At 71.3% G+C, this 56,056-nt stretch carries 52 protein-coding genes and 1 pseudogene (1 of these 53 cut by a window edge); 32 read left to right on the top strand and 21 right to left on the bottom strand.

Features of this window, described 5'->3' with window-relative positions; translation table 11 throughout:
• Both ACWCPM_RS27110 and ACWCPM_RS27115 read right to left on the bottom strand, forming a co-directional pair.
• Window positions 1-280, bottom strand: a pseudogene (locus ACWCPM_RS27110) (hypothetical protein); the annotation flags it as partial.
• A 97-nt stretch (window positions 281-377) separates the two neighbouring features.
• A complete protein-coding gene (locus tag ACWCPM_RS27115; protein ID WP_450978866.1) occupies window positions 378-1,976 on the bottom strand; it encodes a hypothetical protein in 1,599 nt (532 codons plus the stop codon).
• A 300-nt stretch (window positions 1,977-2,276) separates the two neighbouring features.
• Between ACWCPM_RS27115 and ACWCPM_RS27120 the strand changes: the two genes are divergently transcribed.
• Window positions 2,277-3,197 (top strand): class I SAM-dependent methyltransferase, encoded by a 921-nt coding sequence (locus tag ACWCPM_RS27120; protein WP_450978867.1) that lies wholly within the window; start codon window positions 2,277-2,279, stop codon window positions 3,195-3,197.
• Here the strand turns inward: ACWCPM_RS27120 and ACWCPM_RS27125 are convergent.
• The 4 genes from ACWCPM_RS27125 to ACWCPM_RS27140 are packed head-to-tail and all read right to left on the bottom strand — an operon-like array spanning window position 3,186 to window position 7,080.
• Complete coding sequence (locus tag ACWCPM_RS27125) at window positions 3,186-3,968, bottom strand: succinate dehydrogenase/fumarate reductase iron-sulfur subunit (RefSeq protein ID WP_450978868.1); 783 nt, start codon at window positions 3,966-3,968, stop codon at window positions 3,186-3,188. The two genes, ACWCPM_RS27120 and ACWCPM_RS27125, sit on opposite strands and share 12 nt — an antisense overlap.
• Window positions 3,965-5,902, bottom strand: a complete 1,938-nt coding sequence (locus tag ACWCPM_RS27130) for a fumarate reductase/succinate dehydrogenase flavoprotein subunit (RefSeq protein ID WP_450978869.1) — start codon at window positions 5,900-5,902, stop codon at window positions 3,965-3,967. Before ACWCPM_RS27130 ends, ACWCPM_RS27125 begins: the two co-directional genes overlap by 4 nt.
• Window positions 5,903-5,919: 17 nt before the next feature.
• On the bottom strand, window positions 5,920-6,756 hold the full coding sequence (locus ACWCPM_RS27135; RefSeq protein WP_450978870.1) for a hypothetical protein: 837 nt from the start codon (window positions 6,754-6,756) through the stop codon (window positions 5,920-5,922).
• Window positions 6,757-6,789: 33 nt separating this feature from the next.
• Entirely contained in the window at window positions 6,790-7,080 is a 291-nt protein-coding gene (locus ACWCPM_RS27140) for a hypothetical protein (protein ID WP_450978871.1), read from the bottom strand.
• Between the two features lie 296 nt (window positions 7,081-7,376).
• On the opposite strand from ACWCPM_RS27140, the gene ACWCPM_RS27145 reads away from it, so the two are divergent.
• From ACWCPM_RS27145 to ACWCPM_RS27175, 7 genes are all read left to right on the top strand, one after another.
• A complete protein-coding gene (locus ACWCPM_RS27145; protein ID WP_450978872.1) occupies window positions 7,377-9,443 on the top strand; it encodes an ABC transporter family substrate-binding protein in 2,067 nt (688 codons plus the stop codon).
• Between the two features lie 211 nt (window positions 9,444-9,654).
• The gene (gene typA, locus ACWCPM_RS27150) at window positions 9,655-11,562 is read left to right on the top strand and encodes a translational GTPase TypA (protein ID WP_450978873.1); all 1,908 of its coding nucleotides are present in this window, start codon (window positions 9,655-9,657) and stop codon (window positions 11,560-11,562) included.
• A gap of 381 nt (window positions 11,563-11,943) precedes the next feature.
• Window positions 11,944-12,990 (top strand): ABC transporter permease, encoded by a 1,047-nt coding sequence (locus ACWCPM_RS27155; protein WP_450978874.1) that lies wholly within the window; start codon window positions 11,944-11,946, stop codon window positions 12,988-12,990.
• Window positions 12,991-13,092: 102 nt separating this feature from the next.
• A complete protein-coding gene (locus ACWCPM_RS27160) occupies window positions 13,093-14,898 on the top strand; it encodes an ABC transporter substrate-binding protein (protein ID WP_450978875.1) in 1,806 nt (601 codons plus the stop codon).
• Window positions 14,899-14,997: 99 nt separating this feature from the next.
• Complete coding sequence (locus tag ACWCPM_RS27165; RefSeq protein WP_450978876.1) at window positions 14,998-15,975, top strand: ABC transporter permease; 978 nt, start codon at window positions 14,998-15,000, stop codon at window positions 15,973-15,975.
• A 15-nt stretch (window positions 15,976-15,990) separates the two neighbouring features.
• Complete coding sequence (locus ACWCPM_RS27170) at window positions 15,991-17,052, top strand: ABC transporter ATP-binding protein (protein WP_450978877.1); 1,062 nt, start codon at window positions 15,991-15,993, stop codon at window positions 17,050-17,052.
• Window positions 17,053-17,066: 14 nt separating this feature from the next.
• Window positions 17,067-18,185, top strand: a complete 1,119-nt coding sequence (locus ACWCPM_RS27175; protein ID WP_450978878.1) for an ABC transporter ATP-binding protein — start codon at window positions 17,067-17,069, stop codon at window positions 18,183-18,185.
• Between the two features lie 78 nt (window positions 18,186-18,263).
• On the opposite strand, the gene ACWCPM_RS27180 is transcribed toward ACWCPM_RS27175, so the two are convergent.
• Window positions 18,264-19,004 (bottom strand): class I SAM-dependent methyltransferase, encoded by a 741-nt coding sequence (locus tag ACWCPM_RS27180; protein WP_450978879.1) that lies wholly within the window; start codon window positions 19,002-19,004, stop codon window positions 18,264-18,266.
• Window positions 19,005-19,286: 282 nt separating this feature from the next.
• Between ACWCPM_RS27180 and ACWCPM_RS27185 the strand changes: the two genes are divergently transcribed.
• From ACWCPM_RS27185 to ACWCPM_RS27205, 5 genes are read left to right on the top strand one after another with little or no spacing between them, the layout of a single operon-like run.
• Window positions 19,287-20,918 (top strand): peptide ABC transporter substrate-binding protein, encoded by a 1,632-nt coding sequence (locus ACWCPM_RS27185; protein ID WP_450978880.1) that lies wholly within the window; start codon window positions 19,287-19,289, stop codon window positions 20,916-20,918.
• Window positions 20,919-20,927: 9 nt separating this feature from the next.
• Entirely contained in the window at window positions 20,928-21,851 is a 924-nt protein-coding gene (locus tag ACWCPM_RS27190) for an ABC transporter permease (protein ID WP_450978881.1), read from the top strand.
• Entirely contained in the window at window positions 21,844-22,830 is a 987-nt protein-coding gene (locus tag ACWCPM_RS27195) for an ABC transporter permease (protein WP_450978882.1), read from the top strand. Before ACWCPM_RS27190 ends, ACWCPM_RS27195 begins: the two co-directional genes overlap by 8 nt.
• A 9-nt stretch (window positions 22,831-22,839) precedes the next feature.
• On the top strand, window positions 22,840-23,826 hold the full coding sequence (locus ACWCPM_RS27200) for an ABC transporter ATP-binding protein (protein ID WP_450978883.1): 987 nt from the start codon (window positions 22,840-22,842) through the stop codon (window positions 23,824-23,826).
• The gene (locus ACWCPM_RS27205) at window positions 23,807-24,844 is read left to right on the top strand and encodes an ABC transporter ATP-binding protein (protein ID WP_450978884.1); all 1,038 of its coding nucleotides are present in this window, start codon (window positions 23,807-23,809) and stop codon (window positions 24,842-24,844) included. Before ACWCPM_RS27200 ends, ACWCPM_RS27205 begins: the two co-directional genes overlap by 20 nt.
• A 118-nt stretch (window positions 24,845-24,962) precedes the next feature.
• Here ACWCPM_RS27205 and ACWCPM_RS27210 read toward each other — a convergent pair whose 3' ends face one another.
• Window positions 24,963-27,083, bottom strand: coding sequence for a prolyl oligopeptidase family serine peptidase (locus tag ACWCPM_RS27210; RefSeq protein WP_450978885.1), 2,121 nt, complete (start codon window positions 27,081-27,083; stop codon window positions 24,963-24,965).
• A 177-nt stretch (window positions 27,084-27,260) separates the two neighbouring features.
• On the opposite strand from ACWCPM_RS27210, the gene ACWCPM_RS27215 reads away from it, so the two are divergent.
• From ACWCPM_RS27215 to ACWCPM_RS27230, 4 genes are all read left to right on the top strand, one after another.
• Complete coding sequence (locus ACWCPM_RS27215; protein ID WP_365455014.1) at window positions 27,261-27,455, top strand: hypothetical protein; 195 nt, start codon at window positions 27,261-27,263, stop codon at window positions 27,453-27,455.
• Between the two features lie 29 nt (window positions 27,456-27,484).
• Entirely contained in the window at window positions 27,485-28,342 is an 858-nt protein-coding gene (mshB, locus tag ACWCPM_RS27220; protein WP_450978886.1) for an N-acetyl-1-D-myo-inositol-2-amino-2-deoxy-alpha-D-glucopyranoside deacetylase, read from the top strand.
• The gene (locus ACWCPM_RS27225; RefSeq protein ID WP_450978887.1) at window positions 28,339-28,749 is read left to right on the top strand and encodes a DUF6113 family protein; all 411 of its coding nucleotides are present in this window, start codon (window positions 28,339-28,341) and stop codon (window positions 28,747-28,749) included. The genes mshB and ACWCPM_RS27225 overlap by 4 nt, the downstream gene beginning before the upstream one ends.
• A 159-nt stretch (window positions 28,750-28,908) precedes the next feature.
• Window positions 28,909-31,011 carry a hypothetical protein gene (locus ACWCPM_RS27230; RefSeq protein WP_450978888.1) on the top strand — a complete coding sequence of 701 codons (2,103 nt, stop codon included), beginning with the start codon at window positions 28,909-28,911 and terminating at the stop codon, window positions 31,009-31,011.
• 379 nt (window positions 31,012-31,390) lie between these two features.
• On the opposite strand, the gene ACWCPM_RS27235 is transcribed toward ACWCPM_RS27230, so the two are convergent.
• On the bottom strand, window positions 31,391-32,254 hold the full coding sequence (locus ACWCPM_RS27235; protein WP_450978889.1) for a transglutaminase-like domain-containing protein: 864 nt from the start codon (window positions 32,252-32,254) through the stop codon (window positions 31,391-31,393).
• Window positions 32,255-32,256: 2 nt separating this feature from the next.
• A complete protein-coding gene (locus tag ACWCPM_RS27240; protein ID WP_450978890.1) occupies window positions 32,257-33,255 on the bottom strand; it encodes a GNAT family N-acetyltransferase in 999 nt (332 codons plus the stop codon).
• Window positions 33,256-33,395: 140 nt separating this feature from the next.
• Here ACWCPM_RS27240 and fdxA point away from each other — a divergent pair, with 140 nt between their 5' ends.
• Complete coding sequence (gene fdxA / locus ACWCPM_RS27245; protein WP_362249186.1) at window positions 33,396-33,716, top strand: ferredoxin; 321 nt, start codon at window positions 33,396-33,398, stop codon at window positions 33,714-33,716.
• Window positions 33,717-33,845: 129 nt separating this feature from the next.
• Window positions 33,846-34,940, top strand: coding sequence for a bifunctional succinyldiaminopimelate transaminase/glutamate-prephenate aminotransferase (locus tag ACWCPM_RS27250; RefSeq protein ID WP_450978891.1), 1,095 nt, complete (start codon window positions 33,846-33,848; stop codon window positions 34,938-34,940).
• Between the two features lie 57 nt (window positions 34,941-34,997).
• Here the strand turns inward: ACWCPM_RS27250 and ACWCPM_RS27255 are convergent, their stop codons facing one another.
• The gene (locus ACWCPM_RS27255) at window positions 34,998-35,444 is read right to left on the bottom strand and encodes an ATP-binding protein (RefSeq protein WP_450978892.1); all 447 of its coding nucleotides are present in this window, start codon (window positions 35,442-35,444) and stop codon (window positions 34,998-35,000) included.
• 336 nt (window positions 35,445-35,780) lie between these two features.
• Entirely contained in the window at window positions 35,781-36,761 is a 981-nt protein-coding gene (locus ACWCPM_RS27260; RefSeq protein WP_450978893.1) for a heavy metal transporter, read from the bottom strand.
• Between the two features lie 82 nt (window positions 36,762-36,843).
• Between ACWCPM_RS27260 and dapE the strand changes: the two genes are divergently transcribed.
• Window positions 36,844-37,923, top strand: coding sequence for a succinyl-diaminopimelate desuccinylase (gene dapE, locus ACWCPM_RS27265; RefSeq protein ID WP_450978894.1), 1,080 nt, complete (start codon window positions 36,844-36,846; stop codon window positions 37,921-37,923).
• Between the two features lie 151 nt (window positions 37,924-38,074).
• Entirely contained in the window at window positions 38,075-38,833 is a 759-nt protein-coding gene (locus ACWCPM_RS27270; protein WP_450978895.1) for an LOG family protein, read from the top strand.
• A gap of 67 nt (window positions 38,834-38,900) precedes the next feature.
• Here the strand turns inward: ACWCPM_RS27270 and folP are convergent, their stop codons facing one another.
• A complete protein-coding gene (gene folP, locus ACWCPM_RS27275) occupies window positions 38,901-39,761 on the bottom strand; it encodes a dihydropteroate synthase (RefSeq protein ID WP_450978896.1) in 861 nt (286 codons plus the stop codon).
• Between the two features lie 155 nt (window positions 39,762-39,916).
• Between folP and ACWCPM_RS27280 the strand changes: the two genes are divergently transcribed.
• Both ACWCPM_RS27280 and ACWCPM_RS27285 read left to right on the top strand, forming a co-directional pair.
• Complete coding sequence (locus tag ACWCPM_RS27280) at window positions 39,917-40,270, top strand: DivIVA domain-containing protein (protein ID WP_450978922.1); 354 nt, start codon at window positions 39,917-39,919, stop codon at window positions 40,268-40,270.
• Window positions 40,267-40,854, top strand: coding sequence for a DNA-3-methyladenine glycosylase I (locus ACWCPM_RS27285; RefSeq protein WP_450978897.1), 588 nt, complete (start codon window positions 40,267-40,269; stop codon window positions 40,852-40,854). The genes ACWCPM_RS27280 and ACWCPM_RS27285 overlap by 4 nt, the downstream gene beginning before the upstream one ends.
• Window positions 40,855-40,868: 14 nt before the next feature.
• On the opposite strand, the gene chcB is transcribed toward ACWCPM_RS27285, so the two are convergent.
• Complete coding sequence (gene chcB, locus ACWCPM_RS27290; RefSeq protein ID WP_450978898.1) at window positions 40,869-41,672, bottom strand: 2-cyclohexenylcarbonyl CoA isomerase; 804 nt, start codon at window positions 41,670-41,672, stop codon at window positions 40,869-40,871.
• 379 nt (window positions 41,673-42,051) lie between these two features.
• On the opposite strand from chcB, the gene ACWCPM_RS27295 reads away from it, so the two are divergent.
• On the top strand, window positions 42,052-42,219 hold the full coding sequence (locus tag ACWCPM_RS27295; RefSeq protein WP_003966491.1) for a DUF3117 domain-containing protein: 168 nt from the start codon (window positions 42,052-42,054) through the stop codon (window positions 42,217-42,219).
• A gap of 135 nt (window positions 42,220-42,354) precedes the next feature.
• Here ACWCPM_RS27295 and ACWCPM_RS27300 read toward each other — a convergent pair whose 3' ends face one another.
• Window positions 42,355-43,053 (bottom strand): O-methyltransferase, encoded by a 699-nt coding sequence (locus tag ACWCPM_RS27300; RefSeq protein WP_450978923.1) that lies wholly within the window; start codon window positions 43,051-43,053, stop codon window positions 42,355-42,357.
• A 163-nt stretch (window positions 43,054-43,216) separates the two neighbouring features.
• On the opposite strand from ACWCPM_RS27300, the gene sigE reads away from it, so the two are divergent.
• From sigE to ACWCPM_RS27325, 5 genes are all read left to right on the top strand, one after another.
• Complete coding sequence (gene sigE, locus ACWCPM_RS27305; RefSeq protein ID WP_450978899.1) at window positions 43,217-43,972, top strand: RNA polymerase sigma factor SigE; 756 nt, start codon at window positions 43,217-43,219, stop codon at window positions 43,970-43,972.
• The gene (locus ACWCPM_RS27310) at window positions 43,969-44,904 is read left to right on the top strand and encodes an anti-sigma factor family protein (RefSeq protein ID WP_450978900.1); all 936 of its coding nucleotides are present in this window, start codon (window positions 43,969-43,971) and stop codon (window positions 44,902-44,904) included. The genes sigE and ACWCPM_RS27310 overlap by 4 nt, the downstream gene beginning before the upstream one ends.
• Window positions 44,905-45,040: 136 nt before the next feature.
• Entirely contained in the window at window positions 45,041-46,963 is a 1,923-nt protein-coding gene (locus tag ACWCPM_RS27315) for a trypsin-like peptidase domain-containing protein (protein ID WP_450978901.1), read from the top strand.
• A 165-nt stretch (window positions 46,964-47,128) separates the two neighbouring features.
• Window positions 47,129-47,545, top strand: coding sequence for a sec-independent translocase (locus ACWCPM_RS27320; RefSeq protein ID WP_450978902.1), 417 nt, complete (start codon window positions 47,129-47,131; stop codon window positions 47,543-47,545).
• Window positions 47,546-47,818: 273 nt separating this feature from the next.
• Complete coding sequence (locus ACWCPM_RS27325) at window positions 47,819-48,478, top strand: hypothetical protein (protein ID WP_450978903.1); 660 nt, start codon at window positions 47,819-47,821, stop codon at window positions 48,476-48,478.
• Between the two features lie 193 nt (window positions 48,479-48,671).
• Here ACWCPM_RS27325 and ACWCPM_RS27330 read toward each other — a convergent pair whose 3' ends face one another.
• From ACWCPM_RS27330 to ACWCPM_RS27340, 3 genes are read right to left on the bottom strand one after another with little or no spacing between them, the layout of a single operon-like run.
• Complete coding sequence (locus ACWCPM_RS27330) at window positions 48,672-49,805, bottom strand: Mrp/NBP35 family ATP-binding protein (protein ID WP_450978904.1); 1,134 nt, start codon at window positions 49,803-49,805, stop codon at window positions 48,672-48,674.
• Between the two features lie 43 nt (window positions 49,806-49,848).
• Complete coding sequence (locus ACWCPM_RS27335) at window positions 49,849-50,460, bottom strand: DUF1003 domain-containing protein (protein ID WP_450978905.1); 612 nt, start codon at window positions 50,458-50,460, stop codon at window positions 49,849-49,851.
• On the bottom strand, window positions 50,444-51,739 hold the full coding sequence (locus tag ACWCPM_RS27340; protein ID WP_450978906.1) for a magnesium transporter MgtE N-terminal domain-containing protein: 1,296 nt from the start codon (window positions 51,737-51,739) through the stop codon (window positions 50,444-50,446). Before ACWCPM_RS27340 ends, ACWCPM_RS27335 begins: the two co-directional genes overlap by 17 nt.
• A 252-nt stretch (window positions 51,740-51,991) precedes the next feature.
• On the opposite strand from ACWCPM_RS27340, the gene ACWCPM_RS27345 reads away from it, so the two are divergent.
• Entirely contained in the window at window positions 51,992-52,723 is a 732-nt protein-coding gene (locus tag ACWCPM_RS27345; protein WP_450978907.1) for a hypothetical protein, read from the top strand.
• 109 nt (window positions 52,724-52,832) lie between these two features.
• On the opposite strand, the gene ACWCPM_RS27350 is transcribed toward ACWCPM_RS27345, so the two are convergent.
• Together ACWCPM_RS27350 and ACWCPM_RS27355 are read right to left on the bottom strand one after the other, a co-directional pair.
• Window positions 52,833-53,351 (bottom strand): hypothetical protein, encoded by a 519-nt coding sequence (locus tag ACWCPM_RS27350; protein WP_450978908.1) that lies wholly within the window; start codon window positions 53,349-53,351, stop codon window positions 52,833-52,835.
• 22 nt (window positions 53,352-53,373) lie between these two features.
• Window positions 53,374-54,489: a magnesium and cobalt transport protein CorA gene (locus ACWCPM_RS27355; protein ID WP_450978909.1), complete on the bottom strand. Its 1,116-nt coding sequence runs from the start codon at window positions 54,487-54,489 to the stop codon at window positions 53,374-53,376.
• Between the two features lie 479 nt (window positions 54,490-54,968).
• Here ACWCPM_RS27355 and ACWCPM_RS27360 point away from each other — a divergent pair, with 479 nt between their 5' ends.
• Window positions 54,969-55,553, top strand: coding sequence for a suppressor of fused domain protein (locus ACWCPM_RS27360; RefSeq protein WP_450978910.1), 585 nt, complete (start codon window positions 54,969-54,971; stop codon window positions 55,551-55,553).
• A gap of 49 nt (window positions 55,554-55,602) precedes the next feature.
• On the opposite strand, the gene ACWCPM_RS27365 is transcribed toward ACWCPM_RS27360, so the two are convergent.
• Window positions 55,603-55,791, bottom strand: a complete 189-nt coding sequence (locus ACWCPM_RS27365) for a hypothetical protein (protein WP_450978911.1) — start codon at window positions 55,789-55,791, stop codon at window positions 55,603-55,605.
• A gap of 115 nt (window positions 55,792-55,906) precedes the next feature.
• On the opposite strand from ACWCPM_RS27365, the gene ACWCPM_RS27370 reads away from it, so the two are divergent.
• Window positions 55,907-56,056, top strand: the start of a protein-coding gene (locus ACWCPM_RS27370; protein ID WP_450978912.1) for a DUF6758 family protein. 492 nt of this gene lie beyond the right edge of the window; 150 of the gene's 642 nt are visible here — the first part of the coding sequence; its start codon is at window positions 55,907-55,909; its stop codon lies beyond the right edge, outside the window.

Genomic DNA, 56,056 nt, shown 5'->3' on the forward strand with positions numbered 1-56,056 from the left:
CGTCCAGCGGCCGGATCTCCGCCGCGTACGACGACAACGCACCCGACACCGTCTCCAGACCGTCCGCGAAACCGTCCGCCCGGTCCATCACCGGCTTCGTCGTCGCGAACAACCGCTCCGCCTCCGGAGCCCGGTAATACGCCGACAACCCCTGGAACCGGGAATGCACATCCGATCCCGCGTCACGGACACCGCCCGCGTCCTTCCTCAACGCCGCGTGATCCAGCTCCAACTGCGCCAGATTGCCGGTGAACTGCGGAATCTGCTCCGGATTGATCACGCTCAACCGCCCCCGCTCGTCCGCGTGTCATCGGATCAACTCTCGATCCGATCATCACATGGGAGGGGGGCTGACTTCCTGGCCGGTGCGGAGTCTGTTACCAGAGTGGGAAGTTACGCCGCGCTCGCGTCCTGGGGCCGCCGTAGCTCACCGGCGGGCCGGGAGACGAGTCCTCGGTCAGCAGGATGCCGCCCAGGGCCGCTCCGCCGACGCCGCCGCCGGCGTGAGGGCCCGCCCCGGACATGGGGGTGCCGTGCACGCGCACGTCCTGCTCGGCCAGGTGCAGGGCGCTGCGGGCCAGGGTGTCGGCGGTGAGCGGGTCCTCGGTCAGCCGCCGCCGGGCGGTCGCGAGGCGCGTGCGGGCCTCGGCCCCCACCACGCCCCGGTGCGTGGCGACGAAGTCGTCCGCCCCGGCCGTCGCGCTCCGGGCGACCAGCTCGCCGGCCACGGCCAGCACCCCGCCCCGCTCCGCCGCGACCGGCGCGAGGGCCCGCACGACCCGGCGCAGGGCGTCGAGAGGGTCGTACCGTCCGGCGGTCAGCGTCTCGCGGACGGCGGCCAGGACGGCATCGGCGTGCAGGACGCGGGAGTTCAGCTCACCGACGGGAGTCCGCGCGTCGTCCGCCGGGCCGGCCAGGCGCCGCCGCGCGCCCGCGATCTCCCCCTCCGCCCCCGTCAGGGCCGCCCCCGTCAGCCTTCCGGCCGTCGACAACTCCTCGGCGAGGCGCTCGACAGCGGTCCCGAAGGTCGCCGCCTGGGCGATCGCGGCCTCGGCCGCGCGCAGATGGGCGGCGGCGCGCTCGGGTTCGTCGGCGACGGCGGCCTGATGGGCCTGGTTGAGGTGGGCGGTGGTGAACACCAGCCGGTCCTTGGCCTGTTCGACGTGGCCGACGACCGGGGCGGACGCCGTGGACGCGTAACGCCTGCCGAGGTCGGCCAGCACCCACTCGGCGACCGACGTACGGCCCGCCACCTCACGGAACCGCGTCTGTGCCGCCTCCAGCGCGGACCGGATGTCCTGTTCCAGGCCGCGTACCGCGTCGAAGCCCGCCGCTTTTGCGTCCAGCCGCCGTCCGGCCTCCGTGCACCGTCCGACGATCCCGGCGAGCGCCTGCCGCCGGGCCGCGGCCTCGGAGGGGAGCCCGTCGTCGTACCGCTGCCGTATCGCGCACGCGGCCGAGAGTTCCCACTCCGCGTCCCGTACCGCCCTTGCGAAGGGCTCCAGCGCCTGGGGGGCGGATGTGGCACCGGCGGCGGCGAGTTCCTCGCGGGAGGCGCGCACCCAGTTGTCCGCCTCGACCAGGGATGCCCGCGATTCCGCGTCGAGTCCGGCCAGGGGGTGCGACGGGGCGGGGGCCGTGGCGGACGGGGAGCCGCCCGGGGTGGTGCGGGCGCGGGTGCGCCGGGTCCGGCGAAGGTAGGTGTACCCGGCCAGGACCGTCGCCGCGCTCAGGGCGAGGAGCGGGAGGACGAGGTCGGCGGTGGAGGTCTTCTCCACGTCCTCCTGGGCCGCCGCGCCCGAGGCGGGGGCGGCGGGCGCGAGCGCGGCCGGGCGGTCACCGCTCGACGTGGCGGTCAGCTCGGGCCACACCAGCCACAGGATCGCGATCACTCCGCCGATCAGCGTGTGCGCGACCCGCACGGATATGTGCGCGGTCGGGGGCCGGGGCCGGCGGCGGATCGAGGAGGGTGTCACATTCCGGAGCGTATGAGCAGGAATGCGACTCCGCGAGTGGTGTGCGCCTCTTGTGGGACCGGCCGTTCCGAAGACTCCGGCCACTCGCGCGCCGGACACCGTGGCCCGCACGGGCTTCCTCGCCGCCGCCACCCGTTCGCGTGAGCGCACAGGGTGTCCCGTGCGCCCCGGTGTCGCCGATTCGTCAGACAGTCGTCATATGAGCTTTGCCCCCAAGGGTGCTCCCGTTAGTTGTGGGGTGGCTGTGGGAGGCCTACGTTCCACGGCACTTCCCCTATTTCTTGTGAGGGTCACCGATCCATGCGCGCTCTACTCACCAGCAAGATCGCCCGCCGTGCCCTGCGGCCCGTCACCGCGCTCATCGACCAGCGCATCCAGCGTGAGGTCCGGCGCGTCGTCGGAAACACCTCCTACGACGCCGTGCAGCAGGAGCTGAAGAAGGTACGCGCCCGCCAGCGCCCCCTGGAGCTGTATTTCGACGGCACCGGGCGCGGTGCGTCACGGCTGCCGTCGACGCCTCATCTGAACCGGACGATCGCGGAGTTGACCCATGTCACCGGGAACGGGGAGGGCGCGGAGCGGGCGGTTGCGCAGGCGTTCCGGCTGCTCATCGCGATGGAGGCGCTGGGCGTCGGTCGCATAGCCGGCGGCACGATGAACATCTGCGGCAAGCTCTCCGCCGTTCCGTTGCTCGACCCGCCGAACGACGAGATCCTGGAGATCGGCACGCTGTACGGCATGTTCGGCGCGGCCCTGATCCGGATGATGGAGCGCGAGGGGCGCGACCCCCGGCTGACGATCGTGGATCCGCTGGCCGGTCAGCAGCTGCAGCCGGGCACCAGCATGGGCGGTGACGTGACGGGCACGCCGGTGCGGGAGGCCGCCGTGCGCAGCAATCTGGCACTGGTGGGCGCGGCCGGTGCCGCGACCCGGATCCACCAGGGTTTCTCCGAGGACCCCGAGGTGCGGGCCGCCGTCTCCGACCGGTCCTACGGAGTGGTCGTCGTCGACGGCGACCACTCCGCCGAGGGCGTGGCCCAGGACCTGGAGTGGGCCGAGCAGATCGTCGCCCCCGGCGGGATCGTCGTACTCGACGACTTCGGGCACCCGAAGTGGCCGGGCATCAAGGAGGCCTTCGAGAAGCACATGGCCACCGACACCCGGTTCACCTTCCTCGGGCAGGTCGCGCACTCCGGCTATCTGCGCGCTTCAGCCTCCTGACGACGCGGACCGCCGGCGGATCCTGTCCCCCAGCCAGACCAGCGGGTCGTACTTGCGGTCGACGGCCCGCTCCTTCAGCGGGATCAGCGCGTTGTCGGTGATCTTGATGCCTTCGGGGCAGACCTCCGTGCAGCACTTGGTGATGTTGCAGTAGCCGAGTCCGTGCTCGTCCTGGGCGGCGCGCTTGCGGTCCAGGCCGGACTCGGCCGCCTCGTCCAGCGGATGCATGTCCAGTTCCGCGACCCGCATCAGGAAGCGCGGGCCGGCGAACGCGGGCTTGTTCTCCTCGTGGTCCCGGACCACATGGCAGGTGTCCTGGCACAGGAAGCACTCGATGCACTTGCGGAACTCCTGCGAGCGGTCGACGTCCTCCTGCATCATGCGGTACTCGCCCGGCCTGAGACCGGCCGGCGGCACGAAGGCCGGGACCTCCCGCGCCTTGTCGTAGTTGAAGCCGACGTCCGTCACGAGATCCCGTACGACCGGGAAGGCGCGCAGCGGGGTGACGGTGATCGTCTCCTGGCGGTCGAACACCGACATCCGGGTCATGCACAGCAGCCGGGGGCGCCCGTTGATCTCGGCCGAGCACGAACCGCACTTGCCGGCCTTGCAGTTCCAGCGCACCGCCAGGTCGGGGGCCTGGGTGGCCTGGAGGCGGTGGATGATGTCCAGCACCACCTCGCCGTCGTTGACCTCGACCTGGAAGTCCTCCAGGCCGCCACCGTCCGTGTCGCCACGCCACACCTTGAAGCGGGCCTCATAGCTGCTCACTCGTACAGCTCCTCTTCGGCGAGGTACTTGACCAGCTCCTCCTTGTCGAAGAGGGCGAGCAGGTCGGAACGGATGGGTTCGGTGTCCTCACGGGTGAGGGCGATCCGGCCGTCGACGGAGTCCGTCGCCGGCCCGTCCGTCGGGTCGGTGAGCCGGCACAGCAGGTTGACGCGGCGCCATCGGCGCTCCATCGACGGGTGGTCCTCGCGGGTGTGGCCGCCGCGCGACTCGGTGCGCTCCAGCGCGGCCCTGGCCACGCACTCGCTGACCAGCAGCATGTTCCGCAGGTCCAGCGCGAGGTGCCAGCCGGGGTTGAACTGACGGTGCCCCTCGACGCCCGCGCGCCGTACCCGTACCCGCAGCTCGGCCAGCTTCTTCAGGGCCTGCTCCATCTCCGCCTCGCGGCGGATGATGCCGACCAGGTCGTTCATCGTCTGCTGGAGCTCCTGGTGCAGGGTGTACGGGTTCTCCGGGGGGCCGCCGGCCGGCTCCTCGTTCTCCGCCTCGGCGGAGAACGGGCGCAGCGCCTCCGCCGCCGCCGAGTCCACCTGGCCGTCGTCCGCCCGGGGCCGGCCGGCCGTCAGCCCGGCCGCGTACGCGGCGGCGTGCAGTCCCGCCCGGCGGCCGAACACCAGCAGGTCGGAGAGCGAGTTGCCGCCGAGCCGGTTGGAGCCGTGCATCCCGCCGGCCACCTCACCGGCCGCGTACAGCCCGGGCACCCCGCGGGCCGCCGCCGTGTCGGACTCGACGGCGATGCCGCCCATCACGTAGTGGCAGGTGGGCCCGACCTCCATCGCCTCGGCGGTGATGTCGACGTCGGCCAGCTCCTTGAACTGGTGGTACATCGACGGCAGCCGGCGCTTGATCACCTCGGCGGGCATCCGTGTCGACACGTCCAGGAAGACACCGCCGTGCGGGGAGCCGCGGCCCTCCTTGACCTCGGAGTTGATGGCGCGGGCGACCTCGTCGCGGGGGAGCAGTTCGGGGGGACGGCGGTTCGTGTCCGGGTCCTCGTACCAGCGGTCGGCCTCGTCCTCGGTCTCGGCGTACTTCTCCTTGAAGACGTCCGGGACGTAGTCGAACATGAACCGTTTGCCGTCGGAGTTGCGCAGCACGCCGCCGTCGCCGCGGACGGACTCCGTGACGAGGATGCCCTTCACCGAGGGTGGCCAGACCATGCCGGTCGGGTGGAACTGCACGAACTCCATGTTCAGCAGCGGCGCCCCGGCCAGCAGCGCCAGCGCGTGACCGTCGCCCGTGTACTCCCACGAGTTCGACGTGACCTTGAAGGACTTGCCGATGCCGCCGGTCGCGATCACCACGGCGGGGGCCTCCAGCACGAAGAACCGGCCCGACTCCCGCTCGTAGGCGAAGACACCGCTCACCCGGGAGCCGTCCTTCAGGACACGGGTGACCGTGCACTCCTGGAAGACCTTCAGACGGGACTCGTAGTCGCCGGTCTCGCGGTGGTCCTCCTGCTGGAGGGCGACGATCCGCTGCTGGAGGGTGCGGATCAGCTCCAGGCCGGTGCGGTCGCCGACGTGGGCGAGGCGCGGGTACTCGTGGCCGCCGAAGTTGCGCTGGGAGATCCGGCCGTCCTTCGTACGGTCGAACAGGGCACCCCAGGTCTCCAGCTCCCACACCCGCTCCGGGGCCTCCTGGGCGTGCAGTTCGGCCATCCGCCACTGGTTGAGGAACTTGCCGCCGCGCAGGGTGTCACGGAAGTGCACCTGCCAGTTGTCGTGCGGGTTGGCGTTGGCCATCGCGGCGGCGATCCCGCCCTCGGCCATCACCGTGTGCGCCTTGCCGAACAGCGACTTGCAGATCACGGCCGTGCGGGCACCCCGCTCGCGCGCCTCGATGGCGGCGCGCAGTCCGGCGCCGCCCGCGCCGACCACGACGACGTCCCACTCCTGTCGCTCGACCACGGACATCAAGAAGCCCCACTCATCTAGAAGAAGCGCGGATCGTCGAAGACCCCGGACGCGACGAGATAGACGTAGAAGTCGGCGAGCGCCACGCTCACCAACGACGCCCACGCGAGCTGCATGTGGCGGGCGTTCAGTTTCCCGACCCACTGCCACATCCGGTAGCGCACCGGGTGTTTGGAGAAGTGCTTGAGCTTGCCGCCGACGATGTGCCGGCAGGAGTGGCAGGAGATCGTGTACGCCCAGATCAAGACGATGTTGACGAGGAACACCAGGGTGCCGAGGCCCATGTGGCCCCACGCGTAGTTCTCGTCGCGGAAGGCGAGCACGGTGTCGTACGTCAGGATGCCGGCGACGAGGATCGCGGCGTAGAAGAAGTACCGGTGGACGTTCTGCAGGATCAGCGGGAAGCGGGTCTCACCGCTGTACTTCTTGTGCGGCTCGGCCACCGCGCAGGCCGGCGGGGACGCCCAGAAGCCCCGGTAGTAGGCCTTGCGGTAGTAGTAGCAGGTCAGCCGGAAGCCGAGCGGGAAGATCAGGATGATGATCGCGGGCGAGATGCCCCACCAGCCCCCGAAGAGCTCCCAGTTGGGCCCTCCCTTCATCGGCTCGCAGTTCTCCGCCAGACAGGGGGAGTAGAAGGGCGAGACGTAGGGGGCCGCGTAGTAGTCGGTGTTCGCGAAGGCCCGCCAGGTCGAGTACACGATGAAGGCGAACAGCCCGGCGGCGGTCGCGGCGGGCGCCAGCCACCAGCGGTCGGTCCGCAGATGCGGGGCTCCGATCGCGGCGCGCGAGGCCGAGCGTACGCCGCCGCCAGGGGGATGGGGATCTGTGGTGGTGGGTTCCGTACCAGTGGCCAAGGTGTGACTCCGGTCGGTCGGGACTCGGGCCGGTCAGGGTGCGCGTCGGTCGCGGGCGCCGAGTCCCTCGTCGTCCGTGTCGACCCACAGGCTGTTGTCGTACGGGGTGTCCGGGATGGTGACGAGTTCGGGGCGCCGTGGCGCGGCGGGGGAACTGGCCGCCTCGCGGAGGAGCGCGACACTCTCGCGCAGGTGTTCGCAGTCGGTGCGGACGCGGCGTATGTCGAGCCCGCCGGTGCCGAGCAGCTGCTCCAGACGGCCCAGCGACCGGGACAGGTCGTCCAGGCTGCGCCGCACCGCCGTCAGTTCGTCGTGCACGGACATGACGTGACCTCACTTCCGTCGGCACGGTGGCCGTGGGTGGCAACGGTCATGCGCCTGCGAGTGTTGCGCGTCACACCTGCCGCTGGGAAGGGACGTGCACCGATTGGCCGAGGCGTACGGGTGCATCCCGTGGTGTGTTGCGCCGCACGGGTGGGCTTCCCGGCGGTCGTCGCCGTGTCGCCCGGTGTTGCTGAACCCTTTCCTCTTCAGTGGCCGCATAAAGCCGAAACATCTGATCAGCTCCATATACCACCAAAAGTGATCGTAACCCCCGCGGCTCCCGGAGGTATCCAGAGATGTCTCACGACGGCGTCACACTGCGCGCGGTGATGCGCTCGGTCGCCTTCCTCACCGCGGGTGTGCTCGCGGTGCCCGCACTGGCCGGGTGCGGTTCGGACGACGAGGCGGACAAGCCGCTGGCCGGGCAGGACATCGCGTCGGCCGGCCGCGCGCAGGTCGCCGACGGCGGCACCGTGCGCTGGGCGGTGGACGCCGTACCGGACACGCTCAACACCTTCCAGGCCGACGCCGACGCGACCACCACGAGGATCGCGCAGGCCGTGCTGCCCTCGATGTTCCGGCTCACCGAGAGCGGGCGGCCGGAGATCAACCCCGACTACCTCGAATCGGCGAAGGTCGTGAAGACCGAGCCCCGGCAGGTGGTCCTCTACAAGCTCAACCAGCAGGCCGTCTGGAGCGACGGGCGGGAGCTCGGCGCGGCCGACTTCGCCGCCCAGTGGCGGGCCCTGTCCGGGAAGGACAGCGCCTACTGGACCGCGCGCAACGCCGGGTACGAACGCATCGAGCGGATCGAGCGGGGCGGCAGCAACCTGGAGGTCAAGGTCACCTTCAGCAGGGCCTACGCCGACTGGAGGTCGCTGTTCTCGCCGCTGTACCCGAAGGAGGTCATGGGCACGCCCGACTCCTTCAACGACGGGGCCCGCACCAAGCTCAAGGTCACCGCCGGGCCGTTCACCGTGCGGAGCGTGGACAAGAAGAAGGACCAGGTCGTCCTCGTCCGCAGTCCGCGGTGGTGGGGCGAGCCGGCCAAGCTCTCCGAGATCGTCCTGAGCGCCGTACCGCGCGAGAAGCGGGCCGAGGCACTGGCCGCCGGGACCGTCGACCTCGCCGACATCGACGCGGCCACCGCCCGGCGCGTGGACCTCGCCGGACGCGCCCAGGCAAGCGCCGCGCCGCAGGGCGGCGCGGCGGTGGCCGCGGACGCGCAGACGCTGGGCCGCTACGAGGTCCGCAAGTCGCTGGAACCGGCCTACACCCAGCTCGCCCTCAACGGCGCCGCCGGTCCGCTCGCCGACGAACGCGTCCGCCGGGCCGTGGCCCGCGCGCTGGACCGCAAGGAACTGGCGGAGGTCGTCCTGGAGCCGCTGGGACTGCCCGCCGAGCCGGTCGGCAGCCACCTCGCGCTGGCCGGGCAGGAGGCGTACGCCGACAACAGCGGCGCGCTCGGCGGCGAGGACACCAAGGAGGCGCAGGCGCTGCTCGCCGACGCGGGATGGGTGCGCGGCGGGCCGCTGAAGGAGCCGAAGAAGGAGAAGGCGGCGGGGCCGCAGGGCGCCTCCGCGTCACCGGAGTCCGGCGAGTCGCCGGCCGAGGACGACGGGACGTACATCGTCGGCGAGGACGGGAAGGCGGGTGACGATCCGCGGTGGCGTGACCACCCGGAGCACCCCCGCAACCTGGCCCAGGACGGCAAGCAGCACGTCCAGCAGGGAGGCGGGGCGCAGGGCGCGTACGCGCCCCAGGGCACCGCGGCCCCGGGCCCCGCGGCCGGACCGCTCGCCAAGGACGGCAAGCCGCTCACGCTGCGCTTCGTCCTGCCCTCGGGAGTGGGGTCCACCACGCTGCACCAGGTCGCGGACCGGATCTCGCGGATGCTGAAGCGGGTCGGCATCAGCACGGAGACGACCAAGGTCCCCGACGGGAGCTACTTCAAGGACCACATCGCGAACGGCCAGTACGACCTCGCCCTGTACTCCTGGCCCGCCTCCGCGTTCCCCGCGACCGACGCCCGCCCGATCTACGCCAAGCCGGTACCCGCGGCCGACGGCTCGCTGAGCATCGAGCAGAACTACACGCGGATCGGCACGGACCAGGTCGACCAGCTCTTCGACCAGGCGGTCGCCACGCTGGACGAGGAGGAGTCCCGCGACCTCGTCCGCAAGGCCGACTCCCGCATCTGGGCCGCCGCCGGCTCCATCCCGCTCTACCAGCGCCCCCAGCTGACCGCCGCGCGCAAGAATCTCGCCAACACCGGCTCCTTCGGCTTCGCGACCCCGGTGTACCAGGACATGGGCTTCCTGAAGAAGGCCGAGCCGCCGGCGAAGGCGGCGAACGGGAGCTGATCCCGCACCCTCCCGCCCGGTCCGGCGCCGGTGGCACCCGTGGCGTCGGGCCGGGTCCTGCCGTGCCCCCACCTGCGCCGACGTATCCCCGCAAGCCCCACCCGCGGCAGCCCCGTACGATGGGGTGAGGCCGTGGCGTGTCAAGCCCGGCAGGGCGCGCGTAACCAGTCCTACGCGCAGCCGTCCTCACCACCCGGGAGAACGCCGCATTATGGCCACGCGCCACGACATCCGCAACGTCGCCATCGTCGCCCACGTCGACCACGGCAAGACCACCATCGTCGACGGCATGTTGAAGCAGGCCGGCGCCTTCGCCGCGCACCAGCTCGACTCCGTCGACGACCGCATGATGGACTCGAACGACCTGGAGCGTGAGAAGGGCATCACGATCCTCGCCAAGAACACGGCGGTCAAGTACCACCCGAAGGACGGCGGGGACCCGATCACGATCAACATCATCGACACCCCTGGCCACGCCGACTTCGGCGGCGAGGTCGAGCGCGGTCTGTCGATGGTCGACGGTGTCGTGCTGCTCGTGGACGCCTCCGAGGGCCCGCTGCCGCAGACCCGCTTCGTGCTGCGCAAGGCGCTCCAGCAGCGGCTGCCCGTCATCCTGTGCATCAACAAGACGGACCGTCCCGACTCGCGCATCGACGAGGTCGTCAACGAGACCTACGACCTCTTCCTCGACCTGGACGCGGACGAGGACCAGATCGAGTTCCCGATCGTCTACGCCTGCGGCCGTGACGGCGTCGCCTCGCTGACCAAGCCGGAGAACGGCACGGTCCCGGCCGACTCCGACAGCCTGGAGCCGTTCTTCTCGACGATCCTTCAGCACATCCCGGCCCCGACCTACAGCGACGAGGCCCCGCTCCAGGCGCACGTCACCAACCTGGACGCGGACAACTTCCTCGGCCGTATCGCGCTGCTCCGCGTCGAGCAGGGCGAGCTGCGCAAGGGCCAGACCGTGGCCTGGATCAAGCGCGACGGCTCGGTCAGCAACGTCCGCATCACCGAGCTGATGATGACCGAGGCGCTCACCCGCAAGCCCGCCGAGAAGGCCGGCCCCGGTGACATCTGCGCCGTCGCCGGTATCCCGGAGATCATGATCGGCGAGACCCTCGCCGACACCGAGAACCCGATCCCGCTGCCGCTGATCACGGTCGACGAGCCGGCGATCTCCATGACCATCGGCACCAACACCTCGCCGCTGGTCGGCCGCGGCGGCACCGGCAAGGGCGCCGACGCGAAGGCCGCGGTCAAGGACCGCAAGGTCACCGCGCGCCAGGTCAAGGACCGTCTGGACCGCGAGCTGGTCGGTAACGTCTCGCTGCGCGTGCTCGACACCGAGCGTCCCGACGCCTGGGAGGTGCAGGGCCGCGGTGAGCTGGCGCTGGCCATCCTGGTCGAGCAGATGCGCCGTGAGGGCTACGAGCTGACCGTCGGCAAGCCGCAGGTCGTCACCCGCGAGATCGACGGCAAGACGCACGAGCCGGTCGAGCGCATGACGATCGACGTGCCCGAGGAGCACATGGGTGCCGTCACCCAGCTCATGGGCGTCCGCAAGGGCCGGATGGACAACATGTCGAACCACGGCTCCGGCTGGGTGCGCATGGAGTTCGTGGTGCCCTCCCGCGGCCTCATCGGCTTCCGGACGGAGTTCCTGACCCAGACCCGCGGCACCGGCATCGGCCACTCCATCCACGAGGGCTTCGAGCCCTGGTTCGGCACCCTCCAGACGCGGAACAACGGCTCGCTCGTGGCCGACCGCTCCGGTGCCGTGACGGCGTTCGCCATGACGAACCTCCAGGAGCGCGGTGTGCTGTTCACCGAGCCCGGCACGGAGGTGTACGAGGGCATGATCGTCGGCGAGAACTCGCGCTCCGACGACATGGACGTGAATATCACCAAGGAGAAGAAGCTCACGAACATGCGGTCGTCCTCGGCCGACTCGTTCGAGGCGATCGTCCCGCCGCGCAAGCTGTCCCTGGAGCAGTCCCTGGAGTTCTGCCGCGACGACGAGTGCGTCGAGGTCACCCCGGAGGCCGTTCGCATCCGCAAGGTCAACCTGGACGCGCGTGAGCGTGCCCGGGCCGCGAGCCGCGCCAAGCACGGCTGACGGGCCTCAGAGGGCCCCTCTCGCGGGACCCGGCTCTCTCCGTGAGGGGAGAGAGCCGGGTCCTCGTGTTGGGCGTTTTCAGGAGCTTGTGGGCGAATCTTGAAGCCCTGTTCGGATATCGGTGTCCTGGCGATCAAGTTTCGGACATGTAAACAAAAATCCCTCCTGGTATGTCCGAAAGGTCGATTTCTTGTCTCACCTGTCAAGCGCGCGCAGGTGTCAATCTTTGCAATTTTTGCTCAAAAAATGGACGCGAGGGAGATCCCTGTGTCTTCCGCCCTTGACGCGCGTTGATGCACTTGGCGAAAGTTCCCTCAAACCACAGAACCTGCCGGTATCTGTGCTGCGCTCAACTCTCCAACCCCCCGGGGGACGAACACGATGACCAGTCCAATCAACGCCGAGGGCTCCGGGTCCGCGGCTGTCTTGGACCCTGAGCTCGCAACGACCCCTGAGGTCGCCAAGGGCGTGAAGCAGCCCGAGGGTCGTTCCCCCGGCCAGTTGATGTGGCAGCGCTTCAAGCGGGACCGTACTGGGATGATCTGCGCCGGCGTGGTGATTTTCTACTTCGTCGTCGCCCTCGCGGCGCCGCTGCTGACCATGATCAGCGGCACCGACCCGTACACGCTGTACGGCCAGGACCCCACCTACGCCGACAACCCCGTGCTGGACGACTTCGGACTGCCGCTGGGCTGGTTCGGCGGCGTCTCGGGCGACCACTGGTTCGGTGTGGAGCCGCAGTACGGACGCGACCTGTTCGCAATGCTCGTGTACGGCATGCGCACCTCGCTGTTCATGGCGCTCGGCGTGACCACGCTGCTGATGGCCACCGGCATCATCGTCGGACTCGTCGGCGGCTACTTCGGCGGTCGCACCGACTACTGGCTGGGCCGGGTCACCGACTTCTTCCTCTCCTTCCCTCAGCAGCTGTTCTTCATCGCCTTCATGCCCGTGGTGACCGCGTTCTTCGTGGACCCGCGGGAGGAGACGCCCACCTACTTCAGGGCGCTGGCGATCCTGATCGTGCTGTGGCTGCTGGGCTGGATGAGCATGGCGCGTATCGTTCGCTCCACGGTGCTCTCGCTGCGCGACCGGGAGTTCGTCGAGGCGGCCAAGGTCTCGGGCGCGTCCCCGGGGCGGATCGTCCGCAAGGAGATTCTGCCGAACATCGTCTCCCCGGTGCTGATCCAGTTCACGTATCAGTTGCCCGCCGTCATCCTGACCATCGCCTTCCTCTCCTTCGCCGGAGTCGGGTTCGTCGAGCCCACACCGGACTGGGGACGACTGTTCGCCGCCGGCGCCAAGTACGCCGAGCAGAATCCGGCGTTCATGTTCTTCCCGGGTGTGGCGCTGGTCATCTTCATCCTGTGCTTCAACCTCCTCGGAGACTCCGTACGGGATGCCTTCGACCCCAAGTCCGGGCGCTGAATCGTCCATTGGTGGGGGGTGGCTGCCGCCCCCGCGTCGGCCTGCCAGCCGCGTCAGGCAGTACTCATGGATAACAACCGACAGGTAGGTGCATACACCGCTATGAAGTCGTTCACCTCGCGCAGAACCAGCGCCATAGTCGTCGCCCTCGCGGCGGGCTCGCTGGCCCTCACCGGCTGCTCCGAGAACAAGGGCGCCACCAGCAACAAGGACTCCAAGAAGGACCAGAAGGAGGCGGCGACCCAGTCGAGTGCCGTCACCTACGCGGACGCCGCGGCGTCCACGGGTCCGGCCAAGGAGGTCCCCGGCGCCAAGAGCGGCGGCACCATCCAGGTCTACCAGGAGGCGGGGCTGTCCCACCTGGACCCGGGGCAGATCTATGTCTCCGACGCCGGCCAGATCTCCAACCTGATCTTCCGCGGCCTCACCAACTTCTCCGAGGACGGCAAGGGCGGCGTCTCGGTCGTGGGCGACCTCGCCACCGACTCGGGTAAGTCCTCGGATGGCGGCAAGACCTGGACGTACACGCTCAAGGACGGCATCAAGGACCAGAACGGCAACGAGATCACCTCGGCCGACATCCGCCACACCTTCGAGCGTCAGTTCTCCGAGCTCATCATCGACGGCCCGCCCTACGTGCGGAGCTGGCTCGCCGGCACCAAGTACAAGGACGACCCGAAGAAGCTGCTGCCGGACGGCGGCTATGGCAAGAAGCACCTGCCGGACTCCGTCCTGGAGACCCCGGACGACAAGACGGTCGTCTTCCACTTCGACACGGCGCGCCCCGACCTGCCGCAGACCCTGGCCATGCCGGGCTACTCCGTTGTTCCGGAGAAGACCGACACCAAGGCGAAGTACGACAAGGCCCCGGTTGCCGTCGGCCCGTACAAGATCGCCGAGTACAAGGTCGGCAAGTCCCTCAAGCTCGTCAAGAACGACCAGTGGGACCCGAAGACCGACTCCGTGCGCCGCCAGTACGTGGACGGCTGGAACGTCCAGTTCGGTGTCACCGAGTCGACGCAGACCAAGCGTCTGATCTCCGACCAGGGTGACGCCAAGAACGCCATCCAGTTCACCGGTGGTGTCGAGTCGACACAGATCCAGTCGGTCATCGGTGACCCGGCCGTGAACAAGCGCACGATCAAGGGATACCAGCCCTACGTCATGCAGCTGACGTTCAACCTGGACCGGGTCAAGAACAAGACGGTCCGTGACGCCGTCACCTACGCGGTGAACTCCAAGTCGCTCATCGCCGGCGAGGGTGGTGCCTACGGTGGTGACGTCGCCCCGAACCTGTTCGCTCCCACCCTGCCGGGCTACGAGGCCGACTACGACCCGTACGGCCGTCTGAAGACGCCGCAGGGCAACATCGCGAAGGCCAAGGAACTCCTGAAGGACGTCCCGGCCGCCGAGAAGAAGCTCGTCTTCGCCTACGGAAACAGCGAGGCCGGCCAGAAGCGCAAGGTCGCCATCGAGGACGCGCTGGGCAAGGTCGGCATCGACGTGGTCTCCAAGGAGATCGACGCGGCCAGCTTCTACGAGCAGATCGGCAAGCTGGACAACCCCTACGACATCTACATCACCGGCTGGGGCCAGGACTGGCCCTCCCCGGGCACCGTCGTGACGCCGATCTACGACCCCTCCCTGGTCGGCGACGGTCAGTCGAACTACTCCCACGTCAAGGACCCGAAGATCCAGGAGTTCATCGACAAGGCGCTGACCCAGGAGCCGACTGAGGCCGCCAAGACCTGGCAGGAAGCGCACCGCTACATCCTGGAGGAGGTCAACGTGGCCGCTCCGCTGTGGTACACCAAGCAGTTCCAGCTCTACGGTTCGAACATCGGTGGCGCCCGGTACAGCACCGAGTCGAGCTACATCGACCTCAACGGTCTGTTCCTGAAGTCGTAACTCTCTACGGCTGATCGCGGGGGTGCGCGCCTGTTAGGGCGCACCCCCGCGGATCCGTGAAACCTGTCTACCGATTCCGCAGAGAGCAGCCTTCCTGCCATGCTTCAGTTCATCCTTAGGCGCACGGTCGGTGCCGTCGTCACCCTGTTCCTGATCGGTGCCGCCACGTTCTTCCTGTTCGTCGCCGCGCCGTCCGACTACGCGTCTCTGGCCTGTGGCAGGGACTGCTCGCCCGCGAGACTCGAGGACATCCGCCACGCCCTCGGGCTCGACCTGCCGATCGCCACGCAGTTCTGGCAGTTCATGTCGGGCATCTTCATGGGCCGCGACTTCCCGACCGGTCACTGCCCCGCTCCGTGCCTCGGTCAGTCGTTCTACTCCGGCGACATGGTCTGGGACACGATCATGGACCGTTTCCCGCTGACCCTGTCCCTCACCTTCGGCGCGCTGCTCGTCTTCCTGACGATCGGCATCGGTGCCGGCATGCTCGCCGCCTACCGTCGTGGCACCGCGGTCGACAAGATCGCCACGGGTACGTCCATGGTGCTCAGCTCCATGCAGATCTACTTCCTCGGCCCGATCGTGCTGCTGATCTTCGTGTACAGCACCGGCTGGGTGGAGGACCCCAAGTACATCCCGTTCACGGACGACCCCTTCGGCTGGCTCGCCGGACTGTGGATCCCGATGGTCGTGATGGCCACCATCTTCACCGCGCAGTACACGCGTATGGCGCGTGCCTCCCTCATCGAGCAGCTCAGCGAGGAGCACGTGCGCACCGCGCGGGCCAAGGGCATGCCGAAGCGGTACGTCTTCTTCCGATACGCCTGGCGCGGCTCCCTCATCCCGATCGTCACCGTGCTGGGCATCGACATCAGCTCCCTGCTCGGCGGCGGCGTGGTGACCGAGCTGACCTTCTCCCTGCAGGGCATCGGCCGCCTCGCGGTCGACGGCGCGGTCAACAAGGACCTTCCGCTGACGATGGGTGTCATGCTCGTCGGCGCCTCCTTCATCCTGCTGCTGAACATCCTTGCGGACGTCGCGTACGCCTGGATCGACCCGCGCATCCGGCTCTCCTAGGAAGAACGAACCACCGTGACCACACTGACCAAGACCGAGGACGCCCCGGCCCCGACCGGGCCCGAGAGCTTCCTCTCGGTCCGTGACCTGCGGGTGCAGTTCTCCACCGAGGACGGCATCGTCAAGGCCGTCGACGGCCTGTCCTTCGATGTCGAGCGCGGCAAGACCCTGGGCATCGTCGGCGAGTCCGGATCCGGCAAGTCCGTCACCAACCTGACCATCCTCGGACTGCACAACCCCCGGTCCACCACCGTCGACGGCGAGATCGTCCTCGACGGCAAGGAACTCGTCACCGCCACCGAGAAGGAGCTCGAGAAGCTCCGCGGCAACAAGATGGCGATGATCTTCCAGGACCCGCTGACCGCGCTCTCCCCGTACTACACGGTGGGCCGCCAGCTGTCCGAGCCGTACATGAAGCACACCGGCGCCTCCAAGAAGGAGGCCAAGGACCGGGCGATCCAGATGCTGGAGAAGGTCGGCATTCCGCAGCCCAAGACGCGCTTCGACGACTACCCGCACCAGTTCTCCGGCGGTATGCGCCAGCGCGCGATGATCGCCATGGCGCTGATGTGCGACCCCGACCTGCTGATCGCCGACGAGCCGACCACCGCGCTCGACGTGACCGTGCAGGCGCAGATCCTGGACCTGCTCAAGGACCTCCAGCAGGAGTTCGGCACCGCGATCATCTTCATCACGCACGACCTCGGCGTCATCTCCAACATGGCCGACGACCTGCTGGTGATGTACGCGGGCCGGGCCGTGGAGCGCGGCAGCGTCAAGGAGGTGCTGCACACCCCCCAGCACCCCTACGCCTGGGGCCTGCTCAGCTCCATGCCGCGGCTCGACAGCGACATCGACCAGGCGCTGACGCCCATCCCGGGCTCCCCGCCCTCGCTGCTCAACCCGCCGTCGGGCTGCCCCTTCAACCCGCGCTGCGCCTACCGGTCGCATGTCTCGGGCAACCTGTGCACGGAGGTACGGCCGCCGCTAGGCGAGGGCCGCGCCGCCGCGTGTCATCTGACGGGCGAGCAGAAGCAGACCATCTTCATCGACGAGATCCAGCCCCGGCTGCGCTAGGGAGAACCGAGATCATGAGCGACAACCTCACCCTCCCCTCACAGCAGGCCGCCACGGGCACCGGGACGGAAGCCCTTCTGGAGGTCCAGGGGCTGACGAAACACTTCCCGATATACGGCGGGTTCCCGATCAAACGCCGGGTCGGCGCCGTGCAGGCCGTGGACGGCGTGGACCTGACGGTCGGCGCCGGCGAAAGCGTGGGCCTGGTCGGCGAGTCCGGCTGCGGCAAGTCCACGACCGGCCGGCTGATCACCCGGCTGCTGGAGCCGTCGTCCGGCCGGATCACGTACGCCGGGCAGGACATCACGCACGCCTCCCGCCGCCAGCTCGCGCCGGTGCGGTCCGAGATCCAGATGATCTTCCAGGACCCGTACTCCTCGCTGAACCCGCGGCAAACCGTCGGCACGATCATCAAGTCGCCGATGGAGGTCAACGGGATCGATCCGGCGGGCGGCCGGGAGAAGCGCGTCCGGGAGCTGCTGGAGCTGGTCGGCCTCAACCCCGAGCACTACAACCGCTTCCCGCACGAGTTCTCCGGCGGTCAGCGTCAGCGCATCGGCGTGGCCCGCGCCCTCGCGCTGAACCCGAAGCTGATCATCGCCGACGAGCCGGTCTCCGCGCTGGACGTGTCGATCCAGGCGCAGGTGGTCAACCTGCTCAAGAAGGTCCAGGAAGAGATGGGCATCGCCTTCCTCTTCATCGCCCACGACCTGGCCGTGGTGCGGCACTTCTCGCAGCGGGTCGCGGTGATGTACCTGGGCAAGGTCGTCGAGGTCGGCGACCGGGACTCCATCTACAACCGGCCCCGGCACCCGTACACCCACGCGCTGCTCTCGGCGGTCCCCGAGGTCGCCGTCGACGACGAGGCCGAGCCGCGTGAGCGGATCCGGCTCTACGGCGACGTGCCCTCGCCGATCCACCCGCCGTCCGGCTGCCGCTTCCGCACCCGCTGCTGGAAGGCGCAGGACAAGTGCGCGACGGAGGAGCCGCCGCTGGTGCAGATCTCCGGCAACCGGGACGGCCACCTGACGGCCTGCCACTTCCCGGAGGAGCCCACCACGGAGGCCCGTGCCGAGGACGTCATCCTGGACCCGGCGCTGCGCGCGCTGGAAGAGGCCCACGACCAGGACTGACCCGTCACGAAGCCCCCGGGTACCGGTGAACGACGACCGGTGGCCGGGGGCTTCGTGGTGTCCCCGGCGGGACGACCCCTAACCCGCCCGGCCCGCGACGGTGATGATCTCCGGGCTCGCGGGGGTGACCGGTCCCCGGTCCCAGTCGCCGTACCGCTGTCGCACGGCGAGGCCGGCCTCGGCGAGGAAGCGGTCCAGGGCGGCGACGTCCAGGAACCTGATCGTGCTGTCGCTGACCTGAGGCAGGTCCCAGCGCGGGCCCTCGAACGTCTCGGTGAACGAGACCCGCTCGCCCCGGACCGGCCCCTGCGTCTCGTACCGGACCCGTACGACGTCGCCGTCGGGGCCGTGCACCTCGCTGAACCGCTCCGGGGTCCACGTCTCCCAGGCGCGGGCGGCCGGATTGCGGGTGTCGAAGACGAACCGCCCGTCCGGCCGCAGGCTCTCGCGGACCGCGGCGAGCGCGAGCCGCAGCTCCTCGTCGCCCAGCAGTTCCTGGAAGGCGTGCCCGGTCATGACGACCAGGTCGAACTCCTCGCGCCAGTCGGCGCAGCGCAGGTCGCCCAGCACCCACTCCACCCGGCGGGTCCCCCGGCGGCCCTGGACGAGCATCGCGGCGGCCGGATCGAGCCCGGTCAGCCGGCCCTCGTGCCCCGCCCGGCGGGCCCGGGCCAGCAGCCGTCCGGTGCCGCAGCCGACGTCCAGCACGCTCTCGGCGGACAGCGCCAGACCGAGGAAGAAGTCGTCACCGGGCCCCCAGGGATTGAGCGCGTCGTACAGCCCCGCGAGGAAGGCGTCTCCGAAGGAACGATCAACCATCCGGGCAGTGTGCCTGCTGTACGGCAGATCAGTACACAGATCGGGGATTTACGCCGGAAGAACGGATGCCGCCCGCCGCCCGCCGCCCGCCGCCCGTCGCACCCCGCAGCGCCGTCCCCGCGCCCGCGGCACGGTCCGCCGGACAGGCTCTAGCCCAAAGGGCGGCTCCCGTGTGCGTTACCCACCGTATGCGTCGATATTGGCTGATAGCGGGTCAGGGCAGTGGTGGACAACGGTTCGGCGTCCCGGCGCCGGCGGCGGCGGATCCTGAGGAGGCACCCCATGCGTGGAGCACGGCATGCCCGGTGGGCCGCGTGTGCGGCGGCGTTCGCCCTCGTGGGCGCCGGCTGTGGCGGAGGAGGCGGCAGCGGCAGCGGTGACGGGGGAGCGGTGCTCAGCTCCTCGTGGGGCGACCCGCAGAACCCGCTGGAGCCCGCCAACACCAACGAGGTGCAGGGCGGCAAGGTCCTCGACATGATCTTCCGCGGGCTGAAGAGGTACGACCCGGTGAGCGGCAAGGCCGAGGACATGCTCGCCGAGTCCATCACCACGGGCGACTCGCAGAACTTCGCCGTCACCGTCAAGGACGGCTGGACCTTCAGCGACGGCGAGAAGGTCACCGCCCGCTCCTTCGTCGACGCCTGGAACTACGGCGCGAGCCTGAGGAACAACCAGCGCAACGCCTACTTCTTCAGCTACATCGACGGCTACGACGAGGTGCACCCGCGCAGCGGCGGCAAGCAGAGCGCCGACACGCTGTCCGGTCTGCGGGTCACCGGCGACCGGACCTTCACGGTACGGCTGAGCCAGAGGTTCTCCAGCTTCCCCGACACCCTCGGCTACGCCGCCTTCGCCCCGCTGCCGCGCGCCTTCTTCGACGACCACGCGGCCTGGCTGAGCAGACCGGTCGGCAACGGCCCCTACACCGTCGACTCGTACGTCAAGGGCTCCCAGATGTCGCTGCGTGCCTGGAAGGGCTACCCGGGCCCCGACAAGGCGCACAACGACGGCGTCGACCTCAAGGTCTACACCGACAACAACACCGCCTACACCGACCTCATGGCCGGCAACCTGGATCTGGTCGACGACGTCCCCGCGGCCCAGCTGAAGAACGTGAAGACGGACCTCGGCGACCGCTACCTCAACACCCCGGCCGGCATCCTCCAGACCCTCGCCTTCCCCTACTACGACAAGAACTGGGACAAGCCCGGCACGGACAAGGTCCGCAAGGGCCTGTCCCGGGCGATCGACCGGGAGCAGATCACCAAGACGATCTTCGCCGGGACCCGCACCCCGGCCACCGACTGGACCTCACCGGTGCTCGGCGAGGAGGGCGGCTACAAACCGGGGCTGTGCGGCGAGTGGTGCGAGTACGACCCGGCCGCCGCGCGGAAGCTGATCGAGGAGGGCGGCGGCCTGCCCGGCGGGCAGGTCAAGATCACGGTCAACGCGGACACCGGCTCGCACAAGCAGTGGGTGGACGCCGTCTGCAACTCCATCAACAACGCCCTCGACAACGACCGCGCCTGTGTCACCGACCCGGTCGGCACCTTCGCCGACTTCCGCGGCCGGATCAGCGACAAGGAGATGACCGGCCCGTTCCGTGCCGGCTGGCAGATGGACTACCCGCTGATCCAGAACTTCCTCCAGCCGCTCTACTACACCGACGCCTCCTCCAACGACGGCAAGTGGTCCGACGGGAAGTTCGACGAGCTGGTCGACAAGGCGAACTCCGAGACCGACGCCGCCGCGGCCGTACGGACCTTCCAGCAGGCCGAGGAGGTGGTCCGGGACAACATGGCCGCCATCCCGCTCTGGTACCAGAACGGCAGCGCAGGCTACTCGGAGCGGCTGTCCGACGTGAAGCTCAACCCGTTCTCCGTACCGGTCTACGACGAGATCAAGGTCGGCTGAGGCGGCGCCATGGGACGGTATGTCGTCCGGCGGCTGCTGCAGATGATCCCGGTGTTCGTCGGGGCCACGCTGCTGATCTTCCTGATGGTCAATGTGATGGGCGACCCCATCGCGGGCCTGTGCGGGGAGCGCGAGTGCGACCCGGCGACGGCCGCGCAGCTCAGGACCGAGTTCGGCCTCGACAAGCCGGTCTGGCAGCAATACCTGACCTACATGGGCAACCTCTTCACCGGTGACTTCGGCACCGCGTTCAACGGCCAGCCGGTGACCGAGCTGATGGGCAGCTCCTTCCCCGTCACCATCCGGCTGACCGTCGTCGCGATTCTCTTCGAGATCGTCATCGGCATCACCCTCGGCGTGGTCACGGGCCTGCACCGGGGCCGTCCCGTCGACACCGGCGTCCTGCTCGCCACGCTGGTGGTCATCTCCGTCCCCACCTTCGTCACCGGACTGCTCCTGCAGCTCCTGCTCGGCGTCGAGTGGGGCTGGGTCCGGCCGTCGGTGTCGCCCGAGGCGCCCTTCGGCGAACTGCTGCTGCCCGGCCTGGTCCTCGCCTCCGTCTCGCTGGCGTACGTCACCCGTCTGACCCGGACCTCCATCGCGGAGAACCGCCGCTCCGACTACGTCCGCACCGCCGTCGCCAAGGGCCTTCCCCGGCACCGGGTGATCACGCACCATCTGCTGCGCAACTCCCTGATCCCGGTCGTCACCTTCATCGGCACCGACATCGGCGCCCTGATGGGCGGCGCCATCGTCACCGAGCGCATCTTCAACATCCACGGCGTCGGCTACCAGCTCTACCAGGGCATCGTCCGCCAGAACACCCAGACCGTCGTCGGCTTCGTGACCGTCCTCGTCCTCGTCTTCCTGCTCGCCAACCTCCTCGTCGACCTCCTGTACGCCGTACTCGACCCGAGGATCCGCTATGTCTGAAGCCCAGGAGACCGGCGCGCCCACGGGCGCCGTCGCCGGCACCGGCATGGGCGGCGCGATGGACCTCGCCACCAGCGAGGCCCGGACACTGGAGCGCCCCCCTGCCGGCCCGGACACCGGCGCCCCGGCCGGCAGGGCGCGCTCCCTGTGGTCCGACGCCTGGCACGACCTGCGCCGCAACCCGGTCTTCCTCGTCTCCGCCCTGGTGATCCTCTTCCTGGTCCTCATCTCCCTGTGGCCGTCCGCGATCGCTTCCGGCAGCCCGCTGCGCTGCGACCTCGCCAAGGCCCAGGAGGGCTCCCAGCCCGGCGCCCCCTTCGGCTACGACGGCCAGGGCTGCAACGTCTACACGCGCACCGTCTACGGCGCCCGTACGTCCGTCGCGGTCGGCGTCTGCGCCACGCTCGGCGTCGCGGTCCTCGGCAGCGTGCTCGGCGGCCTCGCCGGGTTCTTCGGCGGCGTCGGCGACTCGATCCTGTCCCGGATCACCGACATCTTCTTCGCGATCCCCGTCGTCCTCGGCGGCCTGGTCCTGCTGTCGGTGGTCACCAGCAACACCATCTGGCCGGTCATCGGATTCATGGTGCTGCTCGGCTGGCCGCAGATCTCCCGCATCGCCCGGGGCGCGGTCATCACCGCCCGGCAGAACGACTACGTCCAGGCCGCCCGCTCGCTGGGCGCCTCGAACTCCCGGGTGCTGCTGCGGCACATCGCGCCCAACGCCGTCGCGCCGGTCATCGTCGTGGCGACCATCGCGCTGGGCACCTACATCGCGCTGGAGGCGACCCTGTCGTACCTCGGCGTGGGCCTGAAGCCGCCGAGCGTCTCCTGGGGCATCGACATCTCCGCCGCCTCGCCCTACATCCGCAACGCCCCGCACGCCCTCCTGTGGCCCTCCGGGGCGCTCGCGGTGACCGTGCTGGCGTTCATCATGCTCGGCGACGCGGTGCGCGACGCCCTCGACCCCAAGCTGAGGTGAGGCGCCCCCATGCTGCTCGACGTACGTGACCTGCACGTGGAGTTCCGCACCCGGGACGGCGTCGCCAAGGCCGTCAACGGCGTCAGTTACGGCGTGGACGCGGGCGAGACGCTCGCCGTGCTCGGGGAGTCGGGCTCGGGAAAGTCCGTCACCGCGCAGGCCGTGATGGGCATCCTCGACACGCCGCCGGGCCGGATCACCGGCGGCGAGGTCCTCTTCCAGGGCCGGGATCTGCTCAAGCTGAAGGAGGAGGAGCGGCGCAAGGTGCGCGGCGCCGGAATGGCGATGATCTTCCAGGACGCGCTGTCCTCGCTCAACCCCGTGCTGACGGTGGGCGACCAGCTCGGCGAGATGTTCGTCGTGCACCGGGGCATGTCCCGCAAGGACGCCCGGGCCAGGGCCGTCGAGCTGATGGACCGGGTGCGCATCCCGGGCGCCGCCGAGCGGGTCAGGCAGTACCCGCACCAGTTCTCCGGCGGGATGCGCCAACGCATCATGATCGCGATGGCGCTCGCCCTGGAACCGGCCCTGATCATCGCCGACGAGCCCACCACCGCCCTGGACGTCACGGTCCAGGCCCAGGTCATGGAGCTGCTCGCGGAGCTGCGGCGCGAGCTGGACATGGGGCTGATCCTGATCACCCACGACCTGGGCGTGGTCGCCGACGTGGCCGACCGGATCGCCGTGATGTACGCCGGCCGGATCGTGGAGTCGGCGCCGGTGCACGACATCTACAAGGCGCCGGCGCATCCCTACACCCGCGGCCTGCTCGACTCGATCCCGCGCCTGGACCGCAAGGGCCAGGAGCTCTACGCCATCAAGGGCCTGCCGCCGAGCCTGCTGGACATCCCGCCGGGCTGCGCCTTCCACCCGCGCTGCCCGATGGCCCGCGACGTGTGCCGCACGGACGTGCCCCCGCTGAACGAGGTGCCCGGGGAGCGGGGGAGCGCCTGCCACTTCTGGAGGGAGTGCCTCGATGGCCGAACCGGTTCTTGAGGTGAGCGGGCTCGTCAAGCACTACCCGCTCACCAGGGGCGTCCTCTTCCGCAAGCAGGTCGGCTCGGTGAAGGCCGTCGACGGCGTCGACTTCACGCTGGACCGGGGCGAGACCCTCGGCATCGTCGGGGAGTCCGGCTGCGGCAAGTCGACGGTCGCGAAGATGCTGGTGAACCTGGAGCGGCCGACCGCCGGGGTGATCCGTTACAAGGGCGAGGACATCACCAGGCTGTCCGGCAAGGCGCTCAGGGCGGTCCGGCGCAACATCCAGATGGTGTTCCAGGACCCGTACACCTCGCTCAACCCCCGTATGACGGTGGGCGACATCATCGGCGAGCCGTACGAGATCCACCCCGAGGCGGCGCCGAAGGGCGAGCGGCGCCGGCGGGTCCAGGAGCTGCTGGAGGTCGTCGGCCTCAACCCGGAGTACGTCAACCGCTATCCGCACCAGTTCTCCGGCGGCCAGCGTCAGCGCATCGGCATCGCACGAGGGCTCGCGCTGCGCCCGGAGGTCATCGTCGCCGACGAACCCGTCTCCGCGCTGGACGTGTCCGTGCAGGCGCAGGTGATCAACCTGATGGAGCGGCTCCAGGACGAGTTCGACCTGTCGTACGTCTTCATCGCGCACGACCTGTCCATCGTCCGGCACATCTCGGACCGGGTCGCGGTGATGTACCTCGGCCGGATCGTGGAGACCGGCCGGGACACCGAGATCTACGACCACCCCACGCACCCCTACACGCAGGCGCTGCTCTCCGCCGTCCCCGTGCCCGACCCCGAGGCCCGGGAGCACCGCGAGCGGATCATCCTCGCCGGTGACGTGCCCTCCCCGACGAACGTCCCGTCCGGCTGCCGGTTCCGGACCCGTTGCTTCAAGGCGCGGGAGCGCTGCGCCCTGGAGGACCCGGCGCTGACCGTCCCCGCCGGGTTCCGCCCGGCCGGCGGCCCGGCCGCGCACCCCTCGGCCTGTCATTTCGCGGAGGAGAAGCAGGTCGTCGCGCCCGGGGAGACGCGGTAACACACAGGCAACTCCGCGGACCCGGTTCCGATATACGGACGCGCCACTCTCTGTGGCGTACGGCCGTGCGGGTGCCGTGAACGGGCCGGGGGCGCCATGTCCCCCGGCCCGTTGCCGTTCAGCGGGGCAGGCCCAGCGAGCGCTTCAGGAAGTCCACCTGGAGCAGCAGCAGGTTCTCGGCGACCTGCTCCTGCGGCGTCATATGGGTCACGCCGGACAGCGGGAGCACCTCGTGCGGGCGGCCGGCGGCGAGCAGGGCGGAGGACAGCCGCAGGGCGTGGGCGACCACCACGTTGTCGTCGGCCAGGCCGTGCACGACCATCAGCGGACGGTGCGGCTCCGCCGCCGCGGACAGCCCGTCGTCCGTGATCAGGGAGCTGTTCGCGTACGCCCGCGGGGACTCGGCCGGGTCGCCCAGGTACCGCTCCGTGTAGTGCGTGTCGTACAGCCGCCAGTCCGTCACCGGGGCCCCGGCGATGCCCGCGTGGAAGACATCCGGCCGGCGCAGCACGGCCAGGGCGGCCAGCCAGCCGCCGTAGGACCACCCGCGGATCGCGACCCGGGTGAGGTCCAGCGGGTACCTCCGCGCGAGGTCCTGGAGCGCCTCGACCTGGTCGTCGAGGGAGACGGTGAAGTCGTCCCGGACCGCCTTCTCCCAGGCGGGGGAGTGGCCAGGGGTGCCGCGTCCGTCGACGACGACCACCGCGAACCCCTGGTCCGCGAACCACTGGGAGGTCAGGTGGGCGTTGTGCGCGGCGACCACGCGAGGGCCGTGCGGGCCGCCGTAGGGGTCGAGGAGAACGGGAAGGGAAGTGTCTCCCTGGTAGTCCTGCGGCATAAGCACGGCGCACGGAATCTTCCGTGCGCCCCCCACGGTGAGCGTCACGCGCGGGGACATACCGGGATCCTCGGCGTACGACGGGACAGTCGCCACCTGCTTTCCTTCGCGCAGCACCCGCACCGTCGCACCCGGCCGGTCCGGCGTCGCCGACACGAGCACGGTCAGGTCCCCGGCGCGCGTCGCCGAGTGCACGCCCGGCTCCTGGGAGAGCCGCTCGACACCGAGTTCGCTGACGCGGCAGACGTGCACCTCACCGGTCTCCGGACTCTCCGCGTCCGCCCCCGCCGACACCGACACGAGCACGTCGTCGGCGCCGACGTCGAGCACGGCACGCAGGTGCAACTGCGCTCCTGTCAGGGGCCGTTCACCCACGGCGAGGACCCGCGCGCCGCCCTCGTCGGCGATCCGCACCAGCTGCCCCGAGGGGGACCAGCACGGCACCCCAGGGAAAAGATCAAGCCAAATCGGATCTTCGTCGGCGTGCACCATCCGGGTCGTACCCGTGTCCGGATCCACCGCCAGGTACAACTGGCTTCGCTGGTCACGCGCCTGCACCAGGATCAGCGGCGCGCCCGCCGCTGACCAGTGCACTCGGGCCAGATACGGATACCGCGCGCGGTCCCAGAGGACCTCGGCGCGCGCCCCGTCCAGGTCGAACACGAAGAGCCGCACCTCCGCGTTCGCCGTCCCGGCCGCCGGGTAGGGCACGTGTTGTGGATCACGTTCCGGCTGGGCCGGATCGGAGATCCACCAGCGCCGCACCGGCGTGTCGTCCACCCGCGCCACCAGCAGGCGGTCGGACTCGGGCGCCCACCAGAAACCTCGCGAACGCCCCATTTCCTCCGCCGCGATGAACTCGGCCAGACCGTAGGAAACCGACTCCGCCTCCGGTTCCGCCAGCGCACGGTCGCCCTCGCCCTCGGCGCCGGTCACCCGCAGTCCGCCCCGCGCCACGTATGCCACATGCCGCCCGTCGGGGGACGGGCGCGGGTCGATCACCGGGGCCGGGGAGATGAGTTCGCGCGCCGTGCCCGCCCGCAGCTCGGCCGTGAAGAGCCGCCCTGACAAGGCGAAAGACGCCAACTCCACGGCCGCGTCTGTGGCGTAGCCGACGATGCCGGCGCCGCCCTCGCGGCTGCGTTCGCGGCGAGCCCGCTCCTCGGGCGAGAGATCCTCGGCCGCCCCGCCCAGCAGGGCGCGCGGGTCGGCCGCCAGGCGCTCGGTGGAGTCCGCCGGGTCGAGCACCCACAGGGCGTTGGCCCGGTCGGTGCCGGAGCGCGAGCGCAGGAAGGCGACACGGGAACCGTCGGGAGCCACGGTGAACGAACGCGGCGCGCCGAGCGTGAACCGCTGGGTGCGGGCGTGTCGTCGGGGGAAGGAGTCAGGCTCGGTGGTCATGCCCCGACCATATTGGCCATGCGCCCCCTTGTGCGGCCGTGCGCCATTCGATGCGCGCGTACGGATAGTTATGATCACTAGCGCTGCGTGGGTATGAACCTGCTGGCCGCTGTATGGATTTACACGTTCCCTCGCGTTGTTCGTCCCCACATTCCCGGTCCTTGGAGGTGAGCCGCCGTGGCACTCTCGATCTCGGCGGTGGTGCTGCTGGCGATCATCGTCTTCCTGCTGATCAAGAAGTCGGGGCTGAAGGCCGGGCATGCCGTGGTCTGCATGCTGCTGGGCTTCTACCTCGCCTCGTCCACCGTGGCGCCCACGATCAGCGAGTTGACCACCAACATCGCGGGCATGATCGGCGGCATCAAGTTCTGACCGGCCCGGAAGGCTCGTAGGGTGGGGCCATGACGGAACGGCCCTCCCGTCGTCTGCTGCTGGTGCACGCGCACCCGGACGACGAGTCGATCAACAATGGCGCGACCATGGCCCGGTACACGGCCGAGGGTGCCCAGGTGACCCTGGTCACCTGCACCCTCGGTGAGCGGGGTGAGGTCATCCCGCCCGAGCTCGCGCATCTGACCGGCGCCGCCCTCGGCGAGCACCGCCTGGGCGAGCTCACCGCGGCCATGCGGGCACTGGGCGTCGAGGACTTCCGGCTGCTCGGCGGTGCCGGCCGCTACCGGGACTCCGGGATGATGGGCCTGCCCGACAACGACGACCCCGGCTGCCTGTGGCAGGCGGACGTCGACGAGGCCGCCGCCCACCTCGTCGAGGTGATCCGCGAGGTCCGGCCCCAGGTGCTCGTCACCTACGACCCGGAAGGCGGCTACGGCCACCCCGACCACATCCAGGCCCACCGCGTCGCCATGCGCGCCGCAGACCTCGCCGCCGAGGCGGGCATCGGCATCGCCAAGGTCTACTGGAACCGCGTCCCGCGCACGATCGCCGAGGACGCCTTCGACCGCCTCCAGGACGCGCTGCCCGGCCTCGCCTTCACCAGCAGCGCGGCGCCCGTCGACGTGCCCGGTGTGGTCGAGGACGAGCGGATCACCACCGAGATCGACGGCACCGCGTACGCCGCCGCCAAGGCCGCCGCGATGGCCGCGCACGCCACGCAGATCGAGGTGGCCGAGCCCTACTTCGCGCTGTCCAACCGGCTGGCGCAGCCGCTCTTCGGCACGGAGTACTACGAGTTGGTGCGCGGCGAGCGGTCCTCGGGGCGCGAGACGGACCTCTTCGCCGGGATCGAGGTGGCGTCATGAGTGAGCGGCACCCGACGCTCGCGCAGCCCCTGCGGCCCCCCTCCGCCGGCCGGTTCGCGGCCTACGTCGGCCTGTTCGCCCTGGGCCTGGTGGTGGGAGCCGCCGGATCGCTGGTGCAGGCCGCCTGGTTCCCCGGCGGGCTGCTGCTGGCCCTGGTGGGCGCGGCCGGGACGTTCGTCGGCGGCGCGTGGCTGACCGGCGGCCGGGCGGGGGCCGTGGCGGGCGCGGCCGGCTGGACACTCGCCGTCGTCCTGCTCACCGCCAGCCGCCCGGAAGGGGACTTCCTCTTCGCCGCGGGCGTGGGCTCCTACGCCTACCTGCTCGGCGGCATGGCCGTGGCTGTGATCTGCGCCACCCTCGTTCCGGCCCCGCGAGCGGGTGGCCGGTCCGTCCGACTTGGCGAATGACGTACCGGTTCGCCGGCCCGGGCCCGTGCGAGTCCGGTGTGGGTTTCCCCAACGGTCGCGGGATACCCGCGCGAAGTGGCCAGTATGGTGGAGCCGCCGCCGCGCTGCCCGCGTATATGAGGTCGGAACCGGCGGTGGAGCCAACCGGGAGAACCTGCCTTGAGTCGTGAAACTGACAGTACGTCCTCCGGGCCCAACGGGCACGGGGGTACCGCATACCCCTCGGGCACGCCGCCCTACGGCACCCCCACGGCTTCCGACAACGGCGCGGACACGGGCCGTTCGGGCGCAGGGACCGAGGAGCGCAAGACCGAGACCACGCTGACGACCCGGATCCGGATCAACATCCCCGGTTCGCGGCCCATTCCGCCGGTCGTCGTCCGCAAGCCCGTCGCCGACTCCGAGAACGGCGGCAGCGGCGCCCCCGGGGCGGCGGTGCCGAGCGCGGCGCCCTCCCCGGGCGCGGTCGAGGCGCCGGTCGAGCCGGAACAGCCCCAGTCCGCCGAGGAGAAGACCAGCGACTGGTTCGCGCCGCGCAAGTCCGGAGCGGGCAAGCCGGGCCAGGGCGGCGCCGCCAACGGGGCGGGCGCGCCCACCGGTTCGGCCGCCCCGGCGGCTCCCGCCGCTCCGCGGCCCGGCGGTGTCGTGGGCTCCATGAGCCTGCCGAGCGGCACACAGGGCGGCGGCCTGCCCGGCGCGACCGGCGGCCCGGTGGCCCCGGGCCACGGCGGCGGCACCGGCTCTTTCGACGTCACCGAGGCCCTCGCGGCGGGCGCCAACGGCTCCCGCCCGGGCGAACCGCGCCGCGACGACCTGCCGTACTTCACGGAACCCGGCCAGTACGGTCAGGGCGCACCCGACGGCCTGGACTCCTACGGCACGCCGCGCCCGTACGGCGGTCAGGGTGCCGCACCCGGCGGTCCGCCGGTTCCGAACGGCCAGAGCGGTTACGGCGGTCCTCTCGGACGAGGCGGCCCGCAGGCCCCCACGGGCCCGACCGGCGGACCGGTCACCGGCACCAGCCCCCTCGCCCTGCCCGGTCCCGGCGGCGGTCCCGGCGGCGGCATGAGCGACGACACCGCGATCCTCACCCCGCAGCCGCCGGCCGCCGGGCCGCCCCCCGGCACCTCCTACGGCATGCCGCTGGACAACGTCTCCGGGGACACCCTCAGCAGTGGCATCCCGGTCGTCCCTCCCGCCGACCGCAGCACGCCGTTCGGCGCGGGCGCCCCCACCGGCGGGACCGGGGCGCACACGCCGCCCAGGCGGCCCGAGCCGGTGCAGCAGGCGCCGTCCCCCGCCGCGCCCAAGAAGAAAAAGAAGGGGCGCAGCAAACTGGTGCTGCTCAGCGGAGGCGTGATCGCCGTCGCCGGAGTGGCCTACGGCGCCGGTCTGCTGATGAACCACTCCGACGTGCCCAAGGGCACCACCGTGCTCGGCGTGGACATCGGCGGCGGCACCCGCGACGACGCCGTCAAGAAGCTCGACGAGGCCCTCCGCGACCGCGTCGACACCCCGGTGAAGCTGGCGGTCGACGGCGAGACGATCTCCCTCAGGCCGGACCAGTCGGGGCTCCAGTTCGACGCGGACGCCACGGTCGACGCCGCCGCCACGAGCGACTACAACCCGGTCTCCGTGATCGGCTCGCTCTTCGGCCAGGAGCGGGTCGTCGAGCCGGTCATGCCGGTCGACGAGGAGAAGCTGCGCTCCGCCCTGCAGACCGCGGCGGGCGGCGCGGGCAGTTCCGGCGACGGCACGATCAGGTTCGAGTCCGGCAAGGCGGTCGCCGTCTACGGCAAGGCCGGCAAGGGCATCGCCGTCGACCAGGCCACCGAGGCCGTGCAGGACGCGTACCGCCGCCAGGTGGAGACCGGGGCGGCCACGCCGGTCCAGGTCCCGACCACCGCCCAGCAGCCGACGGTGCCCGACGCCGAGGTCGACCGGATGATGAAGGAGTTCGCCGAGCCGGCGATGTCCGCGAACGTCACCGTCCAGACCGACCCGGCCCACTCGATCGCCTTCAGCCCGGAGAAGTCCCTGTGGAAGTTCCTCCGCGTCCAGGCGGTCGACGGCAAGCTCGTCGACACCTATGACGAGGCGGCATTGCAGGAGCTCTACGGCTCGACCTTCGACGGTGTCCTCATCACCCGGGGCACCGGGCAGAAGACCCCGGTCACCGTCCAGGACGTGATCGGCGCCCTGCGCCCGGCCCTGAAGAGCCCGACGGACCGCACGGCCACGATCGAGACCGACCCGAGCTAGCCGACGCCCCCGGCAGGGCACCCGACACCCCCCGAGTGCCCTGCCGCCCCGGCCGACCCCCAGCGCCCCCGAGGCACGCGGGGAACGGCGCGCCCAGCCCCAACCCACCCGCACCGGCCGCGTGCCCGTGCCCGCGGCTGTCTGCTGTCGTGGTGGGGTTCAGCGCCGCCAGGGGCGCGGGGAACTGCGCGTCCAGCCACTACCCACCTGCCCCCGCCGTGGGCCCGTGCCCGCGGCTGTCTGCCGACGCGGCCGGCGCCCAGCGCCCTCAGGGACGCGGGGAACGGCGCGCCCAGCCACAACCCACCCGCCACCCGCCGACGACGGAGCAGCCCCGAACCGGCACCGCCAGCCTGGCGCAGCCCCACCCCACCGCTCGCTAGTTGAGCAACGCCCGAGCCGCCCGCGCCTCGCCGCGCACCCTCTCCGCGGCCCCTTCGTCGACGGCCTCGACCACCTCGGCGTACGCGTCCAACTGTGCGGCCCCGTCCAGGAATTCGCCCCGCCGCACCAGCACCTGCGCCCGCTCGTACCGCAGCCGTGCCGGATGCGAGGGCAGCAGCAGGGACAGCTCGACCGCCCACAACGCCACGTCCGACCGCTCGGCCCGGGCGGCCGCCCACGCCCGGATGTTGTTCAGAATCCGCAGCACGACCTCCAGCGCGTCCGCGGGCACCAGCATCGAGGGATCCAACGGCGCCCCGGTGGCCCCCGCGACCAGCAACTCCGCGTCGTTCCCGCTGAGTATCCGCCCGCCGTCGAACGGGTCGGCCAGCACCTGCTCCGCGGTCTGCCCCGGCGTCCCGCCGAACCCGACCACGAAGTGCCCCGGCAACGCCACGCCGTACACCGGCGCGCCCGCCCGCCTGGCCACCTCCAGCCACACCACCGACAGCAGGATCGGCAACCCCCGCCGCCGTGTCAGCACGGCATGCAGCAGTGACGACTCCAGCCGCTGGTAGTCCGCGGCGGAGCCGCGGAACCCGCAGCGCTCACCGAGCAGTTCCCGCAGCGCCACGGCCCAGGCCCGGGGCCCGCCCGGCCGGAACGGCAGCATCCCGGCCAGCCGGTCCAGCTCGACCTGCGCGGCGTCGATGCCCGCCTCGTCCAGCGCCTGGTCGGCCTGCGCGCCCACGAGCAGGCACAACGTCGCCAGGTCGGGCCGCTCGGCCCGGGCCTCCTCGGCGAACCGGCGGCGCAGATCGGCGGTCCGCTCGGGCGGTGGCGGCAAGGGTGGACGCATGACTATCGGCCCTCCGGCTCCCGGTAATGGTGGTACGAGTGATGCACGCCGAAGCCCAGCCCGGCGTACAACGACCGTGCACCGGCATTGTCCGTCTCGACCTGGAGCCACGCCGCCGACGCGCCCTCGTCCAGCGCCCGCCGGGCCAACGCGGCCATCACGTCGCTCGCCAGCCCCCGCCGCCGCAGCGCGGGATCCACCTCGACCGCGGCGAACCCGGCCCATCGTCCGTCGACGACACAGCGCCCGATCGCGGCAGGTGCCCCACCCGTACCGGGAACGCTCGCGAACCACACGGAACTCCCGCTCCCCAGCACGCGCAGTGCCACCTCGCTCACCCCCTTGCGCTGGTACCGCGCCAGCCACCCGGCGTCCGCCTCCCGGGACAGCACCACCCGGTGGCCCTCGGCCCGGTCGGCGACCGGCGCGAGGGCGCCGGTCCACACCTCGGCGGACACCTCCCGCAGCCACCCGCGCCGTTCCAGCTCCGCGCAGAGCAGCTCCTGGGTGCCCTCGGCGCCGGTGGCGGTCTGCAGGTACGCGGGCAGGCCCCGCTCGCCGTACCAGGCCCGTACGGCGCGCAGCGCCTCGTCGAGCGACACGCCCGGTTCCCCGAGGGGCAACGCGGAGTTGGCCCTCCGGGTGAATCCGGCAGCCGCGCGCAGTTCCCACTCGCCGAGCCGCTCGCTCTCCAGCGGCCGCCAGCCCCGCGCGGCGATCCGGGCCAGTTCCTCGTAGGAGGCGGCGGGACCGCGCCGACGGGCCGGTGCGGCGGGCACGACCTTCCCCGCGACCAGCGAGGACTCCCTGATCCGGACGCTCTCGCCGTCCCGTCGTGTGATCACGAGCACACCGTTGTCCCAGGATGTGAGAACACCCACCGTGTCGGTGAATTTCTGTTCCGTGGCGCCGGGGTCCCCCAACCGCCGGACGGAGACTCGTTTGCCCACGTCAGCTGTGGTGATACGGACCTCAAGGCGTCCAGCCGCCGATATTTCCACAGGTCGGTTCACCCCTCCTGTTCGGATCATGCCCAGGAACGGAGATACTAGGGGCGGGCATCGACGACGCCGCGCTCCCGCGCGCCAGGCGGCGGAGCCTGAGGAGGCCCGCCGGCGCCCTATCGAGGAGGAACGACAGCGTGACCTACGTCATCGCGCAGCCTTGTGTCGACGTCAAGGACAAGGCGTGCATCGAGGAGTGCCCGGTCGACTGCATCTACGAGGGCTCGAGGTCCTTGTACATCCACCCGGACGAATGCGTCGACTGCGGTGCATGTGAGCCGGTCTGCCCGGTCGAGGCGATCTTCTACGAGGACGACACTCCGGAGGAGTGGAAGGACTACTACAAGGCGAACGTCGAGTTCTTCGACGAGCTCGGCTCGCCCGGTGGCGCGAGCAAGCTGGGTCTGATCGAGCGGGACCACCCCTTCGTCGCCGCGCTTCCGCCGCAGGCCGAGTGACCCTCTGAGCGGCCCGAACCGCGTCAAGCGGCCCGAACCGTGCCGCCTCGGTCCCGTACGGCCCGATCACCCCGATCGCGGCCGCACGGGACCGAGGCGTTTGCCGCACCAGAAAGTGAGTCAGACACCGTGTCCGCAGTCTCCGACCGCCTGCCCACCTTCCCCTGGGACAAGCTCGCGCCGTACAAGGAGACGGCCGCCGCGCATCCGGACGGCATCGTCGACCTCTCCGTCGGCACCCCGGTCGACCCGGTCCCCGAGCTGATCCAGCGGGCGCTCGTCGCCGCCGCCGACTCGCCCGGCTACCCGACGGTCTGGGGCACTCCCGAGCTGCGGGACGCGCTGACCGGCTGGGTGGAGCGCCGCCTCGGCGCCCGCGACGTCACCCACCGCCACGTGCTGCCGGTCGTCGGCTCCAAGGAACTCGTCGCCTGGCTCCCCACCCAGCTGGGCCTCGGCCCCGGCGACCGGGTGGCGTACCCGCGCCTGGCCTACCCGACGTACGAGGTGGGTGCGCGCCTGGCGCGCGCCGAGCACGAGGTCTACGACGACCCGACGGACCTCGATCCGGCGGGCCTGAGGCTGCTCTGGCTGAACTCGCCCTCCAACCCGACGGGCAAGGTGCTCTCCCAGCAGGAGCTGACCCGGATCGTCGCCTGGGCCCGCGAGCACGGCGTACTGGTCTTCTCCGACGAGTGCTACATCGAGCTGGGCTGGGAGGCCGACCCGGTCTCCGTCCTCCATCCCGACGTCAACGGCGGCTCCTACGAGGGCATCGTCTCGGTGCACTCCCTCTCCAAGCGCTCCAACCTCGCCGGCTACCGTGCCGCGTTCCTCGCCGGAGACCCGGCGGTCCTCGGCCCGCTGCTGGAGATCCGCAAGCACGGCGGCATGATGACGTCCGCGCCGACGCAGGCGGCCGTGGTGGCCGCGCTGGGCGACGACGTCCACGTCCGCGAGCAGCGCGAGCGGTACGCGGCCCGCCGCACGGCGCTGCGCGAGGCCCTGCTGGGCCACGGCTTCCGCATCGAGCACAGCGAGGCCAGCCTCTATCTGTGGGCGTCCCGGGACGAGTCCTGCTGGACGACCGTCGCCCACCTGGCCGGCCTGGGCATCCTGGTCGCGCCGGGCGACTTCTACGGCCGGGCGGGCGAGAACTTCGTACGCGTGGCCCTGACCGCCTCGGACGAGCGGGTGGCGGCGGCGGTCAAGCGCCTCGCGTGAGCACGCCGAAGGGGCCCAGGGAACTCCCTGGACCCCTTCGTTCCGAGCGCCCGGCACTCAGCCGATCGACAGCCCCTTGGTGGGCAGCGACTGCGTGGGCAGCCCGCCCTTGGTCAGCCCGTCCGTGGGCAGCCCGCCCTTGGTCGCGCTCGCGGCGGCCTCGCCCAGGACGGCCCCCGCGGCCCCGGCGGCGTCACCCGCGGCCTTCTGGACCGCGGGCGTCGCCTTCTTCGCGACCTGGCCGCCGGTCTTGCCCGCGGCCGGCACGGCCTTCTTGACGGCCTTGCCGCCGGTGTCACCGGCGGTACCGGTGATGTTCTGGGCCGTGCTGTCGACGGTGTTGCCGACGTTCGCCGCGTCCAGGGCGGTCAGTCCACCGAGGTTGCCGGTGGCGGGCAGCTCGGGGGCCGCGCTGGCGGAGCCGGCCGCACCGACCCCGGCAGCCGCTCCCGCTGCGACGAGCAGCGCGGCACGGGCGATCCGACGGGTCAGGGGGAGGGACATGATGCTCCTTTGACGGGAGATGACGGTGAAGTGTCCTGCCGTTCACGGGAGTTGACGCCGCAATATCGGTCGCGGTCTCTCGCTTCGGGCTCGGACGCAGTGACTACCGCTCGAAGCCCGCGAAGGTTGCGGCGTGCCAAAGCAAAGAGTTGGCAATGCGTCGCATTATCGGCTGCGGATAAAAACGGGCAAAGAACACCCGGTCCGAAAGTCTGCCGAATCCTTACGGCCCGTTGTTCCCAAGGGTTTTGACGCATGCGCGGGTGAGGCTGCGAAAACCTGCGCACCTCGTCACCCCGAGTCGGCGCATGTAACCCCTGGGGCTGACCGCTCGTACTACCGTGCAGTGACGATACGGACGGCGTCGGCGCCCCCGCCGGCGTCGCCGCCGGTCCCGTCCGCGTTCTTCGCGTCCTCCGCGGCACGCCACCGGCTGCCGGTGTGCCCCGCGATCCACTCCCGCCCGGCGTACGAGACCCGCTCGATGTGCAGCGAGGAGGCGTTGGCCACGGCCCAGTGGGCGTACTGCCAGCCGCGCTCCCGAGCGCCCCGCTTCTCGCTCTCGCCGGCGACGGGCACGGTCACCGTGCGCCCGCTGGTCTCGGTGACCAGGGTCGGCGTGGGATCCGGCGTGCGCGCGCCCACCTCGGCGCCGGCCTGCTGGACGGCGTCCCGCCCGAAGTCCCGCACCAGCGCGGACCGGACCGCGTCCGGCCCGGCGGCCGGCGTCGCGTCCCGACGGCCCTCGCAGGTCAGCGTGGCCGCCGCGCGTCCCGTGAGGGCCGCGGCGAGCAGGGCGGCGTCCGGCTCGTGCTTGGCGTAGGCGTGCGGGTAGCCGCTGCGCTGCACCCGCTGGGCGGCGACGGTCAGGGGCAGCCGGGTGTAGTCGGGGACGTCGACCAGGTGGTCGTAGAACATGCCCGCCGAGTAGACCGGGTCCATGATCTGCTTCTCGGTGCCCCAGCCCTGCGAGGGCCGCTGCTGGAACAGGCCGATCGAGTCGCGGTCGCCGTGGCGGATGTTGCGCAGCGCCGACTCCTGCAGGGCGGTCGCGAGCGCGATCGTGACGGCCCGTTCGGGCAGGCCGCGAGCGGTGCCGACAGCGGTCACGGTCGCGGCGTTGACGGCCTGCTCGGGAGTGAGCTCGTACGCCGCCCCGTCACCGTCGGCCGAGACCACCTCGCAGCCCGGGCCGCCTGCGCCCCCGCTGACGTACTGCACCGCGAGATAGCCCGCGACCGCGAACAGGACCACGAAGGCCGCCCCGGCACGCAGGAGGCGGCCGCGACGCTTGCGGGGAGGTGACGGCTCTGGCACGCGTACAAGGTACTGGAGAGTACGGAGTGACCGGGGCCAGGCGAGGAAAGTGCCTTCGAGCAAGGGGCGCTAGTGTCGAGGCATGGCCGATTCCCCGCTTGACCTCGCCCTGGACGCCGCCCGGCTCACCGCCCAACTCGTCGACTTCCCCTCGGAGAGCGGGAGCGAGAAGCCCCTCGCGGACGCGATCGAGCACGCGCTGCGCGCCCTGCCGCACCTCATGGTCGAGCGGCACGGCAACAACGTCGTCGCCCGCACGGACCTGGGCCGTTCCCAGCGGGTGATCCTCGCCGGGCACATCGACACGGTGCCGATCGCCGGCAACGTCCCGTCCCGGCTGGACGGGGACGGTGTGCTGTGGGGCTGCGGCACCTGCGACATGAAGGCGGGCGTCGCGGTCCAGCTGCGCATCGCGGCGACGGTCCCGGCCCCGAACCGCGACCTCACGTTCGTCTTCTACGACAACGAGGAGGTCGCCGCCGACCTCAACGGCCTGGGGCACGTCGCCGAGGCGCACCCCGAGTGGCTGGAGGGCGACTTCGCGGTGCTGCTGGAGCCGTCCGACGGCCAGGTCGAGGGCGGCTGCCAGGGCACCCTGCGCGTCCAGCTCAGGACCTCGGGCGAGCGGGCGCACTCGGCGCGCTCCTGGATGGGCTCCAACGCGATCCACGCGGCCGCCCCGATCCTGGCCCGCCTCGCCTCCTACGAGCCCCGGTACCCGGTGATCGACGGGCTGGAGTACCGCGAGGGCCTGAACGCGGTGGGCATCTCCGGCGGTGTGGCCGGCAACGTCATCCCCGACGAGTGCGTGGTGACGGTCAACTTCCGCTACGCCCCGGACCGCACCGAGGAGGAGGCGGTCGCCCACGTCCGTGAGGTGTTCGCGGACTGCGGCGTGAGCGACTTCGTGGTGGACGACCACAGCGGGGGCGCGCTGCCCGGCCTGTCGCACCCGGCCGCGGCGGCCTTCATCGAGGCGGTCGGCGGCACCGCGCAGCCCAAGTACGGCTGGACGGACGTCTCCCGCTTCAGCGCGCTGGGCATCCCGGCGGTCAACTACGGCCCCGGCAACCCGCACTTGGCGCACAGGCGGGACGAGAGGGTGGAGACGGCGAAGATCCTCGCGGGCGAGGAGCGGCTGCGCGCCTGGCTCACGGCGTGACCACGGCGTGACCACGGCGGGCCGGAGGCGGGGCGCCCGGGAGGGCGTCTCCCCGCGGGCGATTTGTTGCAGACATGCACATGTCCCCCCCTCTGTGACCGGCGTGGATCTACGCTGAGGTGGAAACACCCCGCGAGCGGAGGGAGCGCACATGGCCACCGGCAACCCTGAGGGAAAGCGGCAGCCGCCGGAGGAGCAGCGACTCGGGCCGGTCCTGCGGCGGCGGAGCCAGGTGACGGCGAGCACCACGGACCAGCGGCTGCTGGACGCGGGAGGCCCGTCGGACTGGGTCCACACCGACCCGTGGCGCGTCCTGCGCATCCAGTCGGAGTTCATCGAAGGCTTCGGCACGCTCGCCGAACTCCCGCCCGCGATCAGCGTGTTCGGCTCCGCCCGCACGCCCGTGGAGTCACCGGAGTACGAGGTCGGTGTCCGCCTGGGCCGGGGCCTGGTGGAGGCGGGCTTCGCGGTCATCACCGGCGGCGGCCCCGGGGCGATGGAAGCGGCCAACAAGGGCGCCAGCGAGGCGGGCGGCATCTCGGTCGGCCTGGGCATCGAACTGCCCTTCGAGCAGGGGCTCAACCCCTACGTCGACATCGGCCTGAACTTCCGCTACTTCTTCGTCCGCAAGATGATGTTCGTGAAGTACGCGCAGGGGTTCGTGGTGCTCCCCGGCGGTCTGGGCACCCTCGACGAGCTCTTCGAGGCCCTGACCCTGGTCCAGACCCAGAAGGTCACCCGCTTCCCCATCGTCCTGTTCGGCACGGACTACTGGGGCGGCCTGGTCGACTGGCTCCGCAACACCCTGGTCGCCCAGGGCAAGGCCGCGGAGAAGGACCTCCACCTGTTCCACGTCACGGACGACGTGGACGAGGCGGTGGCGCTGGTGTCGAAAGAGGCGGGGCGCTAGCCCCGAGCGGTACGGGTTCCCGCCCGCCCGCTCCCGGCGGGTGGGCGGGACCAGGTGTCCGAGGACCTCAGGCCAGCCCGCGGCGAGCCACCGCGGGGTCCCGCCACCCGGCGATCGCCGAGACCATCTCCAGCACCTGCCGGGTCTCCGCCACCTCGTGCACCCGGTACACCTGCGCCCCCAGCCACGCGGAGACCGCCGTCGTGGCCAGCGTCCCGATCACCCGCTCCTTCACCGGCCTGTCCAGGCTCTCCCCGACGAAGTCCTTGTTGGACAGCGACACCAGCACGGGCCAGCCGGTCTCCACCATCTCCCCGAGCCGCCGCGTCGCCTCCAGGCTGTGCCGCGTGTTCTTCCCGAAGTCGTGCCCGGGGTCGATCAGCACCGACTCCCGGGGCACCCCCAGCGACACCGCCCGCTCGGCCAGCCCCAGCGTCACCCGCAGGATGTCCGCCATCACGTCGTCGTACGTCACCCGATGCGGCCGGGTGCGCGGCTGCGCCCCGCCGGCGTGCGTGCACACGAGCCCCACCCGGTGGCGCGCGGCGACCTCCGCGAGCCGGGGGTCCACCCCGCCCCACGCGTCGTTCAGCAGATCGGCCCCGGCCTCGCACACGGCCTCGCCGACATCGTGCCGCCAGGTGTCCACGCTGATGACCACGTCCGGGTAACGCCGCCGCACCTCGGCGACGAACCCGACCGTCCGCCGGGCCTCCTCCTGCGCGGTCACCTCCTCGCCGGGCCCCGCCTTGACCCCGCCGATGTCGATGATCGCGGCACCCTCGGCCACCGCCTGCTCCACCCGGGCCAGCGCCGGCTCGTCGCGGAACGTGGCCCCCTGGTCGTAGAAGGAGTCCGGGGTCCGGTTCACGATCGCCATGACCACCGGTTCGCGCGGGTCGAACTCCCGCCTGCCCAGTCTGAGCATCCCGTGCGACCTCTCCTCGTTCGTCCTGGTACCGGCCCTGTACGACCGCCTGTGACCCTAACCGTCAGACTCACATGGCACGATCGGACCCTGACACATCCGACGTCGGCGTACGCCACAGGTGCGCCGCCACACTCCGCGTGGGGACCTCAGCGATGGTTATGTTCTTCTTCCTGGTCGTCGCCCTCGCCGTCGTGGTCGCCGCGGTGACTCTCGCGGTGGTCGGCGGCGGTGACCACGGCCCGCTCCCCGAGGCCGCGCCCGAACGGCTGCAGGACCCGCTGCCCCTGGACCGTCCGGTCGGCCGCAGGGACATCGACGCCCTGCGCTTCCCGCTCGCCGCCCGCGGCTACCGCATGGCCGACGTCGACGACGCCCTGAACCGCGTCGCCGCCGAGCTCGCCGAGCGCGACGCCCGGATCGCCGACCTGGAGTCCGCGCTGTCCGGCGCCCAGGCCGCGGCCCGTGTCCCCATGGACAAGCCCGGCCTGGAAGAGGGACCGCGATGACCGACGGAGCCGCCGTGCCCGGAGCGGACGGCGCGCGGCGCTGCCCCTGGGCCCTGTCCACGCCGGACTACGTGGCGTACCACGACGAGGAGTGGGGCCGCCCGGTCCACGGCGACGACGCGCTCTTCGAGCGGCTCTCCCTGGAGGCGTTCCAGTCCGGCCTGTCCTGGATCACCATCCTGCGCCGCCGCCCCGGCTTCCGCGCCGCCTTCGCCGGGTTCGAGATCGCCACGGTCGCCGCCTTCACGGACGACGACCGCGAACGACTCCTCGCCGACGCCGGCATCATCCGCAACCGCGCGAAGATCGACGCCACCCTCGCCAACGCCCGGGAGCTGACCGGGTGGGGGCCCGGCGAGCTGGACGACCTCATCTGGTCGCACGCTCCCGACCCGGACACCCGCCCGGTCCCGAAGACCCTCGCCGACGTCCCCGCGGTCACCCCGGAGTCGACGGCGCTCTCCAAGGCACTGAAGAAGCGGGGCCTGCGTTTCGTGGGCCCGACGACGGCGTACGCGCTGATGCAGGCGTGCGGCCTGGTCGACGACCACCTGGCGGACTGCGCCGCACGCCGCGCCGGCTGACCGGACGGACCGGTTCAGCGCCCCAGGTACTTCGGCCTCTCCTTGTTCACGAACGCCTGCACCGCGATGCGGTGGTCCTCCGAGGCTCCCGCCCGCGACTGCAGCTCGTCCTCCTTCTCCAGCGTTTCGGCCAGGGAGTGACTGAACCCGTACGCCACCGCCTCCTTCACCGCGGCGTACGCGACCGTCGGCCCCTCGGCGAGCAGGCGGGCCACCTGCTCGGCCTCCGCGCGCAGCTCCGCGGCGGGCACGACCCGGTTCGCGATGCCCAGCTCGTACGCCTCCTGCGCCTTGACGCTGCGCGGGAACAGCAGCAGGTCGGTGGCGCGGCCGGGGCCGACCACGCGCGGCAGCGTCCAGGAGACGCCGGAGTCGGCGGTCAGCGCCACGCCCGCGAACGAGGTGTTGAAGGCCGCGGTGTCCGCGACGACCCGGTAGTCGGCGGCGAGCGCGAAGCCGAAGCCGGCCCCGGCGGCGACGCCGTTCACGCCCGCGACCACGGGTTTCGCCATGTCGGTCAGCGCCCACACGATCGGGTTGTAGTGCTCGCGGACGGTGCTCATCGTCTGCCCCTCGCCCGCGTCCCGGTCGGCGGCCAGCAGCCCGATGTGCTCCTTGAGGTCCTGGCCCACGCAGAACGCCCGGTCACCGGCCGCGGTCAGCAGCACGGCCCTGACGGCCTCGTCGGCCCCTGCGGACCGGACCGCGTCCCGGAGCGCGACCTTGGTCTCGATGTTCAGCGCGTTCATCGCCTCCGGGCGGTTCAGCGTGATCGTCGCGAGCCCGTCGTTCACCTCGTAGAGCACGGTGTCGGCCATGGCGTATCCCCTCCGGTCGGGCGGCTCGGGGCGTACCGTTCGGTACGTCCTGTCAGAGGACAGCATGGCGGAGATCGCGGACAACGGATCCGGCGCCCAGGTGAGCCGGGTCGAAGAATTCGGGCCGTTTCCGGTCGGGGGAAGTCCGTGCGGCTGCGCAGTATCGCAGCCACATCGCCGAATTGAGTGGTTTTGCTCGCGCGCGTTGCCCAAGCGATGCCGACCGATGTTGGTCATCGGGTCGTGCGATGCGGGATAATGGCTGGGAAGCAATGTGTTCGATGCCGGTGTCGCGTGTCGTGTTTCACGGAACGCGCGTGCCCATCACCGGGCGCCGTCGGCCTTGACGATGAGCTGGTTTTCAGGAAGGGGAACGAGCATGGCGGCCATGAAGCCGCGAACGGGTGACGGCCCGCTCGAGGTGACCAAGGAGGGGCGGGGCATCGTCATGCGCGTTCCGCTCGAAGGCGGCGGTCGGCTCGTCGTCGAGCTGACCCCGGACGAGGCCGACGCGCTCGGCGACGCCCTCAAGAAGGTCGTGGGCTGACCCGCGGGCGACCATACCCTTTCAGCCGCCCCGGCACCGCATCCGGTGCCGGGGCGGCTGCATTCCCGGCATTCTCGGAAAAAGTGAGCAGGCCTCGGCAAAGTGAGCCGGCCTGGGAAAAGTGAGCCGGTGCGGTCAGCGCTTGACCGCGCACAGCAGTCCGTCTCCGACCGGCAGCAGCGACGGCACCAGTTCCTGGCTCTCACGCACCGCGCGCAGCAGCTCTCTCAGCCGCAGCACCTCCGTCGGCTGCGGGCCGGAGTCCACCGTGCGCCCGTTGGCGAAGACGCCCTCGAACGCCACCAGGCCGCCCGGACGCAGCAGGCGCAACGATTCAGCGAGGTAGTCCAGCACCTCCAGCCGGTCGCCGTCGCAGAAGACGAGGTCGTAGCCGGCGTCCGCGAGCCGGGGCAGCACGTCCAGGGCGCGGCCGGGGATGAACCGGGCCCGGTTGCCGGCGAAGCCGGAGGCGCGGAAGGCGTGCCGGGCGAACTGCTGGTGCTCCGGCTCGGGATCGACGGTGGTCAGCACGCCGTCCGCGCGCATGCCGTGCAGCAGATGGATCCCGGAGACACCGGTGCCGGTCCCGATCTCGGCCACCGCCTTGGCGTCCACCGAGGCGGCCAGCAACCGCAGCGCGGCGCCGGTGCCGGGCGAGACCGAGCGCAGCCCTGCGTCCCGGGCACGCTCGCGGGCCCAGTGCAGCGCCTCCTCCTCGGCGACAAAGGCGTCGGCGAACGCCCAGCTCGTCGGCCGGTTGCCGGTAATGACCCTCTCCTGTCCCCGTGGTTGCCTGGGCGTGACTGTATCCGTTGGTGCCGGGAACCCGCAGATGGGACCGGGCGTTTAGAGGGGTGGGGAACGACGGCGGGGGACACGGTTGGATCACGACGACGAGCGGGGTGCCGAGCAAGTGCTGACGCAGCCGCATGAGCCGTACCAGCACAGATCAAATTCTCGTAAAACCGCTTATGGGGAGCTAACGGGCGAGGTGGCTATGGTAGGGGCTCCACTGGACACCACCAGAGCTGACAGGGGAGGTGCGGCTGCGCCTGTGGACCGCGCAGGGGTGCTGAGGCGCCTCCTCGGGTCGGCGGGCAGGCCGAGATCCGTGAACGACACCGCTGCTGACCACGACCGGACCGCGACGTTCTCCACCGACACGGACGGGCAGGCGTGGACTCCGCCCACCTGGGAGGAGATCGTCAGCACCCACAGCGGTCGTGTGTACCGGCTGGCGTACCGCCTCACCGGTAATCAGCACGACGCCGAGGACCTCACGCAGGAGGTCTTCGTGCGAGTGTTCCGCTCCCTGTCGACCTACTCGCCGGGCACGTTCGAGGGCTGGCTGCACCGCATCACGACCAACCTGTTCCTGGACATGGTCCGCCGCAAGCAGCGCATCCGCTTCGACGCCCTCGGCGAGGACGCGGCCGAGCGACTGCCCAGCCGCGAGCCGTCCCCGCAGCAGGTCTTCAACGACGCGCACTTCGACGCCGACGTCCAGCAGGCCCTCGACACCCTGGCCCCCGAGTTCCGCGCCGCGGTCGTCCTGTGCGACATCGAAGGACTGTCGTACGAGGAGATCGCCGCGACCCTGGGCGTCAAGCTCGGCACGGTCCGGTCCCGGATCCACCGTGGCCGCTCCCAGCTGCGCAAGGCCCTCGCGCACCGGTCCCCGGAGGCGCGCGCCGAGCGCCGCTCCTTCGTGCCCCGCGTGCCCGCTCTGGGGGGAGGAGGCGCGTCAGCGTGAGTGCGACACGTCCGACAGCCGCCGAGGACCGCCTCGCGGAGCAGCACCTGGGAGACCGACTCGCCGCCCTGGTGGACGGCGAACTGGGTCATGACACGCGTGAGCGTGTGCTGGCGCACGTGGCCACGTGCGCGAAGTGCAAGGTGGAGGTCGACGCCCAGCGCCGGCTCAAGAACGTCTTCGCGGAGGTCGCTCCGCCGCCGCCCTCCGAGAGCTTCCTGGCCCGGTTGCAGGGGCTGCCCGGCGGAGGTGACCTCGACGGTGGTGTCCCACCGATGGGGGGAGGCTTCGGCGGGGGCGTCTTCGGCGTGAGGCGCGGTGAGGGCTTCGACTTCGGGTACCTCCCCACGGCCGCGCACGCGTCCGTCCTGCCCGCGTCCGCGCAGCGCGGCTTCCGGATCCACGACGTCGGCCGCGGCGAGGCCGAGCGGGCGGCCGCCTCGCGCGGGCGCCGGTTCGCGTTCGTCGCCGCCGGGGCGGTGTCCCTGGCCGCCATCGCGCTGGGCGGCGTCACCACCGTCACGCCGGGCGAGGCCGAGACGCGGGGCGGCTCGGGAAGCAACGTGACGCCGGCACGTCCGGGGTCGGGCGCGACGACGACACAGGAGAACCAGCGGCGCAGAGCGGCCGGCCCCCTGCTCGGACAGATCCAGGGCGGACGGACGCTCGGGGAGACGCCGGCGGCCGCGACGGCGGTGTCCGCACCGCTGCTGCCCGGGGTGGCGCCCCAGCCGGCGCACGCCCTCACGGCTCCCCTGACGGCCGACGCGGCCACGATGTCCCCGTTGATACGCCCCCTGACCGCGACACCGCCCGTCACGCTCACGAACTGGTCGACGGCACCGGGCCTCATGACGCCCGGCCTGCTCGCGGCGCCCCTCGCGGAGGGGAAGGCGACTCCCTCCGCGTCCTCGTCCGTCACACCCCGCTGACCGTTCCCTGCGCCGTGGCGCGCGAACCTGGTTGAATCCGAGGTGAAGCGCGCCGACGCCCCGGCGTCCGGCGCGCGATCTTCGAACTGCGGCCACACCGACGACGAGCCGGGCCGCGGCCAGCTGTGGGGAGAGCATGAACGAGGGCACCACGCCGACGCCGGGCACGGGGGAGGGCGATTTCGAACTGAGGCGCCCGGAGGAGGCACCCGTCCCGCAGGAGGCACCCGTCCCGGCGGCGGTCGCCGAGGAGGTGCCGGGGGACGAGGGGCCGCGGGAGGAGGTCCTGCGTGCTGCCGCCATGACGGCGGCCGATGCCGAGCGGGACGTTCCGGCCGGCCCTCCCGGCGTGGAGGACCGCAAGCCGCTGCACGACCCCGACCCGTACAGCACCCCGCCCTACGGCCACCCCGGCCCCTGGGCGCCCGCCCCGCCCGTACAGCATCCGGCGGCCACGCCCGCGCACGGTACGACGGTGCCCCCGACGACGCCGGTGGGGCCGCCTGTCGTGCCGCCGCCGCACGGGACGACGGTCCCGGCCTTCCCGGCCCCCGCTCCGGTCCCGGCCCCGGCCGCGCTCGGGTCCGTTCCCGCCTCCGTTCCGCCCCCGGTCCCCGCGGAATCCGTCCCGGGGCCGGCCTGGGCTTCGGCCGCGGCACCGCAGTCGGTCACCCCCGCCCCCGTCCCTCCGGCCGCCCAGACCCCCGTGCCGCCCTCTCAGGACCCCACGGACGCCGTCCCGGCCGTCCCGGCCCCCCGGGACGCGGCCGGCACGTCGGCGGCCGTCGGCGGGGTCTCCACCCCACCCCCGGGCTCACCCGCACCGGACCCCTGGCATCGCTACGACCCCTGGGCCGTCGCGGGTACCACCACCGCACCGGGTGCGGCGCTCGCCCCCGCCCCGCTCCAACAGACAGGTGCCGCTGTCCTCACGGAGCGGCAGAAGCGGCGCCGGGGCCTGAGGATCCTCGTCCTCGGCACCGTGCTCGTCGCCCTCGTCTCCGGCGGTGTCGGGGGCGTCGTGGGCGCCTACCTGGAGCGCAACGGCGGAGTCGGGCACGTCGAGCTGGAGCAGGCCGGGCGGGAGGACGCCGGGCGGGACCCCGACAGCGTGGCGGGGATCGCCGCGCGGGCCCTGCCCAGCGTGGTCACCCTGCACGTCAGCGGCTCCGGCGAGGCGGGCACGGGCACGGGCTTCGTGCTCGACGACCGAGGCCACATCCTCACGAACGACCACGTCGTGGAGCCCGCCGGCGAGGACGGCGAGATATCGGTCACGTTCCACGACGGGACGACCGCGAAGGCGGAGGTCGTCGGCCAGGACGGCGGCTACGACCTCGCGGTGGTCCGGGTCCGCGGCGTCAGCGGTCTGCGGCCGCTGCCCCTCGGCAACTCCGACAACGTCCAGGTCGGCGACCCGGTCGTCGCCATCGGGGCCCCCTTCGACCTGGCGGGGACCGTCACCTCGGGCATCATCAGCGCCAAGGAGCGCCCCATCACGGCGGGCGGCGAGGGCGACGGCGCAGGCGACGTCTCCTACGTCGACGCGCTCCAGACCGACGCCCCGATCAACCCGGGCAACTCAGGTGGTCCGCTGCTCGACGCCCGGGCCCGCGTCATCGGCATCAACTCGGCCATCCGCTCCGCCGGCGACGGCGCCGACGCGGAGGGCGGCCGGTCCGGCTCCATCGGCCTGGGCTTCGCGATACCGATCAACCAGGGCAAACGCGTCGCCGAGGAACTGATCGGCACGGGCAGGGCGACCCACCCGGTGATCGGCGTCACCCTCGACATGGACTACACCGGCGACGGCGCCCGTGTCGGCACCAAGGGCAGTGACGGCGGTGCCCCGGTCACCCCCGGCGGTCCCGGCGACAAGGCCGGCATCGAGCCGGGCGACGTGATCACCGAGGTCGACGGTCAGCGGATCCACTCGGGTGAGGAACTGATCGTCAAGACCCGGGCCCACCGCCCCGGCGACCGGCTGGAGCTGACCCTGCGGCGGGACGGCGCGGAACGGACGATCTCGCTGGTGCTCGGCTCCTCCGCCGGCGCCTGAGGAGCCGCCGGCGCATCTCACCGACCGGATGGCGCCCCGGCCCCCACAAGGCAAACAACCGGAAAAACGCTCACCCGCCCGCAGGTGTGGCGCCCGGGGCAGTACCGGTCGGACAGGATCGACGGGTACCGTGGATCGGGCCCGGGACACACAAGGAGCTTTCAGGTGTTCAATGACATAGGACCGTTGGAGCTGGTGACGCTCGTCGTCCTCGCCGTGCTCGTCTTCGGCCCCGACAAGCTCCCGAAAGTCATCCAGGACGTGACGCGCACGATCCGGAAGATCCGTGAGTTCTCGGAGAGCGCGAAGCAGGACATCCGGCAGGAGCTCGGCCCCGAGTTCAAGGACTTCGAGTTCGAGGATCTCAACCCCAAGACCTTCATCCGCAAGCAGCTGGACAACGAGGAACTGGGGATCAAGGAGATCCGCAACGGCTTCGACCTGAAGAAGGAGATGGCCGAGGTCGCGGACGCGGTGCACGGCCGCGACGCCGATCCGGCCGCCGCCTCCGGTCCGGGTGCCCGCGTCGACATGACGAAGAAGCCTGACGACCGTCCGCCCTACGACGCGGACGCCACCTGACACGCGCACGGCCCGCCCGGCGATCCGCCGCCCGCCGGACACCCGTGGGCGCCGACGGCCCGGAGCGGGCCTCTCGCAGACCGGCGGCCCGGCTCTTCCCGATCATCCGCCCCACGGCTTGAACACGACGCCCGCGCGACCCACGCGCCGGTCGCGTTCCCGGCTGCCCGCACCGGTGTGGATATGCTGCCGAGTTGTTGTGCGGACCGGACGAGTACGCCCGAAGGGGGGCGGGCCGTCCGATCCGACGAGAGCGAGGAGGCGTCCGGGCACATGGAGACGACGAGTCGGGCAGTCGCACAGGCGCCGGCCGCGGAGGGTGGACAGCAGTTCGTCCCCGCCCGGCGTACGGTCGACGGCTACCTGCGTGCGCCTTTCCCGTGGTACGGCCTTGACGAGGCGTTCACGGGCCCACGCTGGCTGATGCAGGTGGGAATGACGGCCGACGGGTCCGTGGAACACGGTTCGATCGGTCACGGTGACGAGCCCTCGGTGCGCGCCGAAGGCGTCGCCGAGGAACGGGAGCGGTTCGCGGTCGTGGTGACCGTCGCGGCGAACCCCGTGCGGCGCACCGCCGACGGCACGGGACTGCTGGAGGCCACCTCGGTCTCCTCGGCGGCCTGGCTCGCCGGGGTGGGGCTGCTGACCTTCACCTGGCCCGGGCAGATGGACCACAGCCTGCGCGACCACTGGCTGGAGCAGCAGACCGAGACCGCATGGGTCCTCGCGGACGATCTCGCCGGCGCGGACTGGTCGACGCTCTCGCTTCCCGTGGACGGCGTTCCCACGCCGTTCCACTACCGGGAGTCGGAGTTCGGGTGGGTGCTGGCGGGGTCGACGCGGGAAAGCGTCCACCTGGGTGCGTACGGCCGCGGTATGAGCGCTTACGGGCTGGGCTTCTCCGTGGTCAAGGACATCACCCAGTACGTGTGAGGGGAGGGGCGCCGCCGGGACGGGGCGCCCTCTCGCGGAGCGCCCTCTCGCGGTGCGGTACGAGCGGTGCGGTACGGGTGTCGGCCGCCGTACGGCTGCCGGTCTTGCCGTACGAGTGCTGGTCGCCGGTCGGGGATGGGTGCCCACGCGGTTCCCCGCGCCCCCGAAGGGGCGCGGGCTCCCGGGGCGCGTCTCAGAACTTGTTGCGCGGAGTGATGCCGAGCGACAAGCCCGACAGACCGCGCTGGCGGCCTCCGAGCTTGCCGGCGATCGAGCGAAGCGCCGCGCCGGCCGGGGAGTCGGGGTTGCTCAGGACGACCGGCCTGCCGTCGTCGCCTCCCTCGCGGAGGCGGACGTCGATGGGGATGCTGCCGAGGACCGGGACGTTCGCGCCGGTGGTGCGGGTCAGGCCGTCGGCCACCGACTGGCCTCCGCCCGTGCCGAAGACGTCGACCATCTCGCCGCAGTGCGGACAGGGCATCCCGGACATGTTCTCGACCACGCCGACGATCTTCTGGTGGGTCTGCACGGCGATGGAGCCGGCCCGCTCCGCCACCTCGGCCGCCGCCTGCTGCGGGGTCGTCACGACCAGGATCTCGGCGTTGGGGACCAGCTGGGCCACGGAGATGGCGATGTCGCCGGTGCCGGGCGGCAGGTCCAGCAGCAGGACGTCCAGATCGCCCCAGTACACGTCCGCCAGGAACTGCTGCAGCGCGCGGTGCAGCATCGGGCCGCGCCAGACGACCGGGGCGTTGCCCGGCGTGAACATGCCGATGGAGATGACCTTCACACCGTTCGCGGACGGCGGCATGATCATGTTCTCGACCTGGGTGGGCCGCCCGTCGGCGCCCAGCATGCGCGGCACGCTGTGGCCGTAGATGTCGGCGTCGACGACCCCGACCTTCAGGCCGTCGGCCGCCATCGCCGCCGCCAGGTTGACCGTGACGGACGACTTGCCGACGCCGCCCTTGCCGGACGCGACCGCGTAGACGCGGGTGAGCGAGCCGGGCTTGGCGAAGGGGACCTCGCGCTCGGTCTGGCCGCCGCGCAGGGCGCTCGCCAGTTCCTTGCGCTGCTCGTCGCTCATCACGTCGAGCGTGACGTCGACGCGGGTGACGTCGTCGACCCGGGAGACCGCCTCGGTCACGCGCTCCGTGATGGTGTCGCGCATCGGGCAGCCCGAGACCGTGAGGTACACGGTGACCGCGACCGCTCCGTCCGCGCCGATCTCGACCGACTTGACCATCCCGAGTTCCGTGAGGGGCCGGTTGATCTCGGGGTCGTTCACCGTCGCCAGTGCCTCGCGCACCGCGTCTTCCGTAGCCATAAGCACGATGGTACGGCGCCGCACAGGCACGGCGGAAAGCCTGTCACCGGTCGTCTACGTCACGCGACCCCGACCGTTCCGCCGGGAATACGCGGTGACCGTCGGGCTGACCGTCCTGAAGGTCCCTCACCAGATCCTGCAACTCGGAGCGGATCCAGTCCCGGGTCGCCACCTCGCCGAGCCCGATCCGCAGGGCGGCGATCTCGCGTGTCAGGTATTCGGTGTCGGCGATCGACCGCTCGTTCTGCTTGCGGTCCTGTTCGAGGTTGACCCGGTCGCGGTCGTCCTGCCGGTTCTGGGCGAGCAGGATCAGCGGCGCCGCGTAGGAGGCCTGCAGCGAGAGCACCAGGGTCAGGAAGATGAAGGGGTAGCTGTCGAAGCGCAGGCCCGCCGGCGCGGACACGTTCCACAGCACCCACGCCACGATGACGATCGTCATCCAGACCAGGAACCGCCCGGTGCCGATGAAGCGGGCGACGCGCTCGGACAGCTTCCCGAACGCCTCCGGGTCCCACTCCGGCATGATCCGGGGCCGCCGGGGACGTGGCTGGTCGAGCCGGGTGCGCGAGCGCGTGCTGGCCGTGGCGCCGGCGGGCACGCGCTCCCGGCCGCTCTCGCGCCCCGCCTCGCGCCGCACCTCACGCTCGGGAGCCATGGGTGCCCACCCCCTCGCCCGTGTCCAGGTCGAACTCGTACTCCCGCCAGTCCTCGGGCAGCATGTGGTCGAGCACGTCGTCCACGGTCACCGCGCCCAGCAGCGATCCGGACTCGTCGACGACGGGCGCCGAGACCATGTCGTACGTCGCGAAGAACCCGGCGACGAGCTGCAGCGTCGCCCCCGGCGGGAGGGTCTGCAGGTCGTCGTCGAGGATCGAGCTGACCAGGGTGTACGGCGGGTCGCGCAGCAGCCGCTGGAAGTGGATGGTGCCGAGGTACTTGCCGGTGGGCGTCTCGTCGGGCGGCCGGCAGACGTAGATCTGGGCGGCGAGGGCCGGCGGGAGGTCGGGGTTGCGGACCCGGGCGAGGGCTTCGGCGACGGTGGCGTCGGGGCGCAGCACGATCGGCTCGGTGGTCATCAGACCGCCCGCGGTGTGCTCCTCGTACGCCATCAGGCGCCGCATGTCGGCCGCGTCGGCGGGCTCCATCAGGTTCAGCAGCCGTTCCTTCTCCTCCTCCGGCAGCTCGGAGAGCAGGTCGGCCGCGTCGTCCGGGTCCATCGCCTCCAGGACGTCCGCGGCGCGCTCCTCCTGGAGCTTGCCGAGGATCTCGATCTGGTCGTCCTCGGGGAGCTGTTCGAGCACGTCGGCCAGGCGGTCGTCGTCGAGCGCGGCGGCGACCTCCGCGCGCCGCTTCGCCGACAGATGGTGCAGGACGTTGGCGAGGTCGGCCGGGCGCAGTTGCTCGAAGGTGGCGAGGAGGCTCTCGGCGCCCTGCCCGTGCTCCTCCAGGGTGAAGCCGGTGACGCCGGACCACTCGACGGTCAGCGTCTCGCCCTTGGCCCGGCGGAAGGCGCTGCCCTTGCGGCCCTTGCGGACGAAGACGCGGCCGACCTCCCAGTCGCGGCGGGCGGGCAACTGCTGCACCGCCAGGTCGAGGACGGTGACCTGCTCGCCGGTCTCGACGAGGGTGACGCTCTTGTCGAGCAGCTCGCCGAAGACCAGCCGCTCGGTGGGGCGCTGTTCGAAGCGGCGGACGTTGAGCACGCCGGTGGTGATGACCTGTCCGGACTCGATGCCGGTGACCCGGGTCATGGGCAGGAAGATCCGGCGCCGGGTGGTGAGTTCGACGACCAGCCCGAGCAGCCGCGGTGGCTTGCTGCCGACCCGCAGCATGACCACCAGATCGCGGACGCGGCCCACCTGGTCGCCGTTCGGGTCGAAGACGGAGGTGCCGGAGAGGTGCGAGACGAAGACCCGGGGGGCGCCGGCGGCCATGGCTGCGCCTCCTTTTCCCGCCGTGCGTGGCGTTTGCTCCGCTTGTGTGGAAATGCTCGCTCGGATGGGCTTCAGGCTAGCCCGTCCCGATCGGATCCGCCCTGGTGAGCGGTCCGGACGGACTGGCTCCGTGGGCCGCCCGGCACCCCGGTACGCTGCGGTACGCCGCTCAAGGACCCACGTCGGAAAGGCACACCACCTGTGACTGCGATGCGCCCGGGCCGAGTGCGCCGGACCCCTCTGGTGAGCGCGATGTGCGCGCTGGTCGTGGCGGGTACGGGGCTGACCGGGTGCGGCAGCGAGGACCCGGACGCGGGCACGAACGGCGTGGGCAAGCTGCCCGCCGAGAAGATCCAGGCGACGACGCGTACGGCGGCCGGGTCCGCGAAGACGGTACGGCTGTCGGGGACCGTCGTCGCGGGCGGCAGCACCTACAAACTGGACATGCGTCTGAAGGAGGACGGTGGCACCGGGTCGGTGAGCGCGCAGGGGGCGACCTTCCGGCTGCTGCGGGTCGGCGAGAAGCTGTTCCTGATGGCGGATGCCGAGTTCTGGAGCCACGGCGGGGACGGCGGGGGCGGCGGGGGCCAGGGTGACGGCGAGGGCGGCACGTCCGACGACGCCGCGGCCGACAAGCTGGAGGGCAAGTTCGTGAGGGTGCCCGAGGGCGATCCCTCGTACAAGCGGTTCAGCGGATTCACCGACAAGGACGTGCTGCTCAAGGGCCTGTTGACGCTGCACGGCGCCCTGGCGACCGACGGGCGCCACGAGGAGTCCGGCGTGCGCACCGTCCGCATCACCGGCGACAAGGGCTCCGGGGGCACCCTGGACGTCTCCCTGGAGGGCCGGCCGTACCCGCTGCGCCTGGTCCGTGCGGGCGGCGCGGGCACCCTCACCTTCTCCGACTGGGGCGAGGACTTCGCCCTGGAGGCGCCCGCCAAGGACAAGACGGTGGACTACGGCCAGCAGCTCCCGACGTCGTAGGCGGGCCGCGAGCCGCGCGTGGGCACCCCTGCGGGCGGCCGACGGCGCCGGCGCGTCCATCGCGCCCGCGGGTCGCCGGACGTGCCGGGCTGCTTCGGGTCCCGGACCGCTAGGAGCGCTTCCGCTTCCTCCGGAACAGCAGGCGCGGCAGTCCGGCGGGGATCGGCTCACGCGTCGTCACCGGCGTCGGCAGCGGCGCCTCGGCCAGAGAGCCGTCCGGCAGCGGGGAGGTCGTGCCGGTCGGCTCCAGGCGGACCACGCGGCACTCCCGTGCCCACCGCGCGGGCATGGCCTCACCGTCGGGCGCGTTGAGCCGCTTGCCCTTCAGCTCGGCGACCGTCGCATCCCACCGCTCCGAACCGGACGGCAGTTCGACCACCCTTGCCGTCCAGGTGACCAGTCGGCCGCCCTTGTCCTTGCTGCGCGCGGTCACCTCGGCCGTGCCGCCGTCGGTCAGCCCCGGCAGCGGTTGCTCTCCCGGCCCGTCGCCCACCACGCACGCGGCACCCTCGTGCCACACGTGCCACAGCGTACGAGCGGCCGGCGCGCCGGCGCCCCGCACCCAGATGAGGCCGGACTTCTTCGTGGCCTCCTCGACGAGGGCCTGGTCGAACAGCTCGCTGGTCATGGGAGCAGCGTAGCGAGGCCGCTCACAGCCAGCCGTTGCGCTTGAGCGTGCGGTGGATGCCGAAGCAGATCATCGCCGTGATGCCGAGCACCATCGGGTAGCCGAACTTCCACCGCAGTTCGGGCATGTAGTCGAAGTTCATCCCGTACACCCCGCACACCATGGTCGGTACGGCGACGATGGCGGCCCAGGACGTGATCTTGCGCATGTCCTCGTTCTGGGCGACGGACGCCTGCGCGAGGTTGGCCTGGAGGATGGAGTTGAGCAGCTCGTCGAAGCCGGTGACCTGCTCGTGCACCCGGGCGACATGGTCGGCGACGTCGCGGAAGTACTTCTGGATGTCGGGGTCGATCAGCCGCATGGGCCGCTCGCTGAGCAGCTGCAGCGGCCGCATGAGCGGCTGCACCGCCCGCCTGAACTCCATGACCTCACGCTTGAGCTGGTAGATCCGCCCGGCGTCGACGCCGCGCGGCGCGCCCTTACGGCCGGGGGAGAAGACCTCGGTCTCCACCTCGTCGATGTCGTCCTGCACCGCGTCGGCGACCGCGATGTAGCCGTCGACGACGTGGTCGGCGATCGCGTGCAGCACCGCCGAGGGACCCTTGGCGAGCAGTTCGGGGTCGTCCTGCAGCCGGTGGCGCAGCGCCCGCAACGAGCCCTGCCCGCCGTGCCGGACGGTGATGAAGAAGTCCCGTCCGGTGAAGCACATCACCTCGCCGGTCTCGACGACCTGGCTGCTGGCGGTGAGTTCGTCGTGCTCGACGTAGTGGATGGTCTTGAAGACGGTGAACAGGGAGTCGTCGTAGCGCTCCAGCTTCGGCCGCTGGTGGGCCTGGACGGCGTCCTCGACGGCCAGCGGGTGCAGCCCGAACTCCCCGGCGATACCGGAGAATTCGGCCTCCGTGGGCTCGTGCAGCCCGATCCACACGAAGCCGCCGTCGCGCCGCACCCGGCGCATCGCCTCGTGCGGGGTGAGCGGACTCGCCGTCTCGACGCGGGCACCGTCGCGGTAGACGGCGCAGTCGACGACGGCGGTGGTGGTCTGGGGGTCGCGGGTCGTGTCGTACGGCCCGGTCTCCTTGCGCAGCGCGGGACGCGACGGGCGGACCGCGGCACGGAGGTCACGGATCATCGACATGGCAGGCTCCTTCGCGGGCGAGCAGCGAGAGGCCATGGGCGCCGGGTGGAACTGCCCGGAATGGGGACGTCCTGACTGCGAGGTTTGGCACGTCCACAAAGCGGGAAGCACCGCACCGTCGCGGTGGCGGACTTCGCTACTGGTTCAGCTGCTGATGCGGGTCGTACAGATCAGACAGTGGCAAAACGGAACGAAGTGCTCTTCGGCGGGCGACGCTGGAGGTGCGCATGCGAGAGGTGGCGAGAGGCTAGAGCCAGGGCAACGTCAGCGGCCGGAAGAGCGGGTGGTACTGCACGGTCGACTTCGGTCCATTGCAGCCCCACCTCCTCCGGCCGGTCCCTCGTAAGGGAGTGTCGTCGGCGTCGGGACTTGATCGCGACGCTTCTGCGTGCTGCCCCGAACCACCGGCCAAGAGTATCAGCAGACCTAAGTGTCAAGGCGCTGCTTTGCCTGGTCCTGACGAGTTCTATGCTCGCCGCATGGTTGATGTTCTCCCCTTGGTCGAGGCGCGGTTGCGCTCCGCGCTCGGCGAACCGGACGCCCGCGCCGCGGTCACCTTCCTGGGTACCGACCGTGTGGAGGTGCTGCGTTTCCAGGAGGGGGACCTCGTCCGCTACGCGACGCTCGGCATGTCCGCCCAGCCCATGGCCGACCCCGCCGCGGTCCTCGCCGACCCGGTCAAAGGCCCGCGCGCCGAACTGGTCCTGTCCGTCCGGGCCGGGCTCGCCGAGACCGACAAGGTGCTCCGTCCGCTCGCCGTCCTCGCGGCGTCCCCGCAGGTCGAGGGCGTGGTCGTGGCTCCCGGAGCCTCCCTGGACGTCGGTGAACCGCTCTGGCCCGGGGCCCCGTTCACCTCTGTACTGGTCGCCGAGCCGGGCGGCCTCGTGGAGGACCTGGAACTGGACGAGCCCCTCGACCCGGTCCGCTTCCTGCCCCTGCTCCCCATGACCCCGAACGAGGCCGCCTGGAAGCGCGTCCACGGCGCCCAGGCCCTCCAGGAGCGCTGGCTCACGCACGGCACCGATGTGCGGGAGCCGTTCCGCGGGCCGGTGGCGCTGGACTGAGCGACGGGTGCGACGGGTGCGCCGGGGTGCGCGCGAGGCGTGAGGAACGTCACCAAAGTCCGCTCGGGAGCGGCCAGTTGGCGAAGACGCCCACTCCGTCCTCCGTGGCCTGCCGCACCGGGAGCTGTTCCGCCTTCGCCGTCAGCGCCCCGCGCCGTACGGCGACCACGGCCGCGCCGAGCACCGCGTTGACCGCCGCCACCACGAACGGGACACGGTGCGGGTGGTGTATGCACATATTGAATGAGAATTGCTAATTAATGTGTATGCATCTAATGGTTCGCCAGGCCGCTGCCGCCCGGACGGGTGATCGTCCTTGACGTGGCGAGAAAGGGGTAGGACCGTGGAGCCCTATGAGGGGCGAACCCAGTTGCCCGAAGTGTGGTGGCCGGGTCAGGGCTCCCGGACTCTTCGCCGATACCTGGCAGTGCGATGTGCACGGCACGGTGCATCCGCTGCAGCCCGTGATCCCGCCCAGCGTCGAGGCCCTCGGTGTCGTGGTG

It is taken from the genome of Streptomyces sp. NPDC002309, assembly GCF_053593375.1.

Bases quoted from the DNA above. Each gene is read 5' to 3' on its own strand.
- mshB (WP_450978886.1), top strand. From the start codon at position 27,485: ATGACGGAACGGCCCTCCCGTCGTCTGCTGCTGGTGCACGCGCACCCG.
- ACWCPM_RS27335 (WP_450978905.1), bottom strand. From the start codon at position 50,460: ATGGCTCCCGAGCGTGAGGTGCGGCGCGAGGCGGGGCGCGAGAGCGGC.
- ACWCPM_RS27360 (WP_450978910.1), top strand. From the start codon at position 54,969: ATGGTTGATGTTCTCCCCTTGGTCGAGGCGCGGTTGCGCTCCGCGCTC.
- ACWCPM_RS27340 (WP_450978906.1), bottom strand. From the start codon at position 51,739: ATGGCCGCCGGCGCCCCCCGGGTCTTCGTCTCGCACCTCTCCGGCACC.
- ACWCPM_RS27190 (WP_450978881.1), top strand. From the start codon at position 20,928: ATGGGACGGTATGTCGTCCGGCGGCTGCTGCAGATGATCCCGGTGTTC.
- ACWCPM_RS27295 (WP_003966491.1), top strand. From the start codon at position 42,052: ATGGCGGCCATGAAGCCGCGAACGGGTGACGGCCCGCTCGAGGTGACC.
- chcB (WP_450978898.1), bottom strand. From the start codon at position 41,672: ATGGCCGACACCGTGCTCTACGAGGTGAACGACGGGCTCGCGACGATC.
- ACWCPM_RS27180 (WP_450978879.1), bottom strand. From the start codon at position 19,004: ATGGTTGATCGTTCCTTCGGAGACGCCTTCCTCGCGGGGCTGTACGAC.
- ACWCPM_RS27280 (WP_450978922.1), top strand. From the start codon at position 39,917: ATGGTTATGTTCTTCTTCCTGGTCGTCGCCCTCGCCGTCGTGGTCGCC.
- ACWCPM_RS27140 (WP_450978871.1), bottom strand. From the start codon at position 7,080: ATGTCCGTGCACGACGAACTGACGGCGGTGCGGCGCAGCCTGGACGAC.
- ACWCPM_RS27365 (WP_450978911.1), bottom strand. From the start codon at position 55,791: ATGTGCATACACCACCCGCACCGTGTCCCGTTCGTGGTGGCGGCGGTC.
- ACWCPM_RS27315 (WP_450978901.1), top strand. From the start codon at position 45,041: ATGAACGAGGGCACCACGCCGACGCCGGGCACGGGGGAGGGCGATTTC.
- ACWCPM_RS27355 (WP_450978909.1), bottom strand. From the start codon at position 54,489: ATGTCGATGATCCGTGACCTCCGTGCCGCGGTCCGCCCGTCGCGTCCC.
- folP (WP_450978896.1), bottom strand. From the start codon at position 39,761: ATGCTCAGACTGGGCAGGCGGGAGTTCGACCCGCGCGAACCGGTGGTC.
- ACWCPM_RS27350 (WP_450978908.1), bottom strand. From the start codon at position 53,351: ATGACCAGCGAGCTGTTCGACCAGGCCCTCGTCGAGGAGGCCACGAAG.
- ACWCPM_RS27155 (WP_450978874.1), top strand. From the start codon at position 11,944: ATGACCAGTCCAATCAACGCCGAGGGCTCCGGGTCCGCGGCTGTCTTG.
- ACWCPM_RS27325 (WP_450978903.1), top strand. From the start codon at position 47,819: ATGGAGACGACGAGTCGGGCAGTCGCACAGGCGCCGGCCGCGGAGGGT.
- ACWCPM_RS27270 (WP_450978895.1), top strand. From the start codon at position 38,075: ATGGCCACCGGCAACCCTGAGGGAAAGCGGCAGCCGCCGGAGGAGCAG.
- ACWCPM_RS27165 (WP_450978876.1), top strand. From the start codon at position 14,998: ATGCTTCAGTTCATCCTTAGGCGCACGGTCGGTGCCGTCGTCACCCTG.
- ACWCPM_RS27120 (WP_450978867.1), top strand. From the start codon at position 2,277: ATGCGCGCTCTACTCACCAGCAAGATCGCCCGCCGTGCCCTGCGGCCC.
- ACWCPM_RS27160 (WP_450978875.1), top strand. From the start codon at position 13,093: ATGAAGTCGTTCACCTCGCGCAGAACCAGCGCCATAGTCGTCGCCCTC.
- ACWCPM_RS27225 (WP_450978887.1), top strand. From the start codon at position 28,339: ATGAGTGAGCGGCACCCGACGCTCGCGCAGCCCCTGCGGCCCCCCTCC.
- ACWCPM_RS27255 (WP_450978892.1), bottom strand. From the start codon at position 35,444: ATGTCCCTCCCCCTGACCCGTCGGATCGCCCGTGCCGCGCTGCTCGTC.
- ACWCPM_RS27185 (WP_450978880.1), top strand. From the start codon at position 19,287: ATGCGTGGAGCACGGCATGCCCGGTGGGCCGCGTGTGCGGCGGCGTTC.
- ACWCPM_RS27285 (WP_450978897.1), top strand. From the start codon at position 40,267: ATGACCGACGGAGCCGCCGTGCCCGGAGCGGACGGCGCGCGGCGCTGC.
- ACWCPM_RS27235 (WP_450978889.1), bottom strand. From the start codon at position 32,254: ATGCGTCCACCCTTGCCGCCACCGCCCGAGCGGACCGCCGATCTGCGC.
- ACWCPM_RS27345 (WP_450978907.1), top strand. From the start codon at position 51,992: ATGTGCGCGCTGGTCGTGGCGGGTACGGGGCTGACCGGGTGCGGCAGC.
- ACWCPM_RS27200 (WP_450978883.1), top strand. From the start codon at position 22,840: ATGCTGCTCGACGTACGTGACCTGCACGTGGAGTTCCGCACCCGGGAC.
- ACWCPM_RS27195 (WP_450978882.1), top strand. From the start codon at position 21,844: ATGTCTGAAGCCCAGGAGACCGGCGCGCCCACGGGCGCCGTCGCCGGC.
- ACWCPM_RS27175 (WP_450978878.1), top strand. From the start codon at position 17,067: ATGAGCGACAACCTCACCCTCCCCTCACAGCAGGCCGCCACGGGCACC.
- dapE (WP_450978894.1), top strand. From the start codon at position 36,844: ATGGCCGATTCCCCGCTTGACCTCGCCCTGGACGCCGCCCGGCTCACC.
- ACWCPM_RS27205 (WP_450978884.1), top strand. From the start codon at position 23,807: ATGGCCGAACCGGTTCTTGAGGTGAGCGGGCTCGTCAAGCACTACCCG.
- sigE (WP_450978899.1), top strand. From the start codon at position 43,217: ATGGTAGGGGCTCCACTGGACACCACCAGAGCTGACAGGGGAGGTGCG.
- ACWCPM_RS27130 (WP_450978869.1), bottom strand. From the start codon at position 5,902: ATGTCCGTGGTCGAGCGACAGGAGTGGGACGTCGTCGTGGTCGGCGCG.
- typA (WP_450978873.1), top strand. From the start codon at position 9,655: ATGGCCACGCGCCACGACATCCGCAACGTCGCCATCGTCGCCCACGTC.
- ACWCPM_RS27145 (WP_450978872.1), top strand. From the start codon at position 7,377: ATGTCTCACGACGGCGTCACACTGCGCGCGGTGATGCGCTCGGTCGCC.
- ACWCPM_RS27330 (WP_450978904.1), bottom strand. From the start codon at position 49,805: ATGGCTACGGAAGACGCGGTGCGCGAGGCACTGGCGACGGTGAACGAC.
- ACWCPM_RS27210 (WP_450978885.1), bottom strand. From the start codon at position 27,083: ATGACCACCGAGCCTGACTCCTTCCCCCGACGACACGCCCGCACCCAG.